Annotated in this window: 51 protein-coding genes and 1 riboswitch (2 of these 52 only partly in view); of the genes, 39 read left to right on the top strand and 12 right to left on the bottom strand. The window is 71.6% G+C overall.

The window, feature by feature from the left end:
- From ACIBNA_RS33435 to ACIBNA_RS33375, 13 genes are all read left to right on the top strand, one after another.
- On the top strand, positions 1 to 947 hold the 3' portion of the coding sequence (locus ACIBNA_RS33435) for an aspartate carbamoyltransferase catalytic subunit (protein WP_399168925.1). 31 nt of this gene lie to the left of the window's left edge; the window shows 947 of its 978 coding nt (coding positions 32-978); the start codon falls outside the window, past its left edge; the stop codon is at positions 945 to 947.
- A 5-nt stretch (positions 948 to 952) separates the two neighbouring features.
- Positions 953 to 2,239: a dihydroorotase gene (locus ACIBNA_RS33430; RefSeq protein ID WP_399168924.1), complete on the top strand. Its 1,287-nt coding sequence runs from the start codon at positions 953 to 955 to the stop codon at positions 2,237 to 2,239.
- Entirely contained in the window at positions 2,236 to 2,805 is a 570-nt protein-coding gene (locus ACIBNA_RS33425; protein ID WP_399168923.1) for a hypothetical protein, read from the top strand. Before ACIBNA_RS33430 ends, ACIBNA_RS33425 begins: the two co-directional genes overlap by 4 nt.
- A complete protein-coding gene (gene carA, locus ACIBNA_RS33420) occupies positions 2,802 to 3,944 on the top strand; it encodes a glutamine-hydrolyzing carbamoyl-phosphate synthase small subunit (protein WP_279546242.1) in 1,143 nt (380 codons plus the stop codon). Before ACIBNA_RS33425 ends, carA begins: the two co-directional genes overlap by 4 nt.
- Positions 3,937 to 7,254 carry a carbamoyl-phosphate synthase large subunit gene (gene carB, locus ACIBNA_RS33415; protein WP_399168922.1) on the top strand — a complete coding sequence of 1,106 codons (3,318 nt, stop codon included), beginning with the start codon at positions 3,937 to 3,939 and terminating at the stop codon, positions 7,252 to 7,254. Before carA ends, carB begins: the two co-directional genes overlap by 8 nt.
- Positions 7,255 to 7,326: 72 nt before the next feature.
- Positions 7,327 to 8,433: a quinone-dependent dihydroorotate dehydrogenase gene (locus ACIBNA_RS33410; RefSeq protein ID WP_399168921.1), complete on the top strand. Its 1,107-nt coding sequence runs from the start codon at positions 7,327 to 7,329 to the stop codon at positions 8,431 to 8,433.
- A complete protein-coding gene (pyrF, locus tag ACIBNA_RS33405; RefSeq protein WP_399168920.1) occupies positions 8,430 to 9,275 on the top strand; it encodes an orotidine-5'-phosphate decarboxylase in 846 nt (281 codons plus the stop codon). The genes ACIBNA_RS33410 and pyrF overlap by 4 nt, the downstream gene beginning before the upstream one ends.
- A 278-nt stretch (positions 9,276 to 9,553) precedes the next feature.
- Entirely contained in the window at positions 9,554 to 9,877 is a 324-nt protein-coding gene (locus tag ACIBNA_RS33400; protein WP_003977346.1) for an integration host factor, read from the top strand.
- A gap of 58 nt (positions 9,878 to 9,935) precedes the next feature.
- Positions 9,936 to 10,493 carry a guanylate kinase gene (gmk, locus tag ACIBNA_RS33395; RefSeq protein ID WP_059416316.1) on the top strand — a complete coding sequence of 186 codons (558 nt, stop codon included), beginning with the start codon at positions 9,936 to 9,938 and terminating at the stop codon, positions 10,491 to 10,493.
- A gap of 71 nt (positions 10,494 to 10,564) precedes the next feature.
- Entirely contained in the window at positions 10,565 to 10,837 is a 273-nt protein-coding gene (gene rpoZ / locus ACIBNA_RS33390; protein ID WP_003988945.1) for a DNA-directed RNA polymerase subunit omega, read from the top strand.
- A gap of 110 nt (positions 10,838 to 10,947) precedes the next feature.
- Positions 10,948 to 12,150 (top strand): bifunctional phosphopantothenoylcysteine decarboxylase/phosphopantothenate--cysteine ligase CoaBC, encoded by a 1,203-nt coding sequence (coaBC, locus tag ACIBNA_RS33385; RefSeq protein ID WP_399168919.1) that lies wholly within the window; start codon positions 10,948 to 10,950, stop codon positions 12,148 to 12,150.
- A gap of 236 nt (positions 12,151 to 12,386) precedes the next feature.
- Positions 12,387 to 13,595, top strand: coding sequence for a methionine adenosyltransferase (gene metK / locus ACIBNA_RS33380; RefSeq protein ID WP_274814988.1), 1,209 nt, complete (start codon positions 12,387 to 12,389; stop codon positions 13,593 to 13,595).
- Between the two features lie 158 nt (positions 13,596 to 13,753).
- The gene (locus ACIBNA_RS33375) at positions 13,754 to 15,925 is read left to right on the top strand and encodes a primosomal protein N' (protein ID WP_399168918.1); all 2,172 of its coding nucleotides are present in this window, start codon (positions 13,754 to 13,756) and stop codon (positions 15,923 to 15,925) included.
- A 91-nt stretch (positions 15,926 to 16,016) separates the two neighbouring features.
- Here the strand turns inward: ACIBNA_RS33375 and ACIBNA_RS33370 are convergent, their stop codons facing one another.
- Positions 16,017 to 16,562 carry a hypothetical protein gene (locus ACIBNA_RS33370; RefSeq protein ID WP_274814986.1) on the bottom strand — a complete coding sequence of 182 codons (546 nt, stop codon included), beginning with the start codon at positions 16,560 to 16,562 and terminating at the stop codon, positions 16,017 to 16,019.
- Positions 16,563 to 16,888: 326 nt separating this feature from the next.
- On the opposite strand from ACIBNA_RS33370, the gene fmt reads away from it, so the two are divergent.
- Both fmt and ACIBNA_RS33360 read left to right on the top strand, forming a co-directional pair.
- Complete coding sequence (gene fmt / locus ACIBNA_RS33365; RefSeq protein WP_399168917.1) at positions 16,889 to 17,821, top strand: methionyl-tRNA formyltransferase; 933 nt, start codon at positions 16,889 to 16,891, stop codon at positions 17,819 to 17,821.
- A gap of 69 nt (positions 17,822 to 17,890) precedes the next feature.
- Positions 17,891 to 19,318, top strand: a complete 1,428-nt coding sequence (locus tag ACIBNA_RS33360) for an RsmB/NOP family class I SAM-dependent RNA methyltransferase (protein WP_399168915.1) — start codon at positions 17,891 to 17,893, stop codon at positions 19,316 to 19,318.
- Here ACIBNA_RS33360 and ACIBNA_RS33355 read toward each other — a convergent pair.
- Complete coding sequence (locus tag ACIBNA_RS33355; RefSeq protein WP_399168914.1) at positions 19,299 to 21,491, bottom strand: MMPL family transporter; 2,193 nt, start codon at positions 21,489 to 21,491, stop codon at positions 19,299 to 19,301. The two genes, ACIBNA_RS33360 and ACIBNA_RS33355, sit on opposite strands and share 20 nt — an antisense overlap.
- A gap of 14 nt (positions 21,492 to 21,505) precedes the next feature.
- Between ACIBNA_RS33355 and rpe the strand changes: the two genes are divergently transcribed.
- The 7 genes from rpe to ACIBNA_RS33320 all read left to right on the top strand — a co-directional run bounded on the left by rpe (position 21,506) and on the right by ACIBNA_RS33320 (position 28,847).
- Positions 21,506 to 22,192, top strand: coding sequence for a ribulose-phosphate 3-epimerase (gene rpe / locus ACIBNA_RS33350; RefSeq protein ID WP_399168913.1), 687 nt, complete (start codon positions 21,506 to 21,508; stop codon positions 22,190 to 22,192).
- 78 nt (positions 22,193 to 22,270) lie between these two features.
- Positions 22,271 to 23,314, top strand: a complete 1,044-nt coding sequence (locus ACIBNA_RS33345; RefSeq protein ID WP_399168912.1) for a sugar-binding transcriptional regulator — start codon at positions 22,271 to 22,273, stop codon at positions 23,312 to 23,314.
- 24 nt (positions 23,315 to 23,338) lie between these two features.
- Positions 23,339 to 23,668: a barstar family protein gene (locus ACIBNA_RS33340; protein WP_399168933.1), complete on the top strand. Its 330-nt coding sequence runs from the start codon at positions 23,339 to 23,341 to the stop codon at positions 23,666 to 23,668.
- Between the two features lie 132 nt (positions 23,669 to 23,800).
- Positions 23,801 to 25,243 (top strand): GuaB1 family IMP dehydrogenase-related protein, encoded by a 1,443-nt coding sequence (locus ACIBNA_RS33335; RefSeq protein WP_399168911.1) that lies wholly within the window; start codon positions 23,801 to 23,803, stop codon positions 25,241 to 25,243.
- A 347-nt stretch (positions 25,244 to 25,590) separates the two neighbouring features.
- Complete coding sequence (locus ACIBNA_RS33330) at positions 25,591 to 27,057, top strand: amino acid permease (RefSeq protein ID WP_274814978.1); 1,467 nt, start codon at positions 25,591 to 25,593, stop codon at positions 27,055 to 27,057.
- A gap of 10 nt (positions 27,058 to 27,067) precedes the next feature.
- Positions 27,068 to 27,520, top strand: a complete 453-nt coding sequence (locus tag ACIBNA_RS33325) for an Lrp/AsnC family transcriptional regulator (RefSeq protein ID WP_399168910.1) — start codon at positions 27,068 to 27,070, stop codon at positions 27,518 to 27,520.
- Between the two features lie 136 nt (positions 27,521 to 27,656).
- A complete protein-coding gene (locus ACIBNA_RS33320) occupies positions 27,657 to 28,847 on the top strand; it encodes an MFS transporter (protein WP_399168909.1) in 1,191 nt (396 codons plus the stop codon).
- Here ACIBNA_RS33320 and ACIBNA_RS33315 read toward each other — a convergent pair.
- Positions 28,822 to 29,364: a Repetin gene (locus ACIBNA_RS33315; protein ID WP_399168908.1), complete on the bottom strand. Its 543-nt coding sequence runs from the start codon at positions 29,362 to 29,364 to the stop codon at positions 28,822 to 28,824. The two genes, ACIBNA_RS33320 and ACIBNA_RS33315, sit on opposite strands and share 26 nt — an antisense overlap.
- Before the next feature lie 299 nt (positions 29,365 to 29,663).
- Here ACIBNA_RS33315 and ACIBNA_RS33310 point away from each other — a divergent pair, with 299 nt between their 5' ends.
- Both ACIBNA_RS33310 and ACIBNA_RS33305 read left to right on the top strand, forming a co-directional pair.
- A complete protein-coding gene (locus ACIBNA_RS33310) occupies positions 29,664 to 30,452 on the top strand; it encodes a carbon-nitrogen hydrolase family protein (RefSeq protein WP_399168907.1) in 789 nt (262 codons plus the stop codon).
- Positions 30,453 to 30,498: 46 nt separating this feature from the next.
- A complete protein-coding gene (locus ACIBNA_RS33305) occupies positions 30,499 to 32,196 on the top strand; it encodes a flavin monoamine oxidase family protein (protein ID WP_399168906.1) in 1,698 nt (565 codons plus the stop codon).
- A gap of 32 nt (positions 32,197 to 32,228) precedes the next feature.
- Here ACIBNA_RS33305 and ACIBNA_RS33300 read toward each other — a convergent pair whose 3' ends face one another.
- Positions 32,229 to 33,158: a hypothetical protein gene (locus ACIBNA_RS33300; RefSeq protein WP_399168905.1), complete on the bottom strand. Its 930-nt coding sequence runs from the start codon at positions 33,156 to 33,158 to the stop codon at positions 32,229 to 32,231.
- 73 nt (positions 33,159 to 33,231) lie between these two features.
- On the bottom strand, positions 33,232 to 33,930 hold the full coding sequence (locus ACIBNA_RS33295) for a DUF5995 family protein (RefSeq protein ID WP_399168904.1): 699 nt from the start codon (positions 33,928 to 33,930) through the stop codon (positions 33,232 to 33,234).
- A gap of 175 nt (positions 33,931 to 34,105) precedes the next feature.
- On the opposite strand from ACIBNA_RS33295, the gene ACIBNA_RS33290 reads away from it, so the two are divergent.
- A complete protein-coding gene (locus tag ACIBNA_RS33290; RefSeq protein WP_399168932.1) occupies positions 34,106 to 35,239 on the top strand; it encodes a glycoside hydrolase family 6 protein in 1,134 nt (377 codons plus the stop codon).
- Here ACIBNA_RS33290 and ACIBNA_RS33285 read toward each other — a convergent pair.
- Positions 35,218 to 36,597, bottom strand: a complete 1,380-nt coding sequence (locus ACIBNA_RS33285; protein ID WP_399168903.1) for a uracil-xanthine permease family protein — start codon at positions 36,595 to 36,597, stop codon at positions 35,218 to 35,220. The genes ACIBNA_RS33290 and ACIBNA_RS33285 overlap by 22 nt on opposite strands.
- 119 nt (positions 36,598 to 36,716) lie before the next feature.
- Entirely contained in the window at positions 36,717 to 37,922 is a 1,206-nt protein-coding gene (locus ACIBNA_RS33280; RefSeq protein WP_399168902.1) for an MFS transporter, read from the bottom strand.
- Between the two features lie 178 nt (positions 37,923 to 38,100).
- Between ACIBNA_RS33280 and ACIBNA_RS33275 the strand changes: the two genes are divergently transcribed.
- Positions 38,101 to 39,357, top strand: coding sequence for an ROK family transcriptional regulator (locus tag ACIBNA_RS33275; protein WP_399168901.1), 1,257 nt, complete (start codon positions 38,101 to 38,103; stop codon positions 39,355 to 39,357).
- Between the two features lie 14 nt (positions 39,358 to 39,371).
- Here ACIBNA_RS33275 and ACIBNA_RS33270 read toward each other — a convergent pair whose 3' ends face one another.
- Positions 39,372 to 40,148: an SDR family oxidoreductase gene (locus tag ACIBNA_RS33270; protein ID WP_399168900.1), complete on the bottom strand. Its 777-nt coding sequence runs from the start codon at positions 40,146 to 40,148 to the stop codon at positions 39,372 to 39,374.
- A gap of 600 nt (positions 40,149 to 40,748) precedes the next feature.
- Entirely contained in the window at positions 40,749 to 41,636 is an 888-nt protein-coding gene (locus ACIBNA_RS33265; RefSeq protein WP_399168899.1) for an RNA polymerase sigma-70 factor, read from the bottom strand.
- Positions 41,637 to 41,932: 296 nt separating this feature from the next.
- Positions 41,933 to 42,063, top strand: a riboswitch (FMN riboswitch).
- A 144-nt stretch (positions 42,064 to 42,207) separates the two neighbouring features.
- Between ACIBNA_RS33265 and ACIBNA_RS33260 the strand changes: the two genes are divergently transcribed.
- The 9 genes from ACIBNA_RS33260 to ACIBNA_RS33220 all read left to right on the top strand — a co-directional run bounded on the left by ACIBNA_RS33260 (position 42,208) and on the right by ACIBNA_RS33220 (position 49,571).
- Positions 42,208 to 42,816 carry a riboflavin synthase gene (locus ACIBNA_RS33260; protein WP_399168898.1) on the top strand — a complete coding sequence of 203 codons (609 nt, stop codon included), beginning with the start codon at positions 42,208 to 42,210 and terminating at the stop codon, positions 42,814 to 42,816.
- Positions 42,813 to 43,454, top strand: coding sequence for a nicotinamide riboside transporter PnuC (locus ACIBNA_RS33255; protein WP_399168897.1), 642 nt, complete (start codon positions 42,813 to 42,815; stop codon positions 43,452 to 43,454). Before ACIBNA_RS33260 ends, ACIBNA_RS33255 begins: the two co-directional genes overlap by 4 nt.
- Positions 43,451 to 44,740, top strand: coding sequence for a bifunctional 3,4-dihydroxy-2-butanone-4-phosphate synthase/GTP cyclohydrolase II (locus tag ACIBNA_RS33250; RefSeq protein ID WP_399168896.1), 1,290 nt, complete (start codon positions 43,451 to 43,453; stop codon positions 44,738 to 44,740). The genes ACIBNA_RS33255 and ACIBNA_RS33250 overlap by 4 nt, the downstream gene beginning before the upstream one ends.
- A 34-nt stretch (positions 44,741 to 44,774) precedes the next feature.
- Positions 44,775 to 45,260 carry a 6,7-dimethyl-8-ribityllumazine synthase gene (gene ribH / locus ACIBNA_RS33245; protein WP_274814963.1) on the top strand — a complete coding sequence of 162 codons (486 nt, stop codon included), beginning with the start codon at positions 44,775 to 44,777 and terminating at the stop codon, positions 45,258 to 45,260.
- Positions 45,261 to 45,294: 34 nt separating this feature from the next.
- Complete coding sequence (locus tag ACIBNA_RS33240; RefSeq protein ID WP_003988914.1) at positions 45,295 to 45,567, top strand: phosphoribosyl-ATP diphosphatase; 273 nt, start codon at positions 45,295 to 45,297, stop codon at positions 45,565 to 45,567.
- 46 nt (positions 45,568 to 45,613) lie between these two features.
- Positions 45,614 to 46,462 carry an ATP phosphoribosyltransferase gene (gene hisG / locus ACIBNA_RS33235; protein ID WP_399168895.1) on the top strand — a complete coding sequence of 283 codons (849 nt, stop codon included), beginning with the start codon at positions 45,614 to 45,616 and terminating at the stop codon, positions 46,460 to 46,462.
- Positions 46,463 to 46,475: 13 nt separating this feature from the next.
- Entirely contained in the window at positions 46,476 to 46,931 is a 456-nt protein-coding gene (locus ACIBNA_RS33230) for a PH domain-containing protein (RefSeq protein WP_399168894.1), read from the top strand.
- A 235-nt stretch (positions 46,932 to 47,166) separates the two neighbouring features.
- Positions 47,167 to 48,498, top strand: coding sequence for a hemolysin family protein (locus ACIBNA_RS33225; protein WP_399168893.1), 1,332 nt, complete (start codon positions 47,167 to 47,169; stop codon positions 48,496 to 48,498).
- Positions 48,495 to 49,571: a hemolysin family protein gene (locus ACIBNA_RS33220; RefSeq protein ID WP_399168892.1), complete on the top strand. Its 1,077-nt coding sequence runs from the start codon at positions 48,495 to 48,497 to the stop codon at positions 49,569 to 49,571. The genes ACIBNA_RS33225 and ACIBNA_RS33220 overlap by 4 nt, the downstream gene beginning before the upstream one ends.
- 96 nt (positions 49,572 to 49,667) lie before the next feature.
- Here ACIBNA_RS33220 and ACIBNA_RS33215 read toward each other — a convergent pair whose 3' ends face one another.
- On the bottom strand, positions 49,668 to 51,530 hold the full coding sequence (locus ACIBNA_RS33215) for an AAA family ATPase (RefSeq protein ID WP_399168931.1): 1,863 nt from the start codon (positions 51,528 to 51,530) through the stop codon (positions 49,668 to 49,670).
- Between the two features lie 432 nt (positions 51,531 to 51,962).
- Complete coding sequence (locus ACIBNA_RS33210) at positions 51,963 to 52,619, bottom strand: uridine kinase (protein ID WP_399168930.1); 657 nt, start codon at positions 52,617 to 52,619, stop codon at positions 51,963 to 51,965.
- A gap of 197 nt (positions 52,620 to 52,816) precedes the next feature.
- Between ACIBNA_RS33210 and ACIBNA_RS33205 the strand changes: the two genes are divergently transcribed.
- The 3 genes from ACIBNA_RS33205 to ACIBNA_RS33195 all read left to right on the top strand — a co-directional run bounded on the left by ACIBNA_RS33205 (position 52,817) and on the right by ACIBNA_RS33195 (position 55,183).
- A complete protein-coding gene (locus ACIBNA_RS33205; RefSeq protein ID WP_399168891.1) occupies positions 52,817 to 54,196 on the top strand; it encodes a peptidase C39 family protein in 1,380 nt (459 codons plus the stop codon).
- A gap of 91 nt (positions 54,197 to 54,287) precedes the next feature.
- A complete protein-coding gene (locus ACIBNA_RS33200; protein WP_399168890.1) occupies positions 54,288 to 54,428 on the top strand; it encodes an SCO1431 family membrane protein in 141 nt (46 codons plus the stop codon).
- A gap of 98 nt (positions 54,429 to 54,526) precedes the next feature.
- Positions 54,527 to 55,183, top strand: coding sequence for a TetR/AcrR family transcriptional regulator (locus tag ACIBNA_RS33195; protein WP_399168889.1), 657 nt, complete (start codon positions 54,527 to 54,529; stop codon positions 55,181 to 55,183).
- Between the two features lie 51 nt (positions 55,184 to 55,234).
- Here ACIBNA_RS33195 and ACIBNA_RS33190 read toward each other — a convergent pair whose 3' ends face one another.
- The gene (locus ACIBNA_RS33190; RefSeq protein ID WP_399168888.1) at positions 55,235 to 56,500 is read right to left on the bottom strand and encodes a glycoside hydrolase family 18 protein; all 1,266 of its coding nucleotides are present in this window, start codon (positions 56,498 to 56,500) and stop codon (positions 55,235 to 55,237) included.
- A gap of 331 nt (positions 56,501 to 56,831) precedes the next feature.
- On the opposite strand from ACIBNA_RS33190, the gene ACIBNA_RS33185 reads away from it, so the two are divergent.
- Positions 56,832 to 57,343 carry the beginning of an acyl-CoA dehydrogenase family protein gene (locus tag ACIBNA_RS33185; protein ID WP_399168887.1) on the top strand. Its footprint extends 661 nt past the window's final position, so the window shows 512 of its 1,173 coding nt (coding positions 1-512); its start codon is at positions 56,832 to 56,834; its stop codon lies beyond the right edge, outside the window.

Genomic DNA, 57,343 nt, shown 5'->3' with positions numbered 1-57,343 from the left:
TCACCCGCGACGACGCCGTCCTGATCCTCGACACCGCCGAGGAGATGGCCCGGGTCGCCGACCGGCCGATCAAGAAGCTGCCGACCCTGCGCGGCCGCACGATCGTCAACCTCTTCTTCGAGGACTCCACCCGGACCCGGATCTCCTTCGAGGCCGCCGAGAAGCGGCTCTCCGCGGACGTCATCAACTTCTCCGCCAAGGGTTCGAGCGTGTCCAAGGGCGAGTCCCTGAAGGACACCGCCCAGACGCTGGAGGCCATGGGCGTCGACGCCGTGGTCATCCGGCACGGCGCCTCCGGAGCCCCGTACCGGCTGGCGAACTCCGGCTGGATCGACGCGGCCGTCGTCAACGCCGGCGACGGCACCCACCAGCACCCCACCCAGGCCCTGCTGGACGCCTTCACCATGCGCCGCCGCCTGATCGGCCCGGACGCCGGGATCGGCCAGGACCTCGAAGGCAAGCGCATCACCATCGTCGGCGACGTCCTGCACAGCCGGGTCGCCCGCTCCAACGTCGACCTGCTGCACACCCTCGGCGCCGAGGTCACCCTCGTCGCCCCGCCGACCCTGGTGCCGGTCGGCATCGAGACCTGGCCCTGCGAGGTGTCGTACGACCTCGACAGCACGCTGCCCAAGTCCGACGCGGTGATGATGCTGCGCGTCCAGCGCGAGCGCATGAACGCCGCGTTCTTCCCGACCGAGCGCGAGTACTCCCGGCGCTACGGCCTCGACGGCGACCGCATGGCGCGGATGCCCGAGCACGCCGTCGTGATGCACCCCGGCCCGATGGTCCGCGGCATGGAGATCACCGCCGAGGTCGCCGACTCCGACCGCTGCACCGTCGTCGAGCAGGTCGCCAACGGAGTCTCCATCCGGATGGCCGTCCTCTACCTGCTGCTGGGCGGAAACGAACCCGCCGTCACCCACACCCGTACCGAGGAGAAGTAAGACAGATGAGCAAGATCCTGATCCGTGGTGCGAAGGTGCTCGGCGGCGAGCCGCAGGACGTGCTGATCGACGGCGGGACGATCGCGGAGGTCGGCAGCGGGCTGTCCGCCGAGGGCGCAGAGATCGTCGAGGCCGAGGGCAAGGTGCTGCTGCCGGGCCTGGTCGACCTGCACACGCATCTGCGCGAGCCGGGCCGTGAGGACTCCGAGACCGTCCTCACCGGTACCCGTGCCGCGGCCTCCGGCGGCTACACCACCGTGTTCGCCATGGCCAACACCTTCCCGGTCGCCGACACCGCCGGTGTCGTCGAGCAGGTCTGGCGGCTCGGCAAGGAGCACGGCTACTGCGACGTCCAGCCGATCGGTGCCGTCACCGTGGGCCTGGAGGGCAGGAAGCTCGCCGAGCTGGGCGCCATGCACGAGTCGGCGGCCGGGGTCACCGTCTTCTCCGACGACGGCAAGTGCGTCCACGACGCCGTGATCATGCGCCGGGCCCTGGAGTACGTGAAGGCCTTCGGCGGTGTCGTCGCGCAGCACGCGCAGGAGCCGCGGCTGACCGAGGGCGCCGAGATGAACGAGGGCGTCGTCTCCGCCGAACTGGGGCTCGGGGGCTGGCCCGCGGTGGCCGAAGAATCGATCATCGCCCGGGATGTCCTGCTCGCCGACCACGTCGGCTCCCGCGTCCACATCTGCCATCTGTCGACCGCCGGGTCCGTCGAGATCGTCCGCTGGGCGAAGTCCCGCGGCATCGCCGTCACCGCCGAGGTCACCCCGCACCACCTGCTCCTCACCGACGAGCTGGTCCGGACGTACAACCCCGTCTTCAAGGTCAACCCGCCGCTGCGCACCGAGCGCGACGTGATGGCCCTGCGCGAGGCGCTCGCCGACGGGACGATCGACATCGTCGCCACCGACCACGCCCCGCACCCGCACGAGGACAAGGACTGCGAGTGGGCCGCGGCCGCCATGGGCATGGTCGGCCTGGAGACGGCGTTGTCAGTGGTGCAGGAGACCATGGTCGACACGGGCCTGCTGGACTGGGCCGGCGTCGCCGACCGGATGTCCTTCAAGCCCGCGCAGATCGGACAGGCCACGGGCCACGGCCGTCCCGTCTCGGCAGGTGAGCCCGCCAACCTCACCCTCGTCGACACGGCATACCGTGGGCTCGTGGAACCCGCGGGCTTCGCCTCGCGCAGCCGCAACACCCCCTACGAGGGTCGTGAGCTGCCGGGCCGTGTGACGCACACGTGGCTGCGGGGCAAGGCCACGCTCGTCGACGGGAAGCTCACGTGACACCTGTACTCTGGCTCGCCGCCGAGAAGGAATCGGCGCAAGTGACCGACTGGGCCGCCCGCATCGGTTGGGTCGTCGGCCTCGCCCTGTTCGTCGCGCTCGTCTACTGGCTGATGCGCGAGGGCTGGAAGTGGCGCGGCACACTCCAGGGCGACCTGCCCGAGCTGCCCGCGGCCCCGGAGGAGACGGGCCCGGCGCGTCTGACGACGAGCGGCCGCTACCACGGCTCCACCACCGCCGGACAGTGGCTCGACCGCATCGTCGCGCACGGCCTGGGCACCCGCAGCCGCGCCGAGCTCGCGCTCACGGACGCCGGACTGGACGTCGTACGCCCCGGGGCGAGCGACTTCTTCGTCCCGGCCGCACAGCTCCGCGAGGCCCGGCTCGACAAGGGCATCGCCGGCAAGGTGCTCACCGAGGGCGGCCTCCTCGTCGTCACCTGGGAGCACGGTGACCGGCTGATCGACTCCGGCTTCCGCTCCGACCACGCGGCCGAGCACAACGAGTGGGTCGAGGCCATCAACTCCATGACCGAAACGAACAGCAGGGAAGGCGCCGAACGATGACCACCTCCACCAGGGGAGCTGCCAAAACTCCCGCCGTACTCGTCCTGGAGGACGGCCGGGTCTTCCGCGGCCGTGCCTACGGGGCCGTGGGGGAGACCTTCGGCGAAGCGGTGTTCTCCACCGGCATGACCGGCTACCAGGAGACCCTGACCGACCCCTCGTACCACCGCCAGGTCGTGGTGATGACCGCACCGCACGTCGGCAACACCGGCGTCAACGACGAGGACATGGAGTCCAAGCGCATCTGGGTCTCCGGGTACGTCGTGCGCGACCCCGCGCGCGTGCCGTCCAACTGGCGCTCCCGCCGCTCGCTGGACGAGGAGCTGGCCGCGCAGGGCGTCGTCGGGATCTCCGGCATCGACACCCGCGCCCTCACCCGCCACCTGCGCGAGCGCGGCGCGATGCGCGTGGGCATCTTCAGCGGTGACGCCGTCCGGGACGACAGCGCACTCCTCGCGCGCGTGCAGGAAGCCCCGCAGATGAAGGGCGCGAACCTCTCCGCCGAGGTCGCCACCACCGAGCCGTACGTCGTCCCGGCCATCGGCGAGAAGAAGTTCACCGTCGCCGCCGTCGACCTCGGCATCAAGGGCATGACCCCGCACCGCATGGCCGAGCGCGGCATCGAGGTGCACGTGCTCCCGGCGACCGCGACCGTCGAGGACGTCTACGCGGTGAACCCGGACGGCGTGTTCTTCTCCAACGGCCCGGGCGACCCGGCCACCGCCGACCACCCCGTCTCCGTCATGCGGGGCGTCCTGGAGCGCGGCACCCCGCTGTTCGGCATCTGCTTCGGCAACCAGATCCTGGGCCGCGCGCTCGGCTTCGGCACCTACAAGCTGAAGTACGGCCACCGCGGCATCAACCAGCCGGTGCAGGACCGCACGACCGGCAAGGTCGAGGTCACCGCGCACAACCACGGCTTCGCCGTCGACGCCCCGCTCGACCAGGTCTCCGAGACCCCGTTCGGCCGCGCCGAGGTGTCCCACGTGTGCCTGAACGACAACGTGGTGGAGGGGCTCCAGCTTCTCGACCGCCCCGCCTTCAGCGTCCAGTACCACCCCGAAGCGGCAGCCGGCCCGCACGATGCCGCCTACCTGTTCGACCGCTTCGTATCCCTGATGGAGGGCCAGCGTGCCTAAGCGCACCGATATCCAGTCCGTCCTGGTCATCGGCTCCGGCCCGATCGTCATCGGCCAGGCCGCCGAGTTCGACTACTCCGGCACGCAGGCGTGCCGCGTCCTGAAGGCCGAGGGCCTCAGGGTCGTCCTGGTGAACTCCAACCCGGCGACGATCATGACCGACCCGGAGATCGCCGACGCCACCTACGTCGAGCCCATCACCCCCGAGTTCGTCGAGAAGATCATCGCCAAGGAGCGGCCCGACGCGCTGCTGCCCACCCTGGGCGGCCAGACGGCCCTCAACACCGCCATCTCGCTGCACGAGAACGGCGTCCTGAACAAGTACGGCGTCGAGCTCATCGGCGCCAACGTCGAGGCGATCCACAAGGGTGAGGACCGCGACCAGTTCAAGGAGGTCGTGGAGGAGGTCCGCAAGAAGATCGGCCACGGCGAGTCCGCCCGGTCCTACATCTGCCACTCCATGGACGACGTCCTCAGGGGCGTCGAGGAACTCGGCGGCTACCCGGTCGTCGTCCGCCCGTCCTTCACCATGGGCGGCGCCGGCTCCGGCTTCGCCCACGACGAGGAGGAACTGCGCCGCATCGCCGGCCAGGGCCTGACGCTCTCGCCGACCACCGAGGTGCTCCTGGAGGAGTCCATCCTCGGCTGGAAGGAGTACGAGTTGGAGCTGATGCGCGACAAGCACGACAACGTCGTGGTCGTCTGCTCCATCGAGAACTTCGACCCCATGGGCGTGCACACCGGCGACTCGATCACCGTCGCGCCCGCGATGACGCTCACCGACCGCGAGTACCAGATCCTGCGCGACATCGGCATCGCCGTGATCCGCGAGGTCGGCGTCGACACCGGCGGCTGCAACATCCAGTTCGCGGTGAATCCCGAAGACGGCCGCGTCATCGTCATCGAGATGAACCCGCGCGTGTCCCGCTCCTCGGCGCTCGCCTCCAAGGCGACCGGCTTCCCGATCGCCAAGATCGCCGCCAAGCTCGCCGTCGGCTACACGCTGGACGAGATCCCGAACGACATCACGCAGGAGACGCCCGCCTCCTTCGAGCCGACGCTCGACTACGTGGTCGTGAAGGCCCCGCGCTTCGCCTTCGAGAAGTTCCCGAGCGCCGACTCCACCCTCACGACCACCATGAAGTCGGTCGGCGAGGCCATGGCCATCGGCCGCAACTTCACCGAGGCCTTCCAGAAGGCCCTGCGCTCGCTGGAGAAGAAGGGCAGCCAGTTCACCTTCGTCGGCGAGCCCGGCTCCGCCGCAGACAAGGACGAGCTGCTCCGCGAGGCGGTCCGCCCCACCGACGGCCGCATCAACACCGTCATGCAGGCCATCCGCGCGGGCGCCACGCCCGAAGAGGTCTTCGAGTACACGAAGATCGACCCCTGGTTCGTCGACCAGCTCTTCCTGATCAAGGAGATCGCGGACGAGCTCGCGGACGCCGACGAGCTCACGCCCGACCTGCTCGCCGAGGCCAAGCGGCACGGCTTCTCCGACTCGCAGATCGGCGAGATCCGCGGCCTGCGCGAGGACGTCGTCCGCGAGGTCCGGCACGCGCTCGGCATCCGCCCGGTCTACAAGACGGTCGACACCTGCGCCGCCGAGTTCGCCGCGAAGACGCCGTACTTCTACTCCTCCTACGACGAGGAGACCGAGGTCGCGCCCCGCGAGAAGGCCGCCGTCATCATCCTCGGCTCCGGCCCGAACCGCATCGGCCAGGGCATCGAGTTCGACTACTCCTGCGTCCACGCCTCCTTCGCGCTGAGCGACGCCGGGTACGAGACCGTGATGGTCAACTGCAACCCGGAGACCGTCTCCACGGACTACGACACCTCCGACCGCCTGTACTTCGAGCCGCTGACGCTCGAGGACGTGCTGGAGATCGTCCACGCCGAGCAGCAGGCCGGCCCGGTCGCGGGTGTCGTCGTCCAGCTCGGCGGCCAGACCCCGCTGGGCCTGTCGCAGGCGCTCAAGGACAACGGCGTGCCCATCGTCGGCACCTCCCCGGAGGCCATCCACGCCGCCGAGGACCGCGGCGCCTTCGGCCGGGTCCTGAAGGAGGCCGGCCTCCCGGCCCCCAAGCACGGCACCGCCACGACCTTCGCCGAGGCCAAGGCCATCGCCGACGAGATCGGCTACCCGGTCCTGGTCCGCCCGTCCTACGTCCTCGGCGGACGCGGCATGGAGATCGTCTACGACGAGACCCGGCTGGAGGCCTACATCGCCGAGTCGACCGAGATCAGCCCCTCGCGGCCGGTCCTGGTCGACCGGTTCCTCGACGACGCGATCGAGATCGACGTCGACGCCCTCTACGACGGCGAGGAGCTGTACCTCGGCGGCGTCATGGAGCATATCGAGGAGGCCGGCATCCACTCCGGCGACTCGGCGTGCGCCCTGCCCCCGATCACGCTCGGCGGCTTCGACATCAAGCGTCTGCGCGCCTCCACGGAGGGCATCGCGAAGGGCGTCGGGGTGCGCGGCCTGATCAACATCCAGTTCGCGCTCGCGGGCGACATCCTCTACGTCCTGGAGGCCAACCCGCGCGCCTCGCGGACCGTCCCCTTCACCTCGAAGGCGACCGCGGTGCCGCTGGCCAAGGCCGCCGCCCGGATCTCGCTGGGCGCGACCATCGCCGAGCTGCGCGCCGAGGGCCTGCTGCCGGCCAGTGGCGACGGCGGCGAGCTGCCGTTCGACGCGCCGATCTCCGTCAAGGAGGCCGTCATGCCGTGGTCCCGCTTCCGCGACATCCACGGCCGCGGCGTCGACACGGTCCTCGGCCCGGAGATGCGCTCCACCGGCGAGGTCATGGGCATCGACTCCGTCTTCGGCACGGCGTACGCCAAGTCGCAGGCGGGCGCCTACGGCCCGCTGCCCACCAAGGGCCGCGCGTTCATCTCGGTCGCCAACCGCGACAAGCGCTCGATGATCTTCCCGGCCCGCGAGCTGGTCGCCCACGGCTTCGAGCTGCTGGCCACCTCCGGCACGGCCGAGGTCCTCAAGCGCAACGGCATCAACGCCACGATCGTGCGCAAGCAGTCCGAGGGCACCGGCCCGAACGGCGAGAAGACCATCGTCCAGCTCATCCACGACGGCGAGGTCGACCTCATCGTCAACACCCCGTACGGCACCGGCGGCCGCCTCGACGGCTACGACATCCGTACGGCGGCCGTGGCACGCTCCGTGCCCTGCCTGACGACGGTCCAGGCGCTCGCGGCGGCGGTCCAGGGCATCGACGCCCTCAACCGCGGCGACGTGAGCGTCCGATCGCTCCAGGAACACGCGGAACACCTGACCGCGGCCCGCGACTAGCAGCCGAAGAGGGGGACACCGGAAACGGTGTCCCCCTCTTCGTGAGGACGCCCATGTCTTCGTGAGGACACCATGTACAAGATCTTTTTCAGTCTGCTCTTCAAGCGGATGGACCCGGAGCAGGCCCACCACCTCGCTTTCCGCTGGATCCGGCTGGCCGCCCGCGTCCCCGTGCTGCGGACCTTCCTCGCGGCCGCCCTCGCGCCCCGCCACAAGGAGCTGCGCACGGAGGCCTTCGGGCTGCGCATGCACGGCCCCTTCGGGCTCGCCGCGGGCTTCGACAAGAACGCCGTCGGCATCGACGGCATGGCGATGCTCGGGTTCGACCACGTCGAGGTCGGCACGGTCACCGGCGAGCCGCAGCCCGGCAATCCCAAGCAGCGGCTGTTCCGGCTGGTCAAGGACCGGGCGCTGATCAACCGCATGGGCTTCAACAACGACGGATCGCTCCGCGTCGCGGCCCGCCTGGCCTCCCGCACGCCCGTCTTCAAGACCGTCGTCGGCGTCAACATCGGCAAGACCAAGGTCGTACCGGAGGAGGAGGCCGTCGCGGACTACGTGAAGTCCGCCGAGCGGCTGGCGCCCTACGCCGACTACCTCGTGGTCAACGTCTCCTCGCCGAACACGCCCGGGCTGCGCAACCTCCAGGCCACTGAGGCACTTCGCCCCCTGCTGAGCGCCGTCCGCGAGGCCGCCGACCGCATGGTCTCCGCGCGGCGCGTCCCGCTCCTGGTCAAGATCGCGCCGGACCTCGCCGACGAGGACGTCGACGCCGTCGCCGACCTCGCCGTGGAACTCGGCCTGGACGGGATCATCGCCACGAACACCACCATCGCGCGCGAAGGGCTCGGCCTGAAGTCCGACCCCTCCCTGGTCAAGGAGACCGGCGGCCTGTCCGGGGCGCCCCTGAAGGAACGCTCCCTGGCGGTCCTGCGCCGCCTCTACGCGCGCGTGGGCGACCGGATCACCTTGGTGGGCGTCGGGGGCGTCGAGAACGCCGAGGACGCCTGGCAGCGCATCCTGGCCGGTGCCACGCTGGTCCAGGGCTACAGCGCCTTCATCTACGAGGGGCCGTTTTACGCTCGCGACCTCCACAAGGGGCTCGCCGCGCGCCTGCGCACCAGCCCGTACGCCACGCTCGCCGACGCGGTGGGCGCCGACGTGAGGAAGACGGCATGAGTGGTCTCGAACCCTTCGGCGCGCGCCTGCGCCGCGCCATGGACGAGCGCGGTCCGCTCTGCGTCGGCATCGACCCGCACGCCTCCCTGCTCGCCGAGTGGGGCCTCAGCGACGACGTGGCGGGCCTGGAGCGGTTCAGCCGCACGGTCGTCGAGGCCCTGGCCGACCGGGTCGCCGTGCTCAAGCCGCAGAGCGCGTTCTTCGAGCGGTTCGGCTCGCGCGGCGTCGCCGTCCTGGAGAAGTCGGTGGCCGAGGCGCGGGCCGCGGGCGCGCTGGTCGTGATGGACGCCAAGCGCGGCGACATCGGCTCGACCATGGCCGCGTACGCCGAGTCCTTCCTGCACGAGGACGCGCCGCTGTTCTCCGACGCCCTGACCGTCTCGCCCTACCTCGGCTACGGCTCGCTCAGCCCGGCCGTCGCGCTGGCCCGGGAGAGCGGCGCCGGGCTGTTCGTGCTGGCGCTGACCTCCAACCCGGAGGGCGGCGAGGTCCAGCACGCCGTGCGCTCCGACGGCCGGAACATCGGAGCGACCATGCTCGCGCACCTGTCCGCCGAGAACGCGGGGGAGGAGCCCCTGGGGTCCTTCGGCGCGGTCGTCGGCGCGACCCTCGGTGACCTGTCGTCGTACGACCTGGACATCAACGGCCCGCTCCTCGCGCCCGGCATCGGGGCCCAGGGGGCCACGCCGGCCGATCTTCCCCGGGTCTTCGGGACGGCGGTGCGCAACGTCGTGCCGAACGTCAGCCGGGGAGTGCTACGCCACGGTCCCGACGTGGTCGCGCTGCGTGACGCCGCGGAGCGCTTCGCGGGGGAGATCCGTCACACCCTGACCCCCTCCTGACCTCCTCCTGGTCTCTTCGGGAGTCCTCCGATGAGTGGTCCGGGGCGCGCTTGAGCCTGAATACATCCTCAAATCCGGGGCAGTATGTCCTAAATGTCCCTTCAGGTGAAGGCTGACCAGGACTTTTCCGCTGTTCTCGCTGACTCTGGCGGACTTGCCCGCTAGTCTCCGACGAGAGTGAACGGGCGAAGCGTGTTGCTCGTAGCTCCCCAGGTGTGGGGCGACTAGGTTCCTCACCGGTCCGTATCCGACAGTTCGACATCCGAGGTGACGTAGGCGTGGCTCTTCCGCCCCTTACCCCTGAACAGCGCGCAGCCGCGCTCGAAAAGGCCGCCGCGGCTCGCCGGGAGCGGGCCGAGGTCAAGAATCGACTCAAGCACTCCGGCGCCTCCCTTCACGAGGTCATCAAGCAGGGCCAGGAGAACGACGTCATCGGCAAGATGAAGGTCTCCGCCCTCCTCGAGTCCCTCCCGGGCGTGGGCAAGGTCCGCGCCAAGCAGATCATGGAGCGACTCGGTATCTCCGAGAGCCGTCGCGTGCGCGGCCTCGGTTCCAACCAGATCGCCTCCCTGGAGCGCGAGTTCGGCAGCACCGGCTCCTGAACCGGGCACTCCGGGGAAGCGAGTCCCGGGCACTCCGGGATTGCTGGATAATCGCTGCATGAGTGAACGTCCGCGGCTGACCGTGCTCTCCGGCCCCTCCGGGGTCGGCAAGAGCACGGTCGTCGCCCATATGCGCAAGGAACACCCCGAGGTCTGGCTCTCGGTGTCGGCGACGACCCGCAAGCCCCGCCCCGGCGAGAAGCACGGAGTCCACTACTTCTTCGTCACCGACGACGAGATGGACAAGCTGATCGCCAACGGCGAACTGCTGGAGTGGGCCGAGTTCGCCGGCAACCGCTACGGCACACCGCGTGCGGCCGTGCAGGAGCGCCTGGAGAAGGGCGAGCCCGTACTCCTCGAGATCGACCTCCAGGGCGCCCGTCTGGTCCGGGAGTCGATGCCCGAGGCTCAGCTGGTGTTCCTGGCTCCCCCCTCCTGGGAGGAGCTGGTGCGCAGACTCACCGGGCGGGGCACCGAACCGCCCGAGGTGATCGAGCGGCGGCTTCAGGCGGCGAAGACCGAGCTGGCGGCCGAGCCCGAGTTCGATACGACCCTGGTCAACACCTCCGTCGAGGACGTGGCTCGCGAGCTGCTAGCCTTGGTGGACGTCGTGTGACCATCGCTGATCGTTTCCGGGTCTCGCTGATCACCCCGACAGAATCTTTCCCATCCATCGGAAGGTAGAGCGTGTCCTCTTCCATCTCCGCGCCCGAGGGCATCATCAACCCGCCGATCGACGAGCTCCTCGAGGCCACCGACTCGAAGTACAGCCTCGTGATCTACGCGGCCAAGCGGGCCCGCCAGATCAACGCGTACTACTCGCAGCTCGGCGAGGGTCTCCTTGAGTACGTGGGTCCTCTCGTCGACACCCACGTCCACGAGAAGCCGCTCTCGATCGCCCTCCGCGAGATCAACGCGGGGCTGCTGACGTCCGAGGCCGTCGAGGGCCCGGCGCAGTAAGTACTATTTGCAGCTTGACCCTTTTCCACAGGCCCGGCAGGCCGACTGCCGGGCCTGTGGTGTGTCATGGAGTCGTACGTAGTGCCGGTTGCCGAGGTCCGGGGAGAGACGTGGACAAGCCGAAGGTCGTTCTGGGGGTCAGTGGCGGCATCGCCGCGTACAAGGCCTGTGAGCTGCTGCGGCGGCTGACGGAGTCGGGCCATGACGTGCGCGTGGTGCCCACCGCCTCCGCCCTGCACTTCGTCGGCGCCGCCACCTGGTCCGCGCTCTGCGGAAACCCGGTCTCCACCGAGGTCTGGGACGACGTGCACGAGGTCCCGCACGTCCGCATCGGACAGCACGCCGACCTGGTCGTCGTCGCCCCCGCCACCGCCGACCTGCTCGCCAAGGCGGCCCACGGCCTCGCCGACGACCTCCTCACCAACACCCTCCTCACCGCCCGCTGCCCGGTCGTCTTCGCCCCCGCCATGCACACGGAGATGTGGGAGCACCCGGCCACCCAGGAGAACGTGGCGACGCTGCGCCGCCGCGGCGCCCTCGTCATCGAACCGGCCGTGGGCCGCCTCACCGGCGTCGACACCGGCAAGGGCCGGCTGCCCGACCCGGGCGAGATCTTCGAGGTCTGCCGCCGGGTGCTGGCCCGGGGCGTGTCCGAGCCCGACCTGAAGGGCCGGCATGTCGTGGTCAGCGCCGGCGGCACCCGCGAGCCCCTGGACCCCGTCCGGTTCCTCGGCAACCGCTCCTCCGGCAAGCAGGGCTACGCCCTCGCCCGCACCGCGGCCGCCCGGGGCGCCCGCGTCACGCTGATCGCGGCCAACAGCGCCCTGCCCGACCCGGCCGGCGTGGACGTCGTCCCCGTCGGCACCGCCGTGCAGCTGCGCGAGGCGGTGCTGAACGCCTCCGCCGATGCCGACGCGGTGGTGATGGCGGCGGCGGTGGCGGACTTCCGCCCGGCGGTGTACGCGGCCGGGAAGATCAAGAAGAAGGACGACCAGGAGCCGGAGCCGATCACTCTGGTGCGGAATCCGGACATCCTCGCGGAGATCTCCGCCGACCGCGCGCGCCCCGGACAGGTGATCGTCGGCTTCGCGGCGGAGACCGACGACGTGCTCGCCAACGGCCGCGCCAAACTGAAGCGCAAGGGCTGCGATCTGCTGGTGGTGAACGAGGTCGGGGAGAGCAGAACCTTCGGTTCCGAGGAGAACGAGGCCGTCGTCCTCGGCGCCGACGGCAGCGAGACCGCGGTGACGCACGGCCCCAAAGAAGCCCTGGCCGAAACCGTGTGGGACCTGGTGGTCGAGCGCCTTCGCTGATGTTTCAGTCACCCTGCGCCCCCGTGAAACCCGGCCGATCGGGGCGTGGCGCCTCTGGCCAACGCAGCACGGCATTGGGCAGAATGCCCGTGCCGCAGGTCACAGCACTCCCGAGTGTCGAGACAGGGGGACCGTGGCCGAAGCGTGACCGATAAACTGTTCCACGGACGGCGCCGGGTGCAGCCCCCGCCGTCCGCCAATGACAGCCAGCAGCCGCTGCAACCCCAGGGAGCGTTGTGTCCCGTCGCCTGTTCACCTCGGAGTCTGTGACCGAGGGTCACCCCGACAAGATCGCTGACCAGATCAGCGACACCATTCTCGACGCGCTGCTCCGCGAGGACCCGACCTCCCGGGTCGCCGTCGAAACCCTGATCACGACCGGCCTGGTGCACGTGGCCGGCGAGGTCACGACCAAGACGTACGCGGACATCGCGACGCTGGTCCGGAGCAAGATCCTCGAAATCGGCTACGACTCCTCGAAGAAGGGCTTCGACGGCGCCTCCTGCGGCGTCTCGGTGTCGATCGGCGCCCAGTCCCCGGACATCGCCCAGGGCGTGGACACGGCTTACGAGTCCCGTGTCGAGGGCGACGAGGACGAGCTCGACAAGCAGGGCGCAGGCGACCAGGGCCTGATGTTCGGCTACGCGACGGACGAGACGCCGACGCTGATGCCCCTGCCGATCTTCCTGGCGCACCGCCTGTCGAAGCGCCTGTCCGACGTGCGCAAGAACGGCACGATCCCCTACCTGCGCCCGGACGGCAAGACGCAGGTCACCATCGAGTACGACGGCGACAAGGCGGTCCGCCTGGACACCGTCGTGGTCTCCTCCCAGCACGCCTCCGACATCGACCTGGACTCGCTCCTGGCTCCGGACATCAAGGAGTTCGTCGTCGAGCCGGAGCTGAAGGCGCTGCTCGACGAGGGCATCAAGCTCGACACGGAGAACTACCGCCTCCTGGTCAACCCCACCGGCCGCTTCGAGATCGGCGGGCCCATGGGCGACGCCGGCCTGACCGGCCGCAAGATCATCATCGACACGTACGGCGGCATGGCCCGCCACGGCGGCGGCGCCTTCTCCGGCAAGGACCCGTCCAAGGTCGACCGCTCCGCGGCGTACGCGATGCGCTGGGTCGCGAAGAACGTCGTCGCCGCGGGTCTCGCCACCCGCTGCGAGGTCCAGGTGGCGTACGCCATCGGCAAGGCCGAGCCGGTCGGTCTGTTCGTCGAGACCTTCGGCACCGCCAAGATCGACACGGCGAAGATCGAGAAGGCGATCGACGAGGTCTTCGACCTCCGTCCGGCCGCCATCATCCGCGACCTCGACCTGCTCCGCCCGATCTACTCCCAGACGGCGGCGTACGGCCACTTCGGCCGCGAGCTTCCCGAGTTCACCTGGGAGCGGACGGACCGCGTGGAGGCCCTGCGCAAGGCCGTGGGGCTGTAAGTCCCCGGAAGACGGCGGGGCCGTAGGCCCGACGCCGCCGCGGTACCTCGCGAGGCCCGGCACCCTTCGGGGCGCCGGGCCTCGTCGTGCGTCCGGTGCGCGGGCGACGGGTACTCGGGCGCCGTCGGATGTCAGTGGCGTTTGGTAAGAATGCAAGCGTGAGCAGCGAGAACGAACAGGCGGGCGGCGGCGCGGAGGGTGCGCCGCCCGAGCAGCTCGCGCTCATCCGGGAGAGTGTGCGCAAGGCCGGGACGCCCCGGGCCAAGCCGCGGACCTGGCGGGGAGCCGCGCTCGCCAAGGAGCTGCCCGTGGGGCGGGTGCTCGTCGACAAGGGCGTGCTCCATCTCGACCGGTACTTCGACTACGCCGTGCCCGATGAACTGGACGCGCAGGCCCAGCCGGGCGTGCGGGTGCGGGTGCGGTTCGGGGCCGGGCGGCACCGGGTGCGGGAAGGGCGGCGCGAGGGCGGCGGGCTGATCGACGGGTTCCTCGTCGAGCGGCTGGCCGAGTCCGACTACTCCGGGCCGCTGGCCGCCCTCGCCCAGGTGGTGTCGCCCGAGCGGGTGCTGAGCGAGGAACTGCTGGGCTTGGCCCGGGCGGTCGCCGACCGGTACGCGGGCAGCCTCGCCGACGTCCTGCAACTCGCCGTACCGCCGCGCAACGCCCGGGCCGAGCAGCGCCCCTCACCCGCACCGCTGCCGCCGCCCCCGGCGCCGGAGACGGGCTCCTGGCAGCGGTACGAGCGGGGAGCGGCCTTCGTGGAGTCGCTGGCCTCCGGCGGTGCGCCACGGGCCGTGTGGAACGCGCTGCCCGGCCCGGAGTGGAGCGAGGAACTGGCCCGGGCCGTCGTGGCGACGCTGGCCTCCGGCCGCGGGGCCCTCGCCGTCCTGCCCGACGGGCGTGCGGTCGCGCGGGTCGACGCCGCCCTGACCGCCCTGCTGGGGGAGGGGCGGCATGCGGTGCTCACCGCCGACGCGGGTCCCGAGAAGCGGTACGCGCAGTGGCTCGCGGTCCGGCGGGGCTCCGTACGGGCCGTGATCGGGACCCGGGCCGCGATGTTCGCGCCGGTGAAGGACCTCGGGCTGGTCGCCATCTGGGACGACGGGGACGACAGCCACAGCGAGCAGCACGCCCCGCAGCCCCACGCGCGTGAGGTGCTGCTGCTGCGGGCCGCCCAGGACAAGTGCGGCTTCCTGCTGGGCAGCTGGGGTTGCACGGTGGAGGCCGCGCAGCTCGTCGAGAGCGGGTGGGCGCGCCCGCTGGTCGCCGGGCGTGAACAGGTGCGTGCCGCCGCTCCGCTCGTCCGCACCGTCGGGGACGGGGACCTCGCGCGGGACGAGGCCGCCCGCGCCGCCCGGCTGCCGACCCTCGCCTGGCAGGTCGTCAGGGACGGCCTGCGGCACGGTCCGGTGCTGGTGCAGGTGCCCCGACGGGGATACGTGCCGCGCATGGCGTGCGCCAACTGCCGGGCGCCCGCGCGGTGCCGTCAGTGCTCCGGGCCGCTGGAAACACGGGACGGCGGTGCGTTGTGCTGCGGGTGGTGCGGCCGTGAGGAGAGCGGCTGGCACTGCCCGGAGTGCGGTGCCTTCCGGCTGCGCGCCTCAGTGGTGGGCGCGCGGCGGACCGCCGAGGAGCTCGGACGGGCCTTCCCCGCCGTCCCGGTGCGGACCTCGGGTCGTGAACACGTGCTCGACACGGTGCCGGGGGCGCCCGCGCTGGTGGTGAGTACGCCGGGGGCCGAGCCCGTCGCCGAGGGCGGGTATGCGGCGGCACTGCTGCTGGACGGGTGGGCCATGCTCGGGCGGCCCGATCTGCGGGCCGGGGAGGACGCGCTGCGGCGGTGGATCGCGGCCGGGTCGCTCGTCCGGCCGCAGCCGGCCGGCGGCACGGTGGTGGTCGTGGCCGAGCCGACGCTGCGGCCCGTCCAGGCGCTCGTACGGTGGGACCCCGTCGGTCACGCGGTGCGGGAACTCGCCGAGCGGGCCGAGCTGGGGTTTCCGCCGGTGTCGCGGATGGCGGCCGTGTCGGGGCCGGCGGAAGCGGTGGCCGAGTTTCTTCATGCGGCCGAACTGCCGCCGGAGGCCGAGGTGCTCGGGCCGGTGCCGTTGCCCGTCCTCGCCGCGGGCCGACCACGGCGGGCGGGGGCGCCGCCGCCCGGGGAGCAGTGGGAGCGGGCGCTGATCCGGGTGCCGCCGGGGAAGGGCGCCGCGCTGGCCGCCGCGCTGAAGGCCGCGCAGGCCGCGCGGATGGCCCGGGGAAGTGGCAGTGGGAGCGGGAGTGGCAGCGGGAGTGGGGTCTGGGTGCGGATCGATCCGGCTGACATCGGGTGAGCCGTTGCCGGGAGGCGGTGGGGCAGCGTCCGGATACGTCGCTGCCCTCCCGGAGGTGCTCCGGGAGGGCAGGGCAGGGAGCAGGGGCGACTCAGCCGTTGCGCGGGCCGGGGAAGGCAGTCGGCCTGGCCTCGTCGCGGAGTGCCGGGCTGCCCGCCGTCGGCTGGGTGGGCATGGAGCGGGCCGCCGGGACCGTCGGGACGGTGGGGAGGCCCGTGTTCACACCGACCGTGCGGGAGCCCGACGGCTCCGGTGTGCGCTCTGCCTCGGCTGTGGCCGACTGGGCCGCGGCACGGCGTGCGCCGTAACGGCGGTGGACCGCCTGTTTGGTGACTCCGAGTGCGGAGCCCACCGCGTCCCACGAGAAGCCGAGTGAGCGGTCGAAGTCCACGGCCGCCGTGACCAGGGTCTCGACACTGTCCCGCAGCTCCTGGGCGAGACGTACGGTCGGGGCGGGGGCGCGTCCGTAGACGACGAAGCCCGTGGAGGGGCCGGAGCGGCGCGGGCGGTAGACGTTGCCCAACTGGGCGGTGAGTGTGCGCAGTGCGTCCACCTGCCGGCGGACCCGCTCGATGTCCCGCACCAGCAAGTGCAGGCTGGCCCGAGCCTGGGCGTCGTGGGTTGCGTGGTCGGCCATGAACAAGCCTCTCGAACCGGCGTTGAAAGGAATGGGCCGTGATCGCGGCCCGAAGTGGTCAACTCTGTCTTGACCAACGCGGATTCGCTCCGGGGGTCACGGTGTGGGGGCGTGGGGGCATATGCGTGCGCCTGTTTGCGCGGGGCGTGCGCCTCCGGGCTCCGGCCTCCGGCTTCGGTCTCCCACCCGCGCACCGCCCGTAACTCTTCGAGTGGCCCGGCTCTCCCGTTGGGGCATGAGCGCCGTCGGCGGCTTTCCGGTCCAGGGCTCATAGACTTGGGCGTTGCCCGTCTACGTTCCCCGCCCCGAGAGGCCCCCACCACCCCATGAAGCTCGTCTTCGCCGGTACACCCGAGGTCGCTGTTCCCGCTCTGGACGCTCTTCTCGCCTCTGAGCGGCACGAGGTGGCCGCTGTCGTCACGCGGCCCGACGCGCCGGCCGGGCGGGGGCGCAGGCTCGTCGCGTCGCCCGTCGCCGAGCGGGCGGAGGAGGCCGGGATCGAGGTGCTGAAGCCCGCGAAGCCGAAGGACCCCGAGTTCCTGGAGCGGCTGCGGGAGATCGGGCCGGACTGCTGTCCCGTCGTCGCCTACGGCGCGCTGCTGCCCCGGGTCGCCCTCGACGTCCCCGTGCACGGCTGGGTCAATCTGCACTTCTCCCTGCTGCCGGCCTGGCGCGGTGCCGCGCCCGTGCAGCACGCCATCATGGCCGGGGACGAGATCACCGGCGCTTCCACGTTCCTGATCGAGGAGGGGCTCGACTCCGGACCGGTGTACGGGACGGTCACCGAGGAGATCCGGCCCACCGACACCAGCGGGGATCTGCTGACGCGACTGGCCTTCGCCGGTGCCGGTCTGCTCGCGGCGACCATGGACGGGATCGAGGACGGCACGCTGAAGGCCGTACCGCAGCCGGCCGAGGGGGTCAGCCTGGCCCCGAAGGTCAACGTCGAGGACGCCCGCGTCGACTGGAAGGCTCCCGCGCTGCGCGTCGACCGGATGGTGCGGGGCTGCACTCCGGCTCCCGGCGCCTGGACCACCTTCCGCGGTGAGCGGCTCAAGCTCATCCAGGCCACCCCCGTGCCGGACCGGACGGATCTCGCCCCGGGGCAGATCTCCGCCGGGAAGAACAACGTGTACGTCGGCACCGGCTCGTACGCAGTGGAGCTGATCTGGGTGCAGGCCCAGGGCAAGAAGCCGATGCGCGCGGCGGACTGGGCACGCGGGGTGCGGATCGCCGAGGGCGAGCGGCTCGGGGGCTGACACAGCGACACGTCCGGGGCGGCGTAGGCTGGACGGCGCACTTCTTCTCACACCCGGAGCACCTTTTTCGTGAGCGACCAGCCCCGTCGGCCTCGTACGTCCGGCAAGCCCTACCGTCGGCCCAAGAAGGACCCCGTCCGCATCCTCGCCTTCGAGGCGCTGAGGGCCGTGGACGAGCGGGACGCCTACGCCAACCTCGTCCTGCCGCCGCTGTTGCGCAAGGCGCGGGAGCAGGAGGGGCCCGAGAAGTTCGACGCCCGGGACGCGGCGCTCGCCACCGAGCTGGTGTACGGGACGCTGCGCTGGCAGGGGACGTACGACGCGGTCCTGTCGGCCTGCGTGGACCGGCCGCTGGGGGAGGTCGACCCGCCGGTGCTGGACGTGCTGAGCCTCGGCGCGCATCAGCTGCTCGGGACGCGGATCCCGACGCACGCGGCCGTGTCCGCCACCGTCGAGCTCGCGCGGGTCGTGCTCGGCGACGGGCGGGCCAAGTTTGTCAACGCCGTGCTGCGCAAGGTCGCGCAGCATGACCTGGACGGCTGGCTGGAGCGGATCGCGCCGCCTTACGACGAGGATCCCGAGGCCCATCTCGCCGTCGTCCACTCGCATCCGCGGTGGGTCGTGTCCGCGCTGTGGGACTCCCTCGGCGGCGGTCGTGCCGGCATCGAGGACCTGCTGCGCGCCGACAACGAGCGGCCCGAGGTGACCCTGGTGGCGCGGCCCGGGCGGGCCACCACCGAGGAACTGCTCGAAGAGGACGCCGCCCTGCCGGGGCACTGGTCGCCGTATGCCGTGCGACTGACCGAGGGCGGTGAGCCGGGCGCCGTCGCGGCCGTACGGGACGGACGCGCGGGCGTGCAGGACGAGGGCAGTCAGCTCGTGGCGCTCGCCCTCGCGGGCGCGCCGCTGGACGGGCCCGACCGGCGGTGGCTGGACGGGTGTGCGGGCCCCGGCGGCAAGGCCGCTCTGCTCGGCGCCCTCGCGGCCCAGCGCGGCGCGATGCTCGTCGCCTCGGAGAAGCAGACCCACCGTGCCGGGCTCGTGGCCAGGGCGCTGGAGGGGAACCCCGGGCCGTATCAGGTGATCGCCGCCGACGGGACGCGTCCGGCGTGGCGGCCCGGCAGCTTCGACCGGGTGCTGGTCGATGTGCCGTGCACCGGGCTCGGTGCCCTGCGGCGCCGCCCCGAGGCACGCTGGCGGCGCCGGCCGGAGGACCTGGAGGGATTCGCGCCGTTGCAGCGCGGCCTGCTGCGCACGGCGCTGGAGTCGGTGCGGGTCGGCGGCGTCGTCGGCTACGCGACCTGCTCGCCGCACCTCGCCGAGACCCGGGCCGTGGTCGCCGACGTCCTCAAGCAGCATCCGGACACCGATCTCCTCGACGCCCGGCCGCTGCTGCCCGGCGTACCGGATCTCGGCGAGGGGCCCGATGTGCAGCTGTGGCCGCATCTGCACGGGACCGACGCGATGTACCTGGCGCTCATCCGCCGGACCGGCTGACCCCCGCTCCGACACTCTCCCGGGCCGCCGCACCGCCGTCCTCCCCGGCCAGCCGGTGCGGCCACCACACCTTCGGACCCACGTCCAGGAACAGTGACGTGACCAGGACCGAGCGCACGATGAACGTGTCGATGAGGACGCCGAGGGCGACCGCGAAACCGATCTCGGCGAAGGCGACCATCGGGAGGGTGCCGAGGGCGGCGAAGGTGCCGGCCAGGACCAGGCCGGCGGAGGTGATGACCGCGCCGGTGGCGGCGAGAGCGGTGACCACGCCCGCGCTGGTGCCCTGGCGGGCCGCCTCCTCGCGGATGCGCGTGGTGAGGAAGATGTTGTAGTCGATGCCGAGGGCGACCAGGAACACGAAGACGAACAGCGGGAAGTCGGTCGCCTCGCCCGCGTAGTCGAAGAGGTACCGGAACGCGAGCGCGCTGATGCCCAGGGCCGCCGCGAAGGACAGGATCACCGTCCCGATCAGCAGCAGCGGGGCGATCAGGGCGCGCAGCAGGACGCACAGGATCAGCAGGACGACCACCAGCACCAGCGGGATGATCAGCACGTTGTCGTGCGTGGTCGCCTCGTCCATGTCGAGCAGGGCCGCCGTACCGCCGCCCACCCGGGCGTCGGCGTCCGGCACCGCGTGCACGGCGTCCCGGACCCGCTCCACCGTCTGCTTGGCGGACTCGCTGTCCGCCGGGGCGGTCATGGTGGCCTCGAACAGGACCTTGCCCTCGAAGGCCGGTTTCGTGCCGGGCGGCAGGCCCAGGGACTGCGGGACCACGCCCTGCGTCGCCGCCACCGCGCGGCCCACCTGCTCGGCCTGCGCCTGGTTGCTGATGATGACCAGGGGATCGCCGCTGCCCGCCGGGAAGTAGCGCGCCGACACCTCCTGGCCGGTGATCGAGTCCGGTTTCCCGGTGAACGCGTCCGCGTTGCCGATGCCCTCCGCGCGCAGCTGGAGCAGGCCCAGCGAACAGACCGCCAGGGCCAGTGCCGTCACGGCCCACACCCTGCGCGGGCGGCGGGCGATACGGCGGCCCGTGCGCGCCCAGATGCCGCGCTCGGTCGGGTCGGGTGCGCCGTAGTGCGGGATCACCGGCCAGAAGATCCACCGGCCGAAGATCACCAGCAGTGCGGGGAACAGGCTCATCATCGCCAGCAGGGCGACCGCGACGCCGATCGCGGCCACCGGGCCCAGGCCGCTCGTGGAGTTCATCTCGGCGGCCAGCAGCACCAGCATGCTCAGTACGACCGTCGCGCCGGAGGCGAGCACCGCCGGGCCCGCGCGGTGCAGTGCCAGGGCCATCGCCTCGTGCCGGTCCTCGTGCCGGCGCAGCTCCTCCCGGTAGCGGGCGACCAGCAACAGGGCGTAGTCCGTCCCCGCGCCGAAGACGAGCACCGTGAGGATGCCGGCGCTCTGGCCGTTGACCGTCAGGCCCGCGTGCTCGGCCAGCAGGTAGATCAGCGCCTGGGAGGCGAACAGCGCGCAGACCACCGCGATCAGGGGGACCAGCAACAGGGTCAGGCTGCGGTAGGTGATGAGCAGCATGACGATGACGACGGTCATCGCCGAGAACAGCAGCGTCGAGTCGATGCCCTCGAAGGCCTCCGCGAAGTCAGCCGACGTGCCGCCCGGGCCCGTGATGTGCACGGCCGGCCCGCCGCCGCCCTCGCCGACGTCGTCCCGGATGGAGTCGACGGCGGGCGAGATCCGCTCCCAGCCCTCCTCGTCCATCGTGATCGGCACGAAGACCTGCGCCGCCCGCGGGGCGTCCTGCCGGTCGAAGACCGGTCCCCGGGTCTGCGCGCCCCGGATGCCGTGGTCACGCAGCTCCTTGAGCTGCCGCACGTCCTCGGCGATCTCCGCCCGGTCCTGGGCCGTCAGCCCGCTGTCCCGGGCGTAGATCACGATCGCCGGGATCTGCTCCGGCCGGAAGTCCTCGGAGAGCTCAAGCACCTGCGTCGACTCCGCGGACCCCGGCAGCCAGGACGACGCGTCGTTGTCCTGCGCGTCGGTCAGCTTCATGGCGAACGGCGCGGCGAGGAACAGCACCACCACCCACAGGACCAGCACCAGCCACTTGGCCCGCCGCCCGCAGACGAGGTGCGCGACGCCCTGTTTCACGGCAACCCCCTGCGCGACGCGGGACCGATGCCCACACCCCCCGGAGGGCATGGCAGTCTTAGGGCATGGCCGTGCAGATCAACCCCAGCATCCTCTCCGCCGACTTCGCCCGCCTCGCGGACGAGGCGAAGGCCGTGGAGGGAGCCGACTGGCTCCACGTCGACGTCATGGACAACCATTTCGTCCCGAACCTCACGCTCGGTGTGCCGGTCGTGGAGTCGCTGGCGCGTGCGACGGACACTCCGCTGGACTGCCATCTGATGATCGAGGCCCCCGATCGGTGGGCGCCCCAGTACGTCGAAGCGGGGGCCGGTTCCGTCACCTTCCACGTCGAGGCGGCCGCCGCCCCGGTCCGGCTCGCCCGGGAGATCCGCGCCAAGGGCGCCCGCGCCTCCATGGCACTGAAGCCCGCGACCCCCATCGAGCCGTACGAGGACCTGCTCCCCGAGTTCGACATGCTGCTGATCATGACGGTCGAACCGGGCTTCGGGGGACAGGCCTTCCTCGACATCATGCTTCCGAAGATTCGCCGCACCCGCGAGTTGATCAGCAAGCACGGTCTGGAGCTCTGGCTCCAGGTCGATGGCGGAGTCTCCGCTTCCACCATCGAGCGGTGTGCCGACGCCGGAGCCGACGTTTTCGTGGCCGGATCGGCGGTCTACGGGGCAAACGACCCGGCCGAGGCGGTACGTGCACTACGCATGCAGGCCGAGGCGACCACCGCCAAGGCATCCTGGGCTTGCGACCACTGAGCCACAGCAAAGTGAACGGCTCTCATCAGGGCTGATCAACCGCGCCGGATCTGCAAGGATGAACGGCGAATCCAGAGTGTGAACAGCAGTGAGGAGAACGCCGTGTCGGGTATGTCGGCGGGCCGGTCAGCCATGCGGATGGGACCCGCTGAGCTGGTGCAGGCGGCGGCCATGGCCCGCCGCTTCTACCTCGAGGGGAAGTCCAAGATCCAGATCGCGGAGGAGTTCGGCGTCAGCCGCTTCAAGGTGGCCCGGGTCCTGGAGACCGCCCTCGAACGGGATCTCGTACGTATCGAGATCCGTGTGCCTGCGGAGCTGGACGCCGAGCGCTCGGACGTGCTGCGCGCCCGCTACGGCCTCAGGCACGCCGTCGTGGTCGAGTCCCCGGCCGAGGCCGAGGAGTCGCCCGACCCCGAGAACCTGGGAGAGGTGGCCGCCGACCTGCTCGGCGAACTGGTCAACGAAGGTGATGTGCTGGGCCTGGCCTGGGGCCGCTCCACCATCCACATGGCGGCGGCCCTCGACCGGCTGCCGCCGTGCACGGTGGTGCAGCTGACGGGCGTGTACGACGCCGGGACCGCCGAGCGCGGCTCCGTCGAGGCGGTACGCCGTGCCGCCCAGGTGTCCGGCGGTGACGCGCACCCCATCTACGCGCCGATGCTGCTGCCCGACGCGGCCACGGCCACGGCACTGCGCAACCAGACGGGGATCGCCCGGGCCTTCGAGTACTTCGACAAGGTCACCGTCGCCTGCGTCTCCATCGGCTCCTGGGAGCCGGGCATCTCCACGGTGCACGACATGCTCAGCGACGAGGAGCGCGCGCACTACGCCTCCCTCGGTGTCGCCGCCGAGATGTCCGCGCACCTCTTCGACGCCGAGGGCCGAAGGATCGGCCGGGACCTGGGCGAGCGGTGCATCACGGTCAAGGCCGACCAGCTCCGCCGTATCCCCGAGGTCGTCGCGATCGCCGGCGGACAGCGCAAGGGACCCGCGATCGACGCGGTGCTGCGGTCCGGGCTCGTCACCAGCCTGGTGACGGACACCTCGGCCGCGGACTATCTGATGACGGCGGGCCCGGCGCCGAGGTCCGCGCTCAACAGGACCGACCCGGACGGAGTCTGACGGATGGCCAGGGACGCGCAGGAGCTGCCGGACGACCCGGCCGGCCGGATCGTGGTCGTGCTGGACCTCGACGGGGTCACGGACAAGGCGGGCCTCATGGACCGCTGCGCCCGTGACCTGTCCCTGCCCGAGTGGTTCGGCCGCAACTGGGACGCCCTCGCCGACTGCCTGGCCGACCCCACCCTCTGGCCCGAGGAAGCCGTGGAGCGGGGGCTGCTGGTCGTCGTCCGGGGCTGGCGGGCGTACGCCGAGAAGCGGCCCGAGGAATGGCAGGTCGCGGAGGAGATCTTCGCCGAGGCGACGGACCGGGGCCCGGGTCTCTTCGTGACCCTCGGGCTTGGAGCATCCTCCTAAGGCGCCCCTGACCAGCCTGGATGATCTGCTGGGGGACGTCCGTGCGCCCGGCATGGGACAATGAAGTACGTGCTCTTTCCCCCTGGCCGGCCGGTCGGGGGGTCACCTCTGATCGACTGGGATGTGCAGCACGTGCGTTTCCTCAATGACATCCAGCCCGGGTACGACCTGACGTACGACGACGTCTTCATGGTGCCGAGCCGCTCCGCGGTCGGCTCGCGCCAGGGCGTGGACCTCAGCTCCCCGGACGGCACGGGCACCACCATCCCGCTCGTCGTCGCCAACATGACCGCCATCGCCGGACGCCGCATGGCCGAGACCGTGGCCCGCCGCGGCGGCCTCGTCGTCATACCGCAGGACATCCCGATCGACGTGGTCACCGACGTCGTCTCCTGGGTGAAGAGCCGCCACCTGGTCCTGGACACCCCGATCATGCTGGCGCCCCACCAGACCGTCGCGGACGCGCTGTCCCTGCTGCCCAAGCGCGCGCACAACGCCGGAGTCGTCGTCGACGAGAACCACCGGCCGATCGGCGTGGTCACCGACTCCGACCTGTCCGGCGTGGACCGCTTCACGCAGCTGGCCGAGGTCATGTCCCGGGACCTGCTGCTCATCGACGCGGACATGGACCCGGGCGAGGCCTTCGACACCCTCGACCACGCCAACCGCCGCTACGCGCCCGCGGTGAACAAGGACGGCACGCTGGCCGGCATCCTCACCCGCAAGGGCGCCCTGCGCGCCACGCTCTACAAGCCGGCCACGGACGCGCAGGGGCGGCTGCGCATCGCCGCCGCCGTCGGCATCAACGGCGACGTCGCCGGCAAGGCCAAGCAGCTGCTGGACGCGGGCGTCGACACGCTCGTCATCGACACCGCGCACGGCCACCAGGAGTCGATGATCAGCGCCCTGAAGCTGGTGCGCGACCTCGACCCGCAGGTGCCGATCGCCGCGGGCAACGTCGTGGCCGCCGCGGGAGTGCGCGACCTGATCGAGGCGGGCGCGGACATCGTCAAGGTCGGTGTCGGACCCGGCGCCATGTGCACCACGCGCATGATGACCGGCGTCGGCCGGCCGCAGTTCTCCGCCGTCCTGGAGTGCGCCGCCGAGGCGAAGAAGTACGGCAAGCACGTGTGGGCCGACGGCGGGATCCGCCACCCGCGCGATGTGGCCATGGCCCTCGCGGCCGGCGCGTCCAACGTGATGGTCGGCTCCTGGTTCGCGGGCACCTACGAGTCCCCGGGCGACCTCCAGCACGACGCCCAGGGGCGGGCCTACAAGGAGTCCTTCGGCATGGCCTCCGCGCGGGCCGTGCGCAACCGCACCTCGGAGGAGTCGGCGTACGACCGGGCCCGCAAGGCGCTGTTCGAGGAGGGCATCTCCACGTCCCGGATGTTCCTCGACCCGGCCCGCCCCGGCGTGGAGGACCTGATCGACTCGATCATCGCGGGCGTCCGCTCCTCCTGCACGTACGCCGGTGCCGGCTCCCTGGAGGAGTTCGCCGAGAAGGCCATCGTCGGCATCCAGAGCGCCGCCGGCTACGCCGAGGGCAAGCCGCTGCACGCCAGCTGGAACTGACGGTCCGCACGCCCACCTCCCAGGCCCCCGATGAAAATCGGGGGCCTTGTGCGCTCTTCGACGCACGAGTGTGTCGAGGAGCTCACGTTCCCGGTGAAAGAGCCGGTCCGAGCAAGGCCCGTGCAACGGACGAACGCAGTCGTGCAACGAACCTCCGGTCAGTCCCGAGGAACGCAATGATCTTGCGGGCACGCGCAAGGTTGCTGCATTACACGGGCAACGCCGCTGCTCGTAGGCTGTCGCCTCGTACGTGGCGTGGCGGGGACCCCGCTCGGTGGGTCCCGGCTGTCGGGCGGGGCGCTGCCGTCCCTGCCACCAGAGACCGGCAGTGACGAAGGAGTCAGCGCGTGCTCGACCAAGGCGCACCCCCGCACAGCAGTAGTCAGACCGCCCCGCCGTCCCCGGGCGTCGGCGCGCGCCTCATGCGTCGCAAGCCGGTGGAGAACCTGGTGGCGGAGGGGGGCCAGGGCGAGGGAGGGTCGCTGCGGCGCTCCCTCGGGCTGTGGCAGCTCACCATGATCAGCATCGGTGCCACCCTCGGCACCGGCATCTTCGTCGTGCTCGGCGAGGCCGTCCCCAAGGCGGGCCCGGCCGTCACGCTCGCCTTCGTCATCGCCGGCCTGACAGCCCTGTTCTCGGCCCTGTCCTACGCCGAGCTGGCGGGCACCATCCCGGTCTCCGGCTCCTCGTACTCGTATGCGTACGCAACGATGGGCGAGCTGATCGCCTGGATATGCGGCTGGTGTCTGGTCCTGGAGTACGGCGTGTCCGTCGCCGCCGTCGCCGTCGGCTGGGGTGAGTACCTCAACGAAATGCTCGACGGGACCATCGGCGTCACCATCCCGGCCGCCCTGTCCGCACCGCCCGGCGACGGCGGAGTGTTCAACCTGCCCGCGCTGATCGTCGTCCTGCTCGCGATGGCGTTCCTGCTGGGCGGCGCCCGCGAGTCCGCCCGCGCCAACACCGTCATGGTCATCGTGAAGATCGGCGCGCTGGTGCTGTTCTGCGCCATCGGCGTCCAGGGCTTCCGCTCCGGCAACTACGAGAACTTCATGCCGCTGGGCATGGCCGGTGTCAGCGCGGCCGGTGCCACGCTGTTCTTCTCCTACATCGGCTTCGACGCCGCCTCCACCGCCGGCGAGGAGGCGAAGAACGCCCAGCGCGACCTGCCGCGCGCGATCATGCTGTCGCTCGTCATCGTCACGGCGCTGTACGTCCTGGTCGCCGCCGTCGCGGTCGGCGCCAAGCCCTGGAAGAACTTCACCGGCTCCGAGGCCGCCCTCGCCCAGATCATGAGCGAGGTCACCGGGCAGACCTTCTGGGGCACGCTGCTGGCGTTCTGCGCCGTCATCGCCATCGCGAGCGTGGTGCTGACCGTGCTGTACGGCCAGACCCGCATCCTGTTCGCCATGTCCCGCGACGGGCTGGTCCCCAAGGTGTTCGCCCGGGTCCACCCGAAGACCGGTGCGCCCCGCGCCAACACCCTGATCGTGTCCCTGTTCTGCGGTGTCCTCGCCGCCGCCATCCCGCTCGGGCAGCTCGCCGACGCCACCAGCATCGGCACGCTGTTCGCCTTCGCGCTGGTCAACGTGGCGGTCGTGGTGCTGCGCCGGACCCGGCCCGACATGCCGCGCACCTTCCGGGTGCCGCTCTCCCCGGTCCTGCCCGCGCTGGGCTTCGCCTTCTGCCTCTGGATGATGGGCAGCCTGTCGGCCGTGACCTGGGTGGTCTTCGGTGTCTGGATGGCCGCCGGGCTCGTGTTCTACTTCGTGTACGGCTATCGCCGTTCCCGACTCGCACCATCCGAGAAGTGATCAACCCACTGTGCTGAACGATCTCGACGAACGCATCGTGCACGCCCTCGCCGAGGACGCCCGCCGCTCCTACGCCGACATCGGCCACATCGTCGGCCTGTCCGCGCCCGCCGTGAAACGGCGCGTGGACCGGCTGCGCGCCACCGGAGCCATCACCGGCTTCACCGTACGGGTGGACCCGGGCGCCCTCGGCTGGCAGACCGAGGGGTTCGTCGAGATCTACTGCCGGGGCAACACCTCCCCGGAGACCATCCAGCGGGGCCTGGAGCGCTACCAGGAGATCGTGGCCGCGTCCACCGTCACCGGGGACGCGGACGCGATCGCCCAGGTCTTCGCCTCCGACATGCGGCACTTCGAACGGGTCCTGGAGCGCATCGCCGGGGAGCCGTTCGTCGAGCGGACCAAGTCCGTGCTCGTGCTGTCGCCCCTGCTGCGGCGCTTCTCGTCGGGTTCGCCCACGTAATCCGCGGGACGATCCGCCGGTCAGCGCCTAGCATCGGTGTCATGACCTGGCGACATTGATCCACCAGCCGCGCCTCCCGAGGACCGCCTCGGACGCCGTACCTCCGGCGTCCGATCGGTCCTTACGGGAAGGCCTCATGACACTCTCACCCGCACGCGTGCCCGCCACCGGCGTCCGACGGCTGACGACCACGCTGTACGGCTACGCGTTCCTCGACGATTTCGTCCTGCTCTACCCGGTGTACGCGCTGCTGTTCGCCGACACCGGCATGTCGCTCTGGCAGATCTCCTCCCTGTTCGCCCTGTGGTCGATCACCTCGGTGGTGCTGGAAGTGCCCTCCGGCGCCTGGGCCGACGCCGTGTCGCGTCGCAGGCTGCTGTGGATCGGCCCGCTGCTCACCGCCGCCGGCTTCGCGCTGTGGGTGGCCGTCCCCTCGTACTGGGCCTTCGCGGCCGGATTCGTCCTGTGGGGCGCCGGCGGAGCGCTCGGCTCCGGCGCGCTGGAGGCGCTGGTGTACGACGAGCTGGATCATCTCGGCGCCGCCGACCGGTACGCGCGGGTCATGGGCCGGGCACGGGCCGCGCGCCTGGTGGGCACCGTGGCCTCCCTCGGCCTCGCGGGGCCCGTCTTCGCCCATGGCGGCTACGCGGCTGTCGGTGCCGCGAGCTTCCTGGCCTGTGTACTGACCGCCGTCACCGCGACCCGGTTCCCCGAGCACCGGGTGCGGCCGGACAGCGCCGACGACAGCTGGGCGACGACCCTGCGGGACGGTCTCGCCGAGGTCCGCAGGGACCGTTCCGTGCGCGGCGCCCTGCTGCTGATTCCGGCCGTGGCCGCGGTGTGGGGCGCGCTCGACGAGTACACCCCGCTGCTGGTCCGGGACATCGGCGTCGCCGAAGCGACGGTGCCCTACCTGATCATGCTGATCTGGGCGGGCGTCACCGTCGGCAGCCTCCTGACCGGACCGGCCGAACGCCTCGGCCCGGCCGGTCTCGCCGCGCTGCTCGCGGGCGCCGCCCTCGCCCTGGCCGTGGGTGCAGCGGCCCGCTCACTGGCCGGCATCGCTCTCGTGAGCCTCGCCTTCGCCGGGTTTCAGCTGGCGGAGGTGCTGGCAGACGCCCGCCTCCAGCACCGTATCGACGAGTCCCGCCGGGCCACGCTCACCTCCGTGGCGAGCCTGGGCACCGAGCTGGCGACGGTCGCCACATTCGGCGTGTACGCGCTGCTCGGCACGGACATGGCGCACAGCACCGTCTTCGCGGTGCTGGCGATCCCCTATCTGGTGACGGCGCTGGCGCTGGCTAGAGCTCGGGCTGCCAGGGAGTGACCGAGAAGTCGCCGGTGCCCTTCTTGACCTTCTCGTAGGGCGCCGAACTGACGCACTTGGGCAGGTCCTTCGTGGCGACCGGGGTACCGGTCGTGGCCCAGCTGTAGCCGAGCCGGTCGCGGTGACCGATGTCCTGCACGGTGATCCCGACGCGCTTGCCCTTCGCACCGGGCAGGTCGGAGGAGGTGATGACGCCGGAGACGACAGCCACCTTGCCGCCGGTGACCAGACAGTCCACCTTCGCCTTCGCCCAGGCGCCCTTGCCGTTCAGGTAGTGGCTCCACTCGAAGGTGCCGGTGGCCTTCATCGGGTCGAGCTTGTCCTCGGCCGCCAGGTGCGCGTCGAAGGAGAAGGTGATGTCGTCCCCGTCCGAGCGGTACAGCTTGGCCTTGCCGGTCAGCGCGGCGGCTTCACGCCCGCTCTCGCCGGGGGCCAAGGCTCCGGCGGAGCCGGCCGCGGCGGCGACGGTGAGCAGCAGCGCGGAGCCGAGTAAGGCGGTCTTCGTACGGCGGTTCATGGCGGTCCTTTCCGCAGGTGACGCACGTCAACTGGACGCTCACCACTGTCCCGGCGCGGCGCCCGCGCCACATCGCACCCGAGACGGGACCCGGCCTCCGCCGCCCGGCGGGGAGACATCGCTGAGCCTGCGCCCAGGGGAGGACCGGAAAGCGTCCGCAACGAATCGCCGCAGACCCGGGGGCGCACGCAACGAACCGCTCACGGACGCGCAACGGCTCCTTCTTGCCCGCCCTGTTCAAGGGCCCGTACCGTCTACGTGGCCCCTCCAACCACCCTTCCGCCCGGTGAGGAACACGCATGCGCACCGCCCTGCTCCAGAGCTCCGGCCGACCCGGCTCCACCGTCGAGAACCTGAAGGTCCTCGACGAGGCCGCGGGCCGGGCCGCCGCCGCGGGCGCCGGGCTGCTGGTCGCGCCGGAGATGTTCCTGACCGGGTACGCGATCGGCGACGACATCGGCCGTCTCGCCGAGCCCGCCGACGGCGACTGCGCGGACGCCGTCGCCGAGACCGCGACCAGGCACGGACTGGCGATCGCCTACGGCTACCCCGAGCAGGCCGGCGACGCCGTGTTCAATTCCGCCCAGCTGATCTCCGCCGACGGCACCCGTCTCGCCAACTACCGCAAGACCCACCTCTTCGGCTGCTTCGAGCGGGACCACTTCACGCCCGGGGAACAGCCGGTCGTCCAGGCGGAGATCGACGGTCTGCGCGTCGGGGTCCTGATCTGCTACGACGTCGAGTTCCCGGAGAACGTACGCGCCCACGCCCTCGCCGGCACCGACCTGCTGGTCGTCCCGACCGCGCAGATGCACCCGTTCCAGTTCGTCGCCGAGTCGATGATCCCGGTGCGTGCCTTCGAGAACCAGATGTACGTCGCGTACGTCAACCGGGTCGGCCCGGAGGGCGAGTTCGAGTTCGTGGGGCTGTCCACGCTCGCCGGGCCCGACGGGGTCGCCCGCACCCGGGCCGGGCGCGCCGAGGAGCTCGTCCTCGCCGACGTCGACCCCGCCTTCCTCGCCGCGTCGCGCGAGGCCAACCCGTATCTGCGGGACCGGCGCCCGGGCCTGTACGGGCCGCTCGTCTGACCTGCCCCCGCACCTGTCTGTTTCTTCCGCAAGGAGTCCGCACCCCATGACGTCCACCGTGCCCAACGCCGTCGAGCACGCAGACGCGCAGCAGCCGCCGATCACCATGTTCGGCCCGGACTTCCCGTACGCGTACGACGACTTCCTCGCCCACCCGGCGGGTCTCGGGCAGATACCCGCGACCGAGCACGGCACTCAGGTCGCCGTCATCGGCGGCGGCCTGTCCGGCATCGTCGCCGCGTACGAGCTGATGAAGATGGGCCTCAAGCCGGTCGTGTACGAGGCCGACCGGATCGGCGGCCGGCTGCGGACGGTTGGCTTCGACGGGTGCGACGACTCCCTCACCGCCGAGATGGGGGCGATGCGCTTCCCGCCGTCCTCCACGGCTCTGCAGCACTACATCGACCTGGTAGGGCTGGAGACGCGGCCGTTCCCCAACCCCCTCTCCGAGGCGACTCCGTCGACCGTCGTCGACCTCAAGGGCGAGTCGCACTACGCCGAGACGATCGCCGACCTGCCCCAGGTCTACCGGGACGTCGCCGAGGCCTGGAACCGGTGCCTGGAGGAGGGCGCCGACTTCTCCGACATGAACCGGGCCCTGCGCGAGCGGGACGTCCCGCGCATCCGCGAGATCTGGTCCAGGCTCGTCGAGAAGCTCGACAACCAGACCTTCTACGGCTTCCTCTGCGACTCCGAGGCGTTCCGGTCCTTCCGGCACCGCGAGATCTTCGGCCAGGTCGGCTTCGGCACGGGCGGCTGGGACACCGACTTCCCGAACTCCATCCTGGAGATCCTGCGCGTCGTCTACACCGAGGCCGACGACCACCACCGCGGCATCGTCGGCGGCTCCCAGCAACTGCCGCTGCGCCTCTGGGATCGCGAGCCGGAGAAGATCGTCCACTGGGCGTACGGGACCTCGCTGGCGAAGCTGCACGAGAACGGCGAGCCCCGCCCGGCCGTCACCCGCCTGCACCGCACCGCAGGCAACCGCATCACCGTGACCGACGCGCGCGGCGACATCCGCACCTACCCGGCGGCGATCTTCACCGCACAGTCCTGGATGCTGCTGTCGAAGATCGACTGCGACGACTCGCTCTTCCCGATCGACCACTGGACGGCCATCGAGCGCACCCACTACATGGAGAGCTCCAAGCTCTTCGTGCCGGTCGACCGGCCGTTCTGGCTGGACAAAGACGAGGAGACCGGCCGGGACGTCATGTCGATGACGCTCACCGACCGTATGACGCGCGGGACCTACCTCCTCGACAACGGCCCGGACCAGCCCGCCGTCATCTGCCTCTCCTACACCTGGTGCGACGACAGCCTGAAGTGGCTGCCGCTGTCCGCGAACGAGCGGATGGAGGTCATGCTGAAGTCGCTCGGCGAGATCTATCCCAAGGTCGACATCCGGGGGCACATCACCGGCAACCCGGTGACCGTCTCCTGGGAGAACGAGCCCTACTTCATGGGCGCGTTCAAGGCCAACCTGCCCGGCCACTACCGCTACCAGCGGCGCCTGTTCACGCACTTCATGCAGGACCGGCTGCCCGAGGACAAGCGCGGCATCTTCCTCGCCGGCGACGACATCTCCTGGACGGCCGGCTGGGCCGAGGGCGCCATCCAGACCGCCCTCAACGCGGTCTGGGGCGTCATGCACCACTTCGGCGGCACGACCGACCCGGCCAACCCGGGCCCCGGTGACGTGTACGACGAGATCGCGCCGGTGGAGCTTCCGGAGGACTGACCGGGCGGCCGGGCCCCCGACGGGCTCGGCCGTCACGCCCTGGGCCCGGCGCGGGTCCTGAGCCGCCTGGCGTACCGGAGGTTCCTCGCCGCGCCGGCCTGTCCGGGACGTGACCGCACCCGCCGCACCGGTCGTGGCCGCGGGCTCGGGGCGGCATCGCCTATGGACTCGGTGGCATCCTCGTCCTCCGGGCCACCGGCCGGAAGCCTGCGGCGGATGACCATCGCGACCACGGCGGCGATGGCGCTCACGGACACGGCGAGTCCGCCCAGGCCGGTGATCGCCTCGCCCACCCGCCGCCCCAGGTCCCTGGCCCAGGAGAGCCAGTTGTCGTCCTCGGGCGGCGCCACCGCGTCCACGCTCCAGACCAGGGGCGGCTTCTCCACCAGCACCGTGTCGGTGTCGCGGAGGTAGGAGGTCATGGTGAGCGCGATGCTGAACGTCCCCGCCCGCTCGGCCTGGATTTCCCACAGCCAGACAGCGACGTCCTCGCGGGTCAGGACGTTCTGCCGCTGCGACGACAGTGGCGTGCACCGCACACCGGCACCGGTGCAGTGCAGCTTCACGCCTATCTGCGTACCCGCGCTGACGACCGCTTGGGACTCGCCGGGCTCGGACGGGATCCGGGCGCCCGGAATCTCGACTCGGAACCGGCGCGGCGGCGCATCCGCCACGAGACCCAGGGCCAGGGGGTTCGTGTGGACGACCGTGACGTCGAAGAGCCGGCGACGCTCCCGCTCGATCTCCTCGACATAGGACGACTGATCGGACGGGGGTGCCGTTCCCATCGCAGCACCATCGGGCCGGTCCGCGTCCTCGCTCCGCGTGACGAACCCGACGAAGCTTCCCCAGACCAGGGCGAGCAAGAGCCCGAGCGCGACCCAGGAAACGCCGCCCAGGGCATCGAGGACCATGAGCACCGGGCTGCGCCGACGAGCCGCCCACGCGCGTAATCCGACCATGCGCGCACAGCGTAGTGAACGATCCTGTCACCAGGCCCACGTCCCGAGCCGACGCCCGGGCAACCGAGTTGGATCAGCGCCGCAACGGCGTGAGCAGCATGCGCCCCGCGAGGCCCACCGCCGTGTCCAGGCGCTGCGTGAACTCCCCGGCGATGTCGGGGAGTCCGCGCAGGGCCCACAGGGCCCGGGCCGCCGTCCAGGCCGCGTCGCGGGCCCGCTCCAGGCTCCACGAGCCCAGCAGATGGGTCAGCGGGTCGGCGATCTGGAGGAGGTCGGGGCCCGGCATCAGATCTTCGCGGATGCGCTCCTCCAGCGAGACGAGGAGATCGCCCACCGCGTCGAACTCGTCCTCCAGGTCGGTGGGTGCGCAGCCGAGCGTACGGCAGGTGTCCACGACGGCCAGCGCGAGATCGTGCCCGATGTGCGCGTTGATGCCCGCCAGCGCGAACTGCAACGGCCGTACCCCGGGATGGCGGCGGAACTGGAACAGCGGCCGCCAGCAGGCCGGTGCGCGCCGGTCCTTCGCCGCCGCCTCGACGGCGTCCAGGTACCGCTGCGCGAACCGTACGTCCAGCGTGATCGCGGCGTACGGGTCCGCGAACCGCCCGGTGTCGACGTACCGGTCCACCACTTCCGTCACGGCGAGATAGACGCGGTTGAAGACGGCCACCCCGTCCCGGGGGTGCAGAGTCGCGTCGAGGGCGCGCATACGGGAGATGACTCCGTCGACCGGTGTGTCCACGGCTGGGGGGACTTGTTCGCATCGCGGCATGCGGGCAGAGTCCCAGCTCTAGGCTGGCGGGAGTACCGGCGGGCCCGGCGCTTCCCCGAAACGGGGGAACGCCGCCCGCCGCAGGGGGAGGGGGACCGGCACCGTGTCAGGCTTACGTGCCCAGCGCCTGGCCGCCCGCAGGGCCGAGCGCAGGCGCGCCGTCCGGCGTGGCGCGATGGTCGTGGCGGCCTCCGTCGTGGTCGCGGCCGGCTCGGTCGCCGGGGTGCTGTCCGCGTTCGACGACCGGCGCGGCTCGGACCAGGCCAGGCGCCCCCAGGTGTCCGCGTCGCCCCGCATGGCGCCCCTGCCCGCGGTGCCGTCGGCGTCCCCGTCGGCCACCGAGTCCGCTTCCCCCACGCCCGTCACCTCCGCGCCCAGCACACCGAGCCCCACGCCGTCGCCGTCGACAACCCGGAAGAAGCCGGAGCGGACCGCCCCCGTGAGCCCGCGGCTCCACCGCCACCCCGACTCGCAGGTGCTCGACTGGGTCAGGGCCAACTCCGGCGATCCCCGCCACGCGGTCATCGCCTCCCGCATCGCCGACCAGCCGGCCGCAGTCTGGTTCGCCGACTACTCCCCGGACACGCTCACCGCCCGGGTCGCCGCGGTGACGTCGGGCGGTGCCGCACTGGGCCGGGTGCCCGTCCTCGTGCCCTACGCGATCCCCGGCCGGGACTGCGGTGGCCACTCCCAGGGCGGGGCGCCCGACCTGGACGCGTACGACGCGTGGATCGACCGGTTCGCCGACGGGCTGGGCTCCGGCGAGGTCATCGTCGTCCTGGAGCCTGACTCGGTCGCCCAGGCCGAGTGTCTGTCTCCCGGTGAGCGCGCGGACCGCTTCGCCTCGCTGGCCCGGGCCGGACGCGTCCTGAAAGCCGCCAACCCCCGGGCCCGCGTGTACTTCGACGCGGGACACTCGGGCTGGAACGCGCCCGGCAAGCAGGCGGCGTGGCTGCGGCAGGCCGGTGCCGCCTCGCCCGAGTCCTCCGACGGGATCTTCAGCAACGTCTCCAACTTCCACACCACGGCCGACGAGGTGGCCTACGACCGGCGGGTCCTCGACGCGCTCGGCGGCCCGGCGGGCCTGGGCGCCGTCATCGACACCAGCCGCAACGGCAACGGCGCCCCATCCGACGGCACATGGTGCGACCCGGCGGGCCGCAAGCTCGGCCGGACACCGACCCTCAGCACCGGCGAGGACCGGATCGACGCCTACCTGTGGGTCAAGCTGCCGGGGGAGTCGGACGGCTGCAAGGGCAAGCCGGGGACGTTCACGGCGTCGTACGCCTACGACTTGGCCTCGTCGTAGGAGCTGGTGCCCTCGTCCAGCAGCGGCTGCTGCGTCTTCAGGTGGGGCGGGGCGAAGGCCCGCAGCGCGTGGTAGCCGGTGATGACGACGAGCGTGCCGAGCGCGATGCCGCTCAGCGAGAAGGTGTCCGTGATCTCCATGGAGACGTTGCCGACGCCGATGATGATGCCCGCCGCCGCCGGGACCAGGTTCAGCGGATTGCGCAGGTCCACCTCGGCGTTGATCCAGATCTGGGCGCCGAGCAGGCCGATCATGCCGTACAGGATGACGGTGATCCCGCCGAGCACCCCGCCCGGGATCGCCGCGACGACCGCGCCGAACTTCGGGCAGAGGCCGAAGAGCAGGGCGAAGCCGGCGGCGGCCCAGTAGGCGGCCGTCGAGTAGACGCGCGTCGCGGCCATCACGCCGATGTTCTCGGAGTACGTGGTGTTGGGCGGGCCGCCGACCGCGGTGGACAGCATCGAGCCGACGCCGTCGGCCGCGATCGCCGTGCCGAGCTTGTCGTCCAGCGGGTCGCCGGTCATCTCGCCGACCGCCTTGACGTGCCCGGCGTTCTCCGCGACCAGGGCGATGACGACCGGCAGGGCGACCAGGATCGCCGACCACTCGAACGACGGGCCGTGCAGGGTCGGCAGCCCGATCCAGTCGGCCTGGCCCACGCCGGAGAGGTCGAGCCGCCAGTGGTCGGTGAGCTTGCCGCTCGCGTCCACCGAGTGGATCTTGCCGAAGACGAGGTCGAAGACCCAGGAGATGCCGTACCCGAAGACCAGTCCCAGGAAGATCGCGATCCGCGACCAGAAACCGCGCAGACAGACGACCGCCAGCCCGGTGAAGAGCATCACGAGCAAGGCCGTCCACTGGTCCTGCGGCCAGTACGTCGAGGCCGTCACCGGCGCCAGGTTGAAGCCGATCAGCATCACCACCGCGCCGGTCACGATCGGCGGCATCGCGGCGTGGATGATCCGCGCCCCGAACCGCCGCACGGCGAGCCCCACCAGGAACAGCGCGGCGCCGACGACGAAGACCGCGCCGGTGACGGTGGCGCTGCTGCCGCCCTGGGCACGGATGACCGCCGCCACGCCGACGAAGGACAGCGAGCAGCCCAGATAGCTGGGGACGCGACCGCGGGTGGCGAGCAGGAACACGACCGTCGCGACGCCCGACATCATGATCGCGAGGTTCGGGTCCAGGCCCATCAGCACCGGTGCCACGAAGGATGCGCCGAACATGGCCACCACGTGCTGGGCGCCGAGCCCGGCCGTGCGGGGCCAGGAGAGCCGCTCGTCGGGGCGGACCACCGCGCCGGGCGCCGGGGTGCGTCCGTCGCCGTGCAGTTTCCAGCGGACGCCGAGATCCATGGTGCGGTTTCGCTTTCGTCGTGCGTGCGAGTGTCCGGACCATTGTCGGGGTGCGTCGGCGGTGGCGGTGACCGGGGCCGACCAGTGCGGTCGGGCGTCCGATCAGGCCGGGTGTCCGCTCAGGGCCGCGGGTCGGGGACCACCGTGTCCGGCCTGCTGGTCTTCGCCCGGTCGCCGGGGCGCAGCACGCGCGCGAACGCCACCAGTCCGCAGGACAGCAGCGTCACCAGAGCGAACGACACCATCAGGCTGGTCACCTGTGCCAGCATGCCGATCGCGCTCGGCGCGATCAGGCCCGAGGTGTACGTGATGGTCGCGACGCCCGCGATGGCCAGGCTGGGGTTGGCCCCGCTGCGGCCCGCCGCCGCGAAGCACAGCGGCACGACGACGGCGATGCCCAGCCCCATCAGCGCGAACCCGGCCATGGCCACCGTCGGCTGCTCCGCCACGACGATCATCAGCCCGCCGAGGACGGCGAGCACACCGCTCGCGCGCACGGTCCGCACGGCGCCGAAACGGTCCACGATCCGGTCGCCGGCGATCCGGGCGATGGCCATGGTGAGCGTGAAGCCCGTCGTGCACGCCGCCGCGAGACCGGCCGAGGTCTCCAACTGTTCACGCAGGTAGACCGCCGACCAGTCCAGGCTCGCGCCCTCGGCGAACACCGCGCAGAACCCGATCGCGCCGATGAGCAGCGCCGACCGGGGCGGTAGCGCGAACCTCGGCGGCGGCTCCTCGTCCTCGGCGGGCTGGAGGTCGAGCACCCACTGGCAGGACAGCACGCCGATGACCGTGAGGACCGCGGCGGCCAGCACGTGGTGCAGCCGGGCGTCCGCGCCGAGGTGCGCGGCGAGCGTGCCGGCCGCCGAGCCGACCAGGGCGCCCGCGCTCCACATGCCGTGCAGTCCGGACATGATCGACCGGCCGAGGCGGTTCTCGACCTCGACGCCCAGCGCGTTCATCGCCACGTCCGCCATGCCCGCGGTGGCGCCGTAGGTGAACAGGGCCAGGCAGAGCGTGAGCATGTTCGGGGCGAGGGACGGCAGGACGAGCGACAGCGTCCACAGGGCGATCAGTCCGCGCAGCGCGTTGCGGGCACCGAAGCGGTGGCTGACGCTGCCGGCGAGCGGCATCGCGACGGACGCGCCGAGCGCGGGGAAGGCGAGCGCGATTCCCAACTGTCCGGCGCTGACGCCCGCGTGGTCCTGGATCCACGGCACGCGGGTGGCGAACGAGCCGGTCACGGCGCCGTGCACGGCGAAGACGGCGGCCACGGCGTACCGCGACCGCTTCACCTCGCGCTGTTCGTAGACCACGTCGCTCATTCTCCGGCCCCGTCCTCTCCCGGTCTTCCCCGCTCGCGTCGCGTCTCCACGTCCGTGGCACGCGTTGGCCCGCGTTGGCGCGCGTAAACTATCAGGAAGCCTGCCTGATAGATAAGGGGATTATCGGCTGGCCGGAGCACGCGGCCGTGCGGCCCCACAGATCTGGAAGGATCCCGGCATGCCCGCATCCCCGAGCACCGCCCGGGCCATCAACGACCGGCACGCCCTGCGCCTGCTCCAGCAGGAGGGCCCGCTGACGGCAGGGCAGTTGAAGCAGCTGACCGGTCTGTCCCGGCCGACCGTCGCCGACCTCGTCGAACGCCTCACCGCCGCCGGGCTGATCGCGGTGGTCGGCGAGGCGGGGGAGCAGCGGCGCGGACCCAACGCCAGGGTGTACGGCATCGTCGCCGACCGGGCGCACCTCGCCGCGCTGGACATACGCACCGAGGGCGTCGCCGTGACCGTCGCCGACCTGGTGGGACGGGTGCTGGCCGAGGCGTCGGCGCCCATCGGCGATGACACGGGCACGGGCCCCGCCGTGGAGCAGGCGGTCACGCTGGTCGAGCGCGTGGTGAAGGAGGCCGGCGCGGGCCGGCTGCACACCGTCGGGATCGGGGCGCCCGGTCTGATCGACCCGGCCAGCGGCGAACTCCGCGACTCCTCCGGGCTGCCGGAGTGGCACCGCCGGCTCGTCGCCGCCCTCCAGGAGCGGTTGCCCGAGGCCCGGGTGAGCGTGGAGAACGAGACCAACCTCGCGGCGCTGGCGGAGCAGCGCGACGGGGTGGCCCGGGACCGGGACACCTTCGTCCTGCTGTGGCTGGGCCATGGAACGGGCGCGGCGGTGGTCCTCGACGGCGCGCTGCGGCGCGGTGCCTCCGGCGGCACCGGCGAGATCGGCTTCCTCCCGGTCCCGGGCACGGCCGCGCTGCCGTCCTCGAAGGACTGCGAGGGTGGCTTCCACTCCCTGGCCGCGTCGGGCGCGGTCGTGGACCTCGCGGCGCGGTACGGGGTTGCGGCGGAGCCGGGGCAGGAGCCGTCGGTGGTCGGGGTGGTGCGGGCGGCGGTCGGTGTGGTGCGGTCGGCGGTGCGTGAAGCGCGGGAGACGGGGGCCGGGGTGTCCGAGTCCCCCGCGGCCGTCCCCGCCGCCCGTTTCCTCGACGCCCTCGCCGACCGTGTCGCCGTCGCAGTCGCCTCCGTCGTCGCGATCCTGGACCCCGGCTGCGTGGTGCTCGGCGGCGAGGTCGGCCAGGCGGGCGGCGACGAACTCGCCGCCCGGGTGCAGGACCGCATCGCCCGGATGACCCCCCTGCCCACGGAGGTACGGACGACCACACTCGGCGGCGGCGCGGTCCTACGCGGCGCGCTCCTCACGGCCCGCGAGCGTGCCCAGGAGGAACTCTTCACCCCGGGGGAGCGGCCGGTTCAGAGGTGGTAGACCATCCCCGGGTGTCACGTCCTGGTCCGCCCGCTGCCGGGCTGCGCCCGCTCGCCCCCGTACCGCCGCGCCAGGTAGTCCTCGAACGTGCCCGTGCCGGTCGCCCGCTGCGGCGTCAGGTGACCACCGCTGCGAAAACCCCGGTACGCCGCGCCCCGCAGCGGTACGTTCACGACCGCCCGGCGCCGGCCGGTCGCCTTCAGGTACGCGCGGGCCAGGGACTCGAGCGTCCGCACCTGCGGTCCGCCCATGTCCTCGACCCGCCCCGCAGGCGCCCCCGCCGCCAGTCCGGCCAGCCGGTCGGCGACCTCGGCCACCTCGACCGGCTGGTCCCGGACACCGGCCGGCAGGAACAGGACCGGCAGCTTCGAAAGCCCCTGGAACAGCATGAGGAGCAGATCGTGGAACTGCGTCGCCCGCAGCACGGTCCAGCCGAGCCCCGACTCCTCGACCTGCCTCTCCACCGCGAGCTTGCTCTTGTAGTAACGGAACGGCACCCGGTCGACGCCCACGATGGAGATGTAGACGAGGTGCCGCACACCGGCCCCGCGCGCCGCCCTGATCAGGTTCGCCGCCGCCCGCTCGTCGCCCTTCGGCGACGACGCGCAGTGCACGATCGTGTCCACACCGGCGACGGCCGCGTCCAGCGCGCCACCTCCCTCCCGCAGGTCGACCGCGTACGGCTGGGTGTGCCGGCTGAGCACCCGCACCTCGTGCCCGTCCGCGCGCAGCCGCTCGGCGACGAGCCGGCCGAGCGTTCCGGTGCCGCCGGTCACCAGGATCGTGGTCATGCTGTTCAGCCCCTTCGGACGCCGGACGCCCCCGGACGGAGCGCCCCTCGCCAACTGAGACCGAACAGCCCCTGCCGGATGTGACAGCCCCGCCCGGGGGCCCGCGATCCGCGCACGGCGATCCGTGCCTCGTTCCCGGGGGCCCGTTCCCGGGGATCCCGATCCGCGCTGGCGGCCCGCGCCTCGTGCCTGGCGGTCCGCGCGTCGTGCCTGGCGGTTCGCGGTCCGCGCTGGCGGTCCGCGCCTCGTTGCCGGGGACCCGCGATCCGCGTCGGCGGTCCGCGCGTCGTGCCTGGCGGTTCGCGGTCCGCGCTGGCGGTCCGCGCCTCGTTGCCGGGGACCCGCGATCCGCGCCGACGGCCCGCGCCTCGCGCCCGGGGACCCGCGATCCGCGCCTGGCGATCCGCGCGTTGTGCCCGGCGGCCCGAGCGCGGGGATCCGCCGATCGGCGCCCGGCGGCCCGCGATGCACGCCCGGGGACCCCCGCCTCGTGCCCGGCGGCCCGCGATCCGCGCCCCGCGGCCCCTGCGTCCGGCGATCCGCGACCGCGCCCGGCGATCCCGCGTATCGCCGGCGATCCAGCGCCCCCGCCCGGCGGCCCTACCGCCGAGTGAGCTGACGCCGTGCGAACGCCAGCTTCTCCGGGTTGACCACGGCCCGCACCCCCACGACCAGCCCGTCGCGCACATCGAACGCCGCCAGGCCGACGAGCGTGTCGTCCGCCCAGCTGGCAAGCCCCGTCGCACCGTTGACCTCGGTGACGGTGAACTCCAGGCCCACCGCGAACTTCGGGCCCCCGCCCGCCAGGAACCGGGCGACCTTGAGCCCGCCCTCGATCGGCCACCGGGCCGCGATGACCTTCCCGCCCCCGTCGCTCCACCAGGTGGCGTCGGCCGCGAGCAGCTTCTCCAGCCCGGCCAGGTCGCCGTCGCGGGCCGCCGTGATGAACGACGTGACGAGCTCCTCCTGCCACTCGGACGCGGCCTCGAACCGGGCCTGCGGCTCGCCCGCCCGACGCACGGCCCGCCGGTACAGCTGGCGGCAGTTGGCCTCGCTGAGATCCAGCACCCCGGCGATCTCCCGGTGCCCGTACCCGAACGCCTCCCGCAGCACGTACACCGCCCGCTCGGCCGGCGTGAGCCGCTCCAGCAGCACCAGCATCGCCATCGACACGGCCTCCCGCTGCTCGGCCGACTCCAGCGGGCCGAGCGTGCCGTCCGCGGTCACCACCGGCTCGGGCAGCCAGGTCCCGACGTACCGCTCGCGCCGGGCCCGGGCGGAGGTCAGCCGGTTCAGGCAGAGGTTGGTGACGACCTTGGCGAGCCAGGCCGCCGGATGCTCGATCCCCGTACGGTCCGCGCCGCTGAAGCGCAGATACGCGTCTTGGACCGCGTCCTCCGCCTCCTCGGCGCAGCCCAGCAGCCGGTAGGCGAGCGAGAACAACCGGGGCCGGTGGGTCTCGAACTCGTCGGCGAGCGTGGTGGTCATACGCCTCACCCTGCCAGAACACCGTCCGTACGGCGTGGGAAGGCCCGACGGCGGGCAAGGGCCGTCGTCACCGCCGCCGGGCCGGTCTGCGCAGATGCCCACGACCCTAGAAAGGACTAGACCATAGCGTCAATAGGTGCGTACCAACCCGGGGTCCGTCAAGTGCGGACGCCCGCAGGGGAGTTGGACCGGCCCGTCGCGCTCGGGAAGGGCGGTGACACGTTCTGTGAGGCACCCCACACCGTTCGCCCGTCTGGACATCGATCAGGCGTGGCACACTGGCCATGTATCAGTAGCAGCGCACTCCGGGGTCGGTGAAAGTCCGAACCGGCGGTTACAGTCCGCGACCCGGTCGCCTCCAGCGGCCGGTTGACCAGGTGAAATTCCTGGACCGACGGTTAAAGTCCGGATGGGAGGCAGTGCGCGGCGAGCGGGCACACATGCGCGCCGCCGAAGAAGTCCGCCCTCGGGCGGACTCCGTCCGGCGTCGTTCCCGGTGTCCTCGCTCGTATCCTCTGTCGTCATCGACAGCCCCGGAGTCCGTGCCCGAAGAGGCAGGAGGACCCGGGAAGTGTTCACCGGAATCGTCGAAGAGCTGGGCGAGGTCACCGCCGTCGAGACCCTCGACGACGCCTGTCGCTTCCGCCTGCGAGGCCCCGTCGTCACCCAGGGCGCGAAACACGGCGACTCCATCGCGGTCAACGGCGTCTGCCTCACGGTCGTCGACCACGAGGGCGACGAGTTCACCGCCGACGTGATGGCCGAGACCCTCAACCGCTCCAGCCTCGGCGCGCTCGAGGCCGGCTCCCGCGTCAACCTCGAACGCCCCATGGCCGTCGGCGAACGCCTCGGCGGGCACATCGTGCAGGGCCATGTGGACGGCACCGGCGAGATCCTGGAACGCAAGCCGTCCGACAACTGGGAGATCGTGAAGATCTCCCTCCCCGCGGACCTCACCCGGTACGTCGTCGAGAAGGGCTCCATCACCGTCGACGGCATCAGCCTCACCGTCGTCGACGCCGGCCCCGACTACTTCACCGTCAGCCTCATCCCCACCACCCTCGCCCTGACCACGCTCGGCCACAAGCAGCCCGGCGACCCGGTCAACCTCGAGGTGGACGTCATCGCCAAGTACGTCGAGCGGATGCTGGGCGACCGTGCGCAAGGGGCGGCCAAGTGAACTCGCTGAACTCCGAGGCCTTCGTCCTCTTCGACCAGCACATCCTCTGGTCGGACATGATCGGCAACCTCTTCGGCCTGGCCGCCCTCGCCCTCGGCTGGCGGCGCTCCATATGGACGTGGCCCGTGCAGTTCCTGGCCGGCCTGATCCTCTTCGGGGCCTTCTTCGGCCATCTGACCGGCAGCGCCGGCAAGCAGGCGGTCGTCATGGCCGTCGCGCTGTACGGCTGGTGGCAGTGGAATCGCGGCAGGAGCCAGGCGGAGGACGGCCACATCGCCGTACGGTTCGCCACCTGGCGCGAGCGCGGAGCGATGATCGCCGCGGCCGCCGCGGGTACGGTCGCGGTGGCGCTCCTCTTCAAGGCGTACCCGACCCTGTCCTGGGACCCCTGGCCGGACGCGTACATCTTCGTCGGCACGATCGTCGCCATGTACGCCCAGGCCCGCGGCATGGTCGAGTTCTGGTTCGCCTGGCTGCTCGTCGACCTCGTCGGCGTGCCCCTCAACTTCGCCAACGGTTACGCCTTCTCCGGCTTCGTCTACGTCATCTACGGCGCGCTCGTCCTGTGGGGCCTGCGCGACTGGTGGCTGCGCTCCCGCGCGGCAGCGCAGCCCGCCCTGGAAGGAGCGCCGGCATGAGCACGGCACCGATCCTGTACGGCACCGACGGTTTCGCGGACTTCGCGCTCGACCCGGTCGAACAGGCCATCGCCGACATCGCGGCCGGCCGCCCGATCGTGGTCGTCGACGACGAGGACCGGGAGAACGAGGGCGACCTCGTCATCGCCGCCGAGAAGGCGACCCCAGAGATCGTCGCCTTCATGATGAGCGAGTGCCGCGGCCTGATCTGCGCCCCCATGGAGGGCGAGGAGCTGGACCGGCTCAGGCTCCCGCAGATGGTCCAGGACAACACCGAGTCGATGAAGACCGCGTTCACGGTCTCCGTCGACGCCTCCGCGGCGCACGGCGTCAGCACCGGCATCTCGGCCTCCGACCGCGCCACCACCCTCCAGCTGCTCGCCGACGGCACCGCCCAGCCCGACGACTTCGTCCGCCCCGGCCACATCTTCCCGCTGCGCGCCCGGCCCGGCGGAGTCCTGACGCGCAACGGCCACACCGAGGCCGCCGTCGACCTCGCCCGCCTCGCGGGCCTGCGCCCGGCCGGCGCGATCGTCGAGATCGCCGGTGAGGACGGCACCATGCTGCGCCTGCCCGAGCTGATCCCCTTCGCCCGCAAGCACGGCCTGACGATCATCTCCATCGAGGACCTGATCGCCTACCGCCGAAGCAGCGAGCCCACCGTCCGCCGCGAGGCCAGGACCCAACTGCCCACCGCCCACGGCACCTTCACGGCCTACGGCTACCGCTCCACCGTCGACGGCGTCGAGCACGTCGCCCTCGTCCACGGCGAGATCGGCGACGGCGACGACGTCCTGGTCCGTGTCCACTCCGAATGCCTCACCGGCGACGTCTTCGGCTCCGCCCGCTGCGACTGCGGCCCCCAACTGGACGCCTCGCTGGCCCGCATCCAGGCCGAGGGCCGGGGAGTTGTGGTCTACCTGCGCGGACACGAGGGCCGGGGCATCGGCCTGATGTCCAAACTGCGCGCCTACGAACTGCAGGAACAGGGCCACGACACCCTCGACGCCAACCTCGAACTCGGCCTGCCCGCCGACGCCCGCGACTACGGCGCCGGAGCGCAGATCCTCCAGGACCTCGGCGTGCGCAGCGTGCGCCTGCTGACCAACAACCCCGACAAGACCGACGCGCTCGTCCGCCACGGCATCGCGGTCAAGGCCCGCGTGCCGATGCCGGTGAGCGTCGGCGAGCACAACCTCCGCTACCTGCGCACCAAGCGGGACCGGATGGGCCACGACCTGCCCTGGCTGGACACGACCACCGTGCCGGCCTGCGGCAACCAGTAAGACAGCACAGCGAGAAAAGGCTCTGAGGAGAGACGTGAGCGGCAAGGGTGCACCGGAGCTGTCCGTACGCAATGTGGGTGACCTCAGGGTCGCCGTCATCGCGGCACAGTGGCACGAAAAGGTGATGGACGGTCTGGTCGACGGCGCCCTGCGCGCCCTGCGCGACCTCGGCATCGACGAGCCGACCCTCCTCAGGGTCCCCGGCAGCTGGGAGCTCCCCGTAGTCGCCAAGGTCCTCGCGGGCCGCGGCTACGACGCGATCGTCGCCCTCGGCGTCGTCATCCGCGGCGGAACCCCCCACTTCGACTACGTGTGCCAAGGCGTGACCCAGGGCCTCACCCAGGTCTCCGTCGACACCGGCGTCCCCGTCGGCTTCGGCGTGCTGACCTGCGACACCGAGGAGCAGGCCCTGGACCGCGCCGGCCTGGAAGGCTCGAACGAGGACAAGGGACACGAGGCGGTGACGGCGGCGGTGGCGACCGCGGCGACGCTCCGCTCAGTATCCGAACCCTGGCGCTGACGAAAGCCACCTGTGGCATAGGCTGAGCGTCACCATGTCCAAGAAGACGTTCGAGGAGCTCTTCACCGAGCTCCAGCACAAGGCCGCCCAGGGCGACCCCGCCACTTCCCGCACCGCAGAACTGGTCGAGAAGGGCGTCCACGCCATCGGCAAGAAGGTCGTCGAAGAGGCCGCCGAGGTCTGGATGGCCGCCGAGTACGAGGGCAAGGAGGCGGCCGCCGAGGAGATCTCGCAGCTGCTGTACCACGTCCAGGTGATGATGGTCGCCCGCGGCATCTCCCTCGACGACGTCTACGCCCACCTGTAAGCCGCACCCGTTCCCGTAAGACACCCACGCAAAGGAAGCCGACCTCATGCTGCGCATCGCCGTCCCCAACAAGGGTTCCCTGTCAGGCCCTGCGGCGGAGATGCTGCATGAGGCCGGCTACCAGCAGCGCCGGGAGTCCAAGGAACTGCGGATCGTCGACCCGACGAACGAGGTCGAGTTCTTCTACCTCCGCCCCCGCGACATCGCGATCTACGTCGCCTCCGGCCAGCTGGACATCGGCCTCACCGGCCGGGACCTGCTCATCGACTCCGGCGCCGAGGCGGAGGAGATCCTCGCCCTCGGCTTCGCCCGCTCCACGTTCCGCTACGCCTGCAAGCCCGGCACCATCGGCGGCCTGGCCGACCTCGCGGGCATGACGGTCGCCACCTCCTACGAGGGCATCGTCGCCGGGCACCTCGCCGACCACGGGATCGACGCCTCCGTCGTCCACCTCGACGGCGCCGTCGAGACCGCCATCCAGCTCGGCGTCGCCCAGGTCATCGCGGACGTCGTCGAGACCGGCACCTCGCTGCGCAACGCCGGGCTGGAGGTCGTCGGCGAGCCGATCATGAAGTCCGAGGCCGTCGTGATCCGCCGCACCGGCGCGGACGCCGACGACCCCAAGGTGCAGCAGTTCCTGCGCCGTCTCCAGGGCGTCCTGGTCGCCCGGACGTACGTGATGATGGACTACGACTGCCGCGTCGAGCAGCTGGAGAAGGCCGTCGCCCTCACCCCGGGGCTGGAATCGCCGACCGTGTCCCCGCTGCACAACGAGGGCTGGGTCGCCGTCCGCGCGATGGTCCCGGCCAAGGAGGCGCAGCGGATCATGGACGACCTGTACGACATCGGCGCCCGGGCCATCCTGACCACGGCCATCCACGCCTGCCGTCTCTGAGGGGCGAGCGCCGATGTCCGATCTGCCCACCCTGCCCGTCACGTTCCGGCCGGGCAGCACCCGCGCGGTGCTGCTCACCGCCGCCGTCGCGATCCTCGTGGTGATCACGGCCGTCGCGATGCTGCTGAAGCAGCTCAGCCCCGCCGAGCGCCTCAGCTTCATCGTCACGGCGCTCCTGCTCGACGCGGTACTGCTCCTGCTGGCGCGGCCCAAGGTCGTCGCCGACGAGGACGGCGTCACCGTGGTGAATCTCACGAACAAGCGCCGGCTGGAATGGGCCGAAATCCTTCAGGTGACCCTCCGGCCCGGCGACCCCTGGGTGTTCCTCAACCTCAGCGACGGCACCAGCCTGCCCGCGCTCGGCATCCAGCCGGGCATCGCCCGACAGCGCGCGATCGCCGACGCCCGGGCCCTGCGGGCGCTCGCCGAGGCCCGCTCCGTCGCGGACACCGAGCGGCCTCGGGGCTGACTCGGCGGATCCACAGGGCGGTCGCCACTGCCGCACCGGGCCGTGTCTTGATTAATCTGTTGGCGGAGGCGCGACGGATGCGCCTCCGCCCCTGTTGCCCGCCCGGTGCACAGAGGCACCTGCTAACCGAGGAGTGACCCCCTCCGGCGATGGACGGATCGTCCTGCAGTACCTGCGCCGCCCCCTGCCGACATAGCGCGGACCGTGTCCGCGACCGTGCGGAGGCGGCGGCATCATGACCATCCCCCTGCTGCTTCTGGCAGCCGCGTTCCTGCTGATTCTCGCCAACGGATTCTTCGTGGCGGCCGAGTTCGGACTCGTCACGGTCGAACGGCCGGAGGCCGAGAAGGCCGCCGCCGAGGGCGACCGGCGCGCCCAGCGCGTCGTCGAGTCGCTCAAGGAGCTGTCCTTCCAGCTCTCCGGCACTCAGCTGGGCATCACCATCACCTCCCTCGTCGTCGGCATGCTCGCCGAGCCGGCGCTCGCCGAGCTGCTGCACGGCCCGTTCACCTCGATCGGCGTCCCCGAGGGGGCCGTCTCCGGTGTCACGGTCGTCGTCGGCATGCTGCTGGCCTCCGCCGTGCAGATGGTGATCGGCGAGCTCCTGCCCAAGAACTGGGCGGTGTCCAGGCCGCTTCAGGTCGCGCGCTTCGTCGCGGGCCCGCAGCACGCCTTCGCGCGGCTGTTCCGGCCGGTCATCGCCGGCCTCAACGCCGTCGCGAACCGGCTCGTGCGCGCCCTGGGCTTCGAGCCCGCCGAGGAACTGGCCTCCGCCCGCACCCCCGGCGAACTCGTCTCCCTCGCCCGTCACTCGGCCCGGGCCGGCGCCCTGGAACAGGACACGGCCGACCTCTTCGTCCGGACCCTGTCCCTGGGCGAGCTGACCGCGCAGCACGTGATGACGCCGCGCGTGAAGGTCAGCGCCCTGCAGTCCTCGGCCACCGCCGAGGACGTGGTCAACCTGACCCGCGCCACCGGCCTGTCCCGCTTCCCCGTCTACCGGGAGAGGATCGACGAGGTCGTCGGCATGGTCCACCTCAAGGACGCCCTGGCGGTGCCCGTGGAGGACCGGCTGCGCACCCCCGTCGGCCGCATCGCCCGCCCGGCGCTGCTCGTCCCCGAGACGCTGCCCGTCCGGCCGCTGCTCGTCCGCCTGCGCAGCGAGCAGCCGATCGCGGTCGTCGTCGACGAGTACGGCGGCACGGCCGGTGTCGTCACGCTGGAGGACATCGTCGAGGAGATCGTCGGCGAGGTCCGCGACGAGCACGACGGACACGACCTGCCCGAGCTGGCCTCCGTACCGCCGGAGGACGGCAGGCCCGCCTGGGACGTCGACGGCAGCTGCCGGATCGACATCCTCCAGCGCATAGGCCTCGAGGTGCCCGAGGGGCCGTACGAGACCGTCGCGGGTCTGATCGCCGATCTGCTGGGCCGCATCCCGGCCGTCGGCGACAAGGCGGAACTGCCCGGCTGGCGGCTGTCGGTACGCCAGGTCGGCCACTACCGTGCCGAGCGGGTCCGGCTGGTCAGGACGGCCCCCGTCGCCGTGGTGGAGGCCGCCCGATGAGCGTGCTCCAACTGACCTTCGCCGCACTCCTGGTGCTCGCCAACGGCTTCTTCGTCGGCGCCGAGTTCGCGCTCGTCTCCGTACGCCGCAGCCAGATCGAACCCCTCGGCACGGCCCGCGCCCGGCAGGTCCTCTACGGCCTGGAGCGGCTGCCGCAGATGATGGCGGCGGCCCAGTTCGGCATCACGATCTGCTCCCTCACGCTCGGGGCGGTCGCCGAACCGACCGTCGCGCACCTCCTGGAGCCCCTCTTCGAGTGGGTCCACCTGCCGCACGGCATGATCCACCCGCTCACCTACGTCATCGCCCTCGCCACCGTGGTCTTCTTCCACCTCGTCATCGGCGAGATGGTCCCGAAGAACCTGGCGATGGCGGCGCCCGAGAAGGCCGCGCTGTGGCTCAGCCCCGGCCTGGTCTGGTTCGCCCGCTTCTGCAAGCCGATCACCGCCGCCCTCGGGGCCTGCTCCCAGGGCATCCTGCGGCTCTTCCACGTCGAGCCCAGGGACGAGGTCGAGGCCGTCTTCACCAGTGAGCAGCTCAACCGGCTGGTGGAGGACGCCGGCCAGGCGGGCCTGCTCGACCCCGAGGAGGCCGAAAGCCTGGAGGACGCCCTGGAGCTGGGCTCCCGCCCGGTGACGGACGTCCTGCTGAAACGCGAGTCGCTGGTGACGGTCAGCCCGTCGGTCACCCCCGGCCGCATCGTCGAGCTCACCGCCCGCACCGGGTACTCCCGGTTCCCGGTCGCCGCGGACAACGGTGCGTTCATGGGCTACCTGCACGTCAAGGACGTCCTCGACCTGGAGCACTCGGACCGGGCCGTGCCGCAGCAGTTGTGGCGGCCCATGACGACGTTGCGGTCCGAGTTGCCGTTGGACGACGCGCTGACGGTGATGCGGCGGGCGGCGACGCATCTGGCCCAGGTGGCCGACGGGTCCGGGAAGGTGCTCGGGCTGGTCGCGCTGGAGGATGTGCTGGAGCTGCTGGTGGGGGAGGTGCGGGATCCCGCGCATCGGGAGGTGCGGGAGGTGCGGCTGACCGAGCCCAGGTCGGGCGAGGAAGTGCTGGCGACGTAGTGCGGTCGGGAGGGTGCGCAGCCCGGCGCCGCGGGGTGCCGCCTGCGCCCACCCGTGCCGCCCCAAGCGGCACGACTGCCCGCAGGCTCAGCGGGTTTACAGTCCGGGCGGATCCTGCGGCCCCCGCCCGGACAGCACCTCCCCGTACGCCTGCATCAGATCCGGCAACCGCAACGTCGCCAGATCCTCGCGTCCCAGCACCCCGGGATACACGGACAACCGAAGATCCCGGTACGCGCAGCTCTTCTCGTACAGCGTCCGCAGGAACCGCCCGTTGCCCAGCTCGTCGATCCACCCCTGGTCCACCACGTGCCCGGCGATGGACCGCAGCTCGTCGAGGGCCTCCTCGTCCCACAGGTCGCCGTTCTCCGCGGCGAGCACCTTGCCGATCTCGGTGAGTTCGAGGGGCCGGTAGGAGGGGAAGTCGACGCGCGTGGTGAAACGGGAGGACAGCCCGGGGTTGGCGGCGAGCAGGCGGTCCATGCCCTCGGGGTAGCCGGCCAGGATCACCACGAGATGGTCGCGGTTGTCCTCCGCCCGCTTCAGCAGCACCTGGAGCGCCTCGTCGCCGTACGCGTCCCCCTTGCCGTAGCCCGAGTTGGACAGCGAGTACGCCTCGTCGACGAAGAGCACGCCACCGAGCGCGGAGTCGATCAGTTCGTTCGCCTTCACGGCCGTCTGCCCGAGGTACTCGCCGACCAGGTCGGCCCGCTGCGCCTCCACGAGGTGGTCGCCGCCGAGCAGGCCGAGGGCGTAGAAGACGCGGCCGAGGATGCGGGCGACGGTGGTCTTGCCGGTGCCGGAGGGGCCGGAGAAGACGAAGTGCCGCTTGGGCGGCTGGACCGGCAGGCCCTGACCGGCCCGCAGCCGGGCCATGTTCAGCTGTGCCGACAGCGCCTTGACCTGGCGTTTCACCGGCTCCAGTCCCACCATGCGCTCAAGCTCGGCGAGCGCCTCCTCGAGTAGGGCGGGGTCGGTGGGCCCGGCGGGCAGCGACGACGGCGGGCCGGTCCGCGAGCGCACCGCGGGGTCGGTGACCGGAGGCAGGGGAGCGGAGGCCGGCGGTTCGGGATCGGGCAGTCGCACGTCGCGGCCCTCGGTGCCGAAGAGCGGGTCGAATCCGTCCGGGCCGTCCACGGCGTCCTGGCCGGCGCCGGTGAGCGTGATCGCCGCGAGGTCCGTGGAGTCGTCGTACCCGTCGCCCTCCGCGATCGCGGCGAGCCGGGCGGAGGTGTCCATGAAGGCGGGGTCGACGCGGTGCACGGCCCGGTACAGGGGGAGCGCGGCGGCGCTGCGGCCCGTGCCCTCGTGCGCCCGGGCCAGCCAGTAGCGCAGCTCCTTGCGCTGCGGCTGCTCGCTGCGGCAGCGCATCAGCGCGGCGGACAGCAGTGGTTCGGCCTGCCCGAACATCTCCAGGCGGACCCGGGCCATGCCGCCGAACAGGCCCGCCTCGATGCCGAGCATCGGGTCGTCGAGGAGCGGGTCGGTGTGGCGGACCAGCTGCTCCCAGTCCTTGACCAGATAGGCGCGGCAGGCGTGCAGGAAGCGGACGTGGGCGTCGGTGTCCACCGGCGGCAGCCCGGCCAGGGCGCGGTCCAGCTCGGGGACGTGGCGCCCGTCCAGCCAGTGGGAGGCGTGCGCGAGCAGCAGATCACGGGGGCTCTCCAGCACGGGCTGCACCCACCAGCCCAGCCAGTACCAGGAGTTGAGGGTGCGGCGATAGCGGGCGCGCTGTTCCCCGAAGCGGTCCCGGTGCCGGAACATCCTGAGCAGCGCGGTCGTCGTGTCGACGCGCAGCGCGTGCAGCCCGAGCCAGCCGTCGGCCATCCCGGAGTCCATCCGCACGGCGGCGCGGAACTCCTCCTCCGCCTGCGGATAGGCGCCCATGGTGTAGGCGTCCACGCCTCGCAGCCAGGCGAGGTCGGCCGGGGCCTGCGGGCCCTGCGTGCCGAAGTCCATCACGTCCCCCACGAACCGTGCCCCCGTCGGTATGCCAACGAGCCGTCCCCCAGTCGGCTGCCCTGCTCGAACCGCTGTGCCACGGACCGGAGTTGCAAGGTGCGCGAAGCAACCGTCCGTAGGTCGCAACGAGGGCATCGTACCTGCGGGGGCGGCGCCCCCGTAGGGTGCCGCACGGGGCGTTCGGCGAGGTGGGAGCGGATGCGGCACACTCCTGCACGGTGACCGAGGGTGAGCATTCGGCGCCGCGCGGCGCCCGGAAAAACAGAAGAAGACAGAACGAAGCCCCCGATCACGGGGGAACAACCGGGGGCTTCGCGTCTGTGGGCGGCTCCGAATGGCCGCACATTGAGAACGTAAGACCTGTACGGGCCCCCGGTCAAGCCGAGTTGAAGCACTCCGGCAAGTTGTCCCGCAAGGCCCTTCACAAGTTCAGCACACTGCGGGCGGTCCGTCACCGTGCGTGAGGGACTGGTCCGGTCCAACAGTCCCCGCAGGTCCCGGAACCACCTCATACCCCTTCTCTCGCTGTCGTACCAGGAGATCGGCGAACGGCCGCGAGGGATCGTCGGCGAAATGCCGACGTTCCGCCGGGACCCATCCGTCCCAGAACTCCCGCTGCTCCTCCCCGTCCCTCGACCGTCCCCGCGCCCAGGCCTCGTCACGGGGCAGCTCCATCCACAGCAGCAGGGCCAGGTGGGGCCGCAGCACCCTGCGTCCCGCGCCGACGCCTTCCACGAGGACCACCGGAGCGGGCGGCAGGGGACGCGGCGCACCGAAGCGGCGGGTGCGCCAGTCGTAGGGGGCGTAGTGCGCGGTCCGGCCGTGGGTCAGCGGCTCGATCACCTGGTCCAGCAGGCGCCCGGTCCAGTCGAACAGTTCGTCGTGGGTGGCGATGTCGTCGAGGCGCAGCACCGGCGCGCCGTCCAGCGCCACGGCCAACTGCTCGGCGAACGTGGTCTTTCCGGAGCCGGCGTGCCCGTCCACGCCGACGAGACGGACCGGGCCGCAGGAAGGGCGGAGGCGGCGGACCCGGGAGGCCAGGTGGCGGACGGCGGGGCCCGGTGCGGGGCGGAAGGGCGGATTCATCTCGCGCAGCACTCTAACGACGGTGTCCTCGGCGCGTGCCAGTGGTCGACGCCAATATTGGTGGGCGTGGCGCGGGTCGAGGTGCTGGCGGGACCCGGCGGGCTGTGCTCCTATGTGGCGCATGCACGCGTGCGATCGACCGTGCCACGGACCTGCCCCGCTTCCCAGCCCGACTCCGACTTCCGGGGGTCCCCGCCATGCGCAGAGCCGAACAGCCCTCCCGCAGAACCGTCCTGGCCGCCGCGGTCGCCGCCGCCGTCACGGCAGGCGCGGGTCCGGCGGCCGCCGACCCCGAGGAGCCCATGACGACCGACACCGCGGATCCCGCCCGCGCGGTCCCGGCCCACACCGTGGACAACCGGGCCTGGACCTCGTACGGCGACTGGTACGGCGGCATCGCCCGGGGCACCCGCGCGGTCGGGGGCGCCCGCCCGGGCGTGGTGATCGCGAGGCCCGCCGGAACCACCGGCTACACGGACCCGCACACCGGCACCACCGCCCGCTGGGAGTACGGCACCTGGACGTCCCCGGCCCACCGGCTCGCCGTCCCCGCGACGGAGGCGATCGTCTCCTGGAACGCGCACACCCCGGCCGGCACCTGGCTCCAGGCGGAGATCAAGGCCACCTACACCGACGGCACCAGCACCCCCTGGTACGTGATGGGCCGCTGGGCGGCCGGCGACCAGGACATCCGGCGCACCTCGGTCGACGACCAGAGCGACGGCAGGAGCACCGTCTGGACCGACACCCTGTCGATCGACGACCCGTCGACAGGCCTGCGCCTCGCCTCCTACCGGCTGCGCCTGACCCTCTACCGCAAGCCCGGCACCAAGGCCACGCCCACCGTGTGGCGGCTCGGCGCGATGGGCTCCGACGTACCCGACCGGTTCACCGTCCCGGCGTCCGCGCCCGGCCTCGCCAGGGAACTGGTCGTGCCGCGGTACTCGCAGGAGATCCACAAGGGCCAGTACCCCGAGTACGACAACGGCGGCGAGGCCTGGTGCAGCCCGACGTCCTCCCAGATGATCATCGAGTACTGGGGCGGCCGGCTCACCCCGGAGCAACTGGCCTGGGTGGATCCGTCGTACGCCGATCCGCAGGTGTGCCACGCGGCCCGCTTCACCTACGACTACCAGTACGCCGGCTGCGGCAACTGGCCGTTCAACGCCGCCTACGCGGCCACGTTCCAGGACCTGCAGGCCGTGGTCACCCGGCTCGGCTCGCTCACCGACCTGGAGACGCTGATCGCGGCGGGCATCCCGGCCATCACCTCCCAGTCCTTCCTGAAGGAGGAGCTGACCGGCGCCGGGTACGGCACCGCCGGGCACCTCATGACCGTCATCGGCTTCACCGCCGAGGGGGACGTGATCGCCAATGACCCCGCCTCGGAGAGCAACGACGCCGTGCGGCGCGTCTACCGGCGGCGGGAGTACGAGAACATCTGGCTGCGGACCAAGCGGTACAACGCCTCCGGCAAGGTCGTCTCCGGCACCGGCGGCGTCTGCTACCTGTACTTCCCGGGACGCCCGACCGCGGCCCAGCGCAAGGCGCTGACAGCCGTGGGCGTGCCCGTGTGACCAAGCTCTCGGCCGCACCAGCCGATCCCGGTGGCAAAGTGGACGAACCCTCCGGGGAAGTCCGTCCGCACCACCGAACCAGCGAGAAGACATGACCACGCACTCAGTCACCGCAGCCGGCGTCCGCACCGGCGGCCCTCAGGACGACGGCCCGAAGATCGTCGAGCATGTCGCGGGCTGGACCCTCGTCGTGGTCCTCGCGATGCTCGTGACCCAGCTCGGGCTGCTGTGACCTGACGCGGAGTGCTGTGACCTGACCCACGACCCGGCCCTCCGGCCTGCCATACTGCGGATGTCCCGCCTCGCCGCCCGTTGGAACCAGGGTCGAAATTGAATATCAGTCAACAGCCTGCCGCGCGTCCCAGAGCCCGCGGCACCGAGCGCTCGCTGGCGCGCCGTGCCGAACTCATCGCGATCGGGCGGAGGTTGTTCGCCGACACCTCCTACGACACCCTGTCGATGGACGACATCGCCCGGCAGGCACACGTCGCCAAGGGACTGATCTACTACTACTTCCAGTCCAAGCGCGGCTACTACCTGGCCATCATCCAGGACTCGGTCACCGACCTGGTCACCCTGGCGGCGAGCGGACACGAACTGCCCCCGGTCGACCGCGTCCAGCGCACCATCGACAGCTATCTGCGCTACGCCGAGCACAACCAGGCCGCGTACCGCACCATCGTCAGCGGCGGGGTCGGCTTCGACACCGAGGTGCACGCCATCCGTGACGGCGTGCGCGAGGCCATCGTCGCCACCATCGCCGAGGGAGCGTACGGCCGCGCCGACATCACCCCGCTGGCGCGGATGGGCCTGCTCGCCTGGGTGTGCGGCGTCGAGGGCACCACCCTCGAATGGATCGACCGCCCCGAACTGCCCCGCGCGACCATGTGCGAGCTGCTGGTGAAGGGGCTCGGCGGCGCCCTGCGCGCGATCGAGGACCTGGACCCCGCCTACCCGGCTCCGCAGGCCGCCCGCCAGGGCGCGTGAGCCGGGGGCGAGGGATCCGTCACGGTCCCTGCGCCCCCGGTCCGCCCAGGCCTACTTGATGGCCTTGATCAGTTCACCGTTCGCCGTGTCGCCGCTCAGCTCCCAGAAGAACGTGCCGGCCAGCCCCTGCTGGTTCTTGTACGTCATCTTGGTCGCGATGGTCGCCGGGGTGTCGTAACTCCACCAGTTGTTCCCGCACTTGGCGTACGCCGTGCCGGCCGCCGTCCCCGTCGCCGGGCACTTGTTCCTGAGCACCTTGTAGTCGTCGATGCCCTGCTCGTACGTGCCCGCCGCCGGGCCGGTCGCGGTGCCGCCGGGCGCCGACTGGGTGACGCCGGTCCAGCCGCGGCCGTAGAAGCCGATGCCGAGCAGCAGCTTCGAGGCGGGGATGCCGAGGCCCCTCAGCTTGGCGATGGTCGCCGAGCTGTGGTTGTCCGCCTTCGGTATGCCGGAGTACGAGGTCAGCGGGGAGTGCGGGGCCGTCGGGCCGGCAGCGTCCCAGGCGCCGAAGTAGTCGTACGTCATCGGGTTGTACCAGTCGACGTACGGGGCGGCGCCCGCGTAGTCCGCCGCGTCGATCTTGCCGCCCGGTGTGGCGTCGGCGGTGATCGCCGCGGTGACCAGGTTCTTGGAGCCGAACTTGGCGCGCAGCGCCTGCATCAGGTTCTTGAAGGCCGCCTTGCCGCTGGTGTCGCAGGTGGCGCCGCAGGCGTTCGGATACTCCCAGTCGATGTCGATGCCGTCGAAGACGTCGGCCCACTTGGAGTTCTCGACCAGGTCGTAGCAGGACTGGGCGAAGGCGGCCGGGTTCTTCGCGGCCTCGGCGAAGCCGCCCGACCAGGTCCAGCCGCCGAAGGACCACAGCACCTTGAGGTTCGGGTGCTTCTGCTTCAGCTCGCGCAGCTGGTTGAAGTTGCCGCGCAGTGGCTGGTCCCAGGTGTCGGCCTTGCCGTCGACGGACTCGGCGGCGGTGTAGGCCCGGTCGGTGGCGGCGTAGCCGTCGCCCATGACGCACTTGCCGCCGGTGACGTTGCCGAAGGCGTAGTTGATGTGCGTGAGCCTGGCCGCCGAGCCCGACGTCTCGATGTTCTTGACGTGGTACCTGCGGTCGTAGGTGCCCCATTCGGTGAAGTAGCCGATGACCTTGGAGCCGGCGGCCTTTGCCTGGGGAGCGGCCTTCGCGCGGGCGGCGGCCTCCTGAGCCGAGGTCGCCGCGATGGCGGAGGCGCCCGCGCCGGCCAGCAGACCGGCGCCGAGGACGGCGCAACAGGCCGCGGACACGATGGCCCGGAAGCGGGAGCGGTCGGGGGTGTGCATCCGGTGTCTCCTCATGGGGAGAGGGAACGCGTGCCGATTGGCATGAACGCGGTGAATCGGTGGAGCGAAACAGTAGGAGGACTAGACCAGTCCGGTCAATGGTTCGGACCAATTTCGCTCGCCGGGGCGCACTCGGGTATTTCTTGAAGTAAGCGGTCGTTAACTGGTGACGGGATGCCTCCGATCGGGCATACTCACAGCGCAGAGCCGCTGGTCAGCAGCTTCCGAGACCCGGGACTGCAAGCATCGGCCAGGCACCAGAACGACCCGGCGGCGCCGCCCCCACCCACGGGCCCGTCCGCCAGTGCCCGACAGGGAGGAGAGCGTCGCCATGCCCGACCGCGCCCCGCAGCCGGTGGACCGGCAATTGCCCACGGAGGAGGCCCGGGACCTGATCTCGCTCGTCCGCGACATCGCGCAGCAGGAGATCGTCCCGAAGACGGCCGAGGAGGAGGACGCCGGTCGCTTCCCGCGCGAGCTGTTCACCCTGCTCTCGCGCTCCGGCCTGCTCGGCCTGCCGTACGACTCCGAGTACGGCGGCGGCGACCAGCCCTACGAGGTCTACCTCCAGGTCCTCGAAGAGCTCGCCGCGGCCCGCCTCACCGTCGGCCTCGGCGTGAGCGTGCACTCCCTGGCCTCCTACGCGCTCGCCGCCTACGGCACCAAGGAGCAGCAGGTCGAGCACCTGCCCGCGATGCTCGGCGGCGGCATGCTCGGTGCCTACTGCCTCTCCGAACCGCACTCCGGCTCGGACGCGGCCGCCCTGCGCACCAAGGCGGTGCGCGACGGCGACGCCTGGGTGATCACCGGAACGAAGGCCTGGATCACGCACGGCGGGATCGC

The organism is Streptomyces sp. NPDC050164, from assembly GCF_044459945.1.
Classification (GTDB): Bacteria; Actinomycetota; Actinomycetes; order Streptomycetales; family Streptomycetaceae; genus Streptomyces; species Streptomyces coeruleorubidus_A.
The sequence above is the reverse complement of the archived record's forward strand: the minus strand, read 5'-3'. Positions and strand labels throughout refer to the sequence as shown.

Coding starts and splice junctions, on each gene's coding strand:
- ACIBNA_RS33230 (WP_399168894.1), top strand. CDS start 46,476: ATGTCCGATCTGCCCACCCTGCCCGTCACGTTCCGGCCGGGCAGCACC.
- ACIBNA_RS33265 (WP_399168899.1), bottom strand. CDS start 41,636: ATGACCACCACGCTCGCCGACGAGTTCGAGACCCACCGGCCCCGGTTG.
- hisG (WP_399168895.1), top strand. CDS start 45,614: ATGCTGCGCATCGCCGTCCCCAACAAGGGTTCCCTGTCAGGCCCTGCG.
- fmt (WP_399168917.1), top strand. CDS start 16,889: ATGAAGCTCGTCTTCGCCGGTACACCCGAGGTCGCTGTTCCCGCTCTG.
- ACIBNA_RS33225 (WP_399168893.1), top strand. CDS start 47,167: ATGACCATCCCCCTGCTGCTTCTGGCAGCCGCGTTCCTGCTGATTCTC.
- ACIBNA_RS33270 (WP_399168900.1), bottom strand. CDS start 40,148: ATGACCACGATCCTGGTGACCGGCGGCACCGGAACGCTCGGCCGGCTC.
- ACIBNA_RS33430 (WP_399168924.1), top strand. CDS start 953: ATGAGCAAGATCCTGATCCGTGGTGCGAAGGTGCTCGGCGGCGAGCCG.
- ACIBNA_RS33200 (WP_399168890.1), top strand. CDS start 54,288: ATGACCACGCACTCAGTCACCGCAGCCGGCGTCCGCACCGGCGGCCCT.
- ACIBNA_RS33315 (WP_399168908.1), bottom strand. CDS start 29,364: ATGAACCGCCGTACGAAGACCGCCTTACTCGGCTCCGCGCTGCTGCTC.
- ACIBNA_RS33275 (WP_399168901.1), top strand. CDS start 38,101: ATGCCCGCATCCCCGAGCACCGCCCGGGCCATCAACGACCGGCACGCC.
- ACIBNA_RS33220 (WP_399168892.1), top strand. CDS start 48,495: ATGAGCGTGCTCCAACTGACCTTCGCCGCACTCCTGGTGCTCGCCAAC.
- gmk (WP_059416316.1), top strand. CDS start 9,936: ATGAGTGAACGTCCGCGGCTGACCGTGCTCTCCGGCCCCTCCGGGGTC.
- ACIBNA_RS33320 (WP_399168909.1), top strand. CDS start 27,657: ATGACACTCTCACCCGCACGCGTGCCCGCCACCGGCGTCCGACGGCTG.
- ACIBNA_RS33280 (WP_399168902.1), bottom strand. CDS start 37,922: ATGAGCGACGTGGTCTACGAACAGCGCGAGGTGAAGCGGTCGCGGTAC.
- ACIBNA_RS33250 (WP_399168896.1), top strand. CDS start 43,451: ATGAGCACGGCACCGATCCTGTACGGCACCGACGGTTTCGCGGACTTC.
- ACIBNA_RS33205 (WP_399168891.1), top strand. CDS start 52,817: ATGCGCAGAGCCGAACAGCCCTCCCGCAGAACCGTCCTGGCCGCCGCG.
- ACIBNA_RS33210 (WP_399168930.1), bottom strand. CDS start 52,619: ATGAATCCGCCCTTCCGCCCCGCACCGGGCCCCGCCGTCCGCCACCTG.
- ACIBNA_RS33215 (WP_399168931.1), bottom strand. CDS start 51,530: ATGGACTTCGGCACGCAGGGCCCGCAGGCCCCGGCCGACCTCGCCTGG.
- ACIBNA_RS33285 (WP_399168903.1), bottom strand. CDS start 36,597: ATGGATCTCGGCGTCCGCTGGAAACTGCACGGCGACGGACGCACCCCG.
- ACIBNA_RS33295 (WP_399168904.1), bottom strand. CDS start 33,930: ATGCCGCGATGCGAACAAGTCCCCCCAGCCGTGGACACACCGGTCGAC.
- ACIBNA_RS33370 (WP_274814986.1), bottom strand. CDS start 16,562: ATGGCCGACCACGCAACCCACGACGCCCAGGCTCGGGCCAGCCTGCAC.
- ACIBNA_RS33300 (WP_399168905.1), bottom strand. CDS start 33,158: ATGGTCGGATTACGCGCGTGGGCGGCTCGTCGGCGCAGCCCGGTGCTC.
- ACIBNA_RS33190 (WP_399168888.1), bottom strand. CDS start 56,500: ATGCACACCCCCGACCGCTCCCGCTTCCGGGCCATCGTGTCCGCGGCC.
- ACIBNA_RS33410 (WP_399168921.1), top strand. CDS start 7,327: ATGTACAAGATCTTTTTCAGTCTGCTCTTCAAGCGGATGGACCCGGAG.
- ACIBNA_RS33290 (WP_399168932.1), top strand. CDS start 34,106: ATGGTCGTGGCGGCCTCCGTCGTGGTCGCGGCCGGCTCGGTCGCCGGG.
- ACIBNA_RS33305 (WP_399168906.1), top strand. CDS start 30,499: ATGACGTCCACCGTGCCCAACGCCGTCGAGCACGCAGACGCGCAGCAG.
- rpe (WP_399168913.1), top strand. CDS start 21,506: ATGGCCGTGCAGATCAACCCCAGCATCCTCTCCGCCGACTTCGCCCGC.
- ACIBNA_RS33310 (WP_399168907.1), top strand. CDS start 29,664: ATGCGCACCGCCCTGCTCCAGAGCTCCGGCCGACCCGGCTCCACCGTC.
- ACIBNA_RS33240 (WP_003988914.1), top strand. CDS start 45,295: ATGTCCAAGAAGACGTTCGAGGAGCTCTTCACCGAGCTCCAGCACAAG.
- ACIBNA_RS33355 (WP_399168914.1), bottom strand. CDS start 21,491: ATGCCCTCCGGGGGGTGTGGGCATCGGTCCCGCGTCGCGCAGGGGGTT.
- carA (WP_279546242.1), top strand. CDS start 2,802: ATGACCACCTCCACCAGGGGAGCTGCCAAAACTCCCGCCGTACTCGTC.
- pyrF (WP_399168920.1), top strand. CDS start 8,430: ATGAGTGGTCTCGAACCCTTCGGCGCGCGCCTGCGCCGCGCCATGGAC.